Source organism: Streptomyces puniciscabiei, from assembly GCF_006715785.1.
In the GTDB taxonomy this organism is placed as follows: Bacteria; Actinomycetota; Actinomycetes; order Streptomycetales; family Streptomycetaceae; genus Streptomyces; species Streptomyces puniciscabiei.
In genome coordinates, this window is record NZ_VFNX01000001.1 from 4,977,396 (window position 1) to 5,031,979 (window position 54,584).

The 54,584-nt window shown below is 72.8% G+C and carries 56 protein-coding genes, 1 other RNA gene and 3 pseudogenes (2 of these 60 cut by a window edge); 33 read left to right on the forward strand and 27 right to left on the reverse strand.

Translation table 11 applies throughout. The annotated features are described in order from the left end of the window. On the reverse strand, positions 1–107 hold the 5' portion of the coding sequence (locus FB563_RS23030; RefSeq protein ID WP_055709411.1) for a hypothetical protein. Its footprint begins 187 nt before the window's first position; only the first 107 of its 294 coding nucleotides appear in the window; its start codon is at positions 105–107; the stop codon falls past the left edge of the window. 128 nt (positions 108–235) lie between these two features. On the opposite strand from FB563_RS23030, the gene FB563_RS23035 reads away from it, so the two are divergent. Continuing rightward, positions 236–805, forward strand: a complete 570-nt coding sequence (locus tag FB563_RS23035) for a hypothetical protein (RefSeq protein ID WP_055709412.1) — start codon at positions 236–238, stop codon at positions 803–805. Here FB563_RS23035 and FB563_RS23040 read toward each other — a convergent pair. The 5 genes from FB563_RS23040 to FB563_RS23060 all read right to left on the reverse strand — a co-directional run bounded on the left by FB563_RS23040 (position 802) and on the right by FB563_RS23060 (position 6,364). Continuing rightward, a complete protein-coding gene (locus tag FB563_RS23040; RefSeq protein ID WP_055709413.1) occupies positions 802–1,812 on the reverse strand; it encodes an LLM class F420-dependent oxidoreductase in 1,011 nt (336 codons plus the stop codon). The genes FB563_RS23035 and FB563_RS23040 overlap by 4 nt on opposite strands. A gap of 106 nt (positions 1,813–1,918) precedes the next feature. Next, entirely contained in the window at positions 1,919–2,734 is an 816-nt protein-coding gene (locus FB563_RS23045) for a DUF5336 domain-containing protein (protein ID WP_208766305.1), read from the reverse strand. A gap of 83 nt (positions 2,735–2,817) precedes the next feature. Further along, positions 2,818–3,783, reverse strand: coding sequence for an N-acetylmuramoyl-L-alanine amidase (locus FB563_RS23050; RefSeq protein WP_199832821.1), 966 nt, complete (start codon positions 3,781–3,783; stop codon positions 2,818–2,820). A 22-nt stretch (positions 3,784–3,805) separates the two neighbouring features. Continuing rightward, positions 3,806–4,459, reverse strand: coding sequence for a class I SAM-dependent methyltransferase (locus tag FB563_RS23055; protein WP_055706314.1), 654 nt, complete (start codon positions 4,457–4,459; stop codon positions 3,806–3,808). A 159-nt stretch (positions 4,460–4,618) separates the two neighbouring features. Further along, the gene (locus FB563_RS23060; protein ID WP_055706313.1) at positions 4,619–6,364 is read right to left on the reverse strand and encodes an MFS transporter; all 1,746 of its coding nucleotides are present in this window, start codon (positions 6,362–6,364) and stop codon (positions 4,619–4,621) included. A 223-nt stretch (positions 6,365–6,587) separates the two neighbouring features. On the opposite strand from FB563_RS23060, the gene FB563_RS23065 reads away from it, so the two are divergent. The 3 genes from FB563_RS23065 to FB563_RS23075 are packed head-to-tail and all read left to right on the forward strand — an operon-like array spanning position 6,588 to position 9,391. After that, complete coding sequence (locus tag FB563_RS23065; protein ID WP_055706312.1) at positions 6,588–8,009, forward strand: MFS transporter; 1,422 nt, start codon at positions 6,588–6,590, stop codon at positions 8,007–8,009. A 51-nt stretch (positions 8,010–8,060) separates the two neighbouring features. Further along, a complete protein-coding gene (locus FB563_RS23070; protein WP_055706311.1) occupies positions 8,061–8,600 on the forward strand; it encodes a SigE family RNA polymerase sigma factor in 540 nt (179 codons plus the stop codon). Positions 8,601–8,635: 35 nt separating this feature from the next. Next, complete coding sequence (locus FB563_RS23075) at positions 8,636–9,391, forward strand: hypothetical protein (protein ID WP_234357759.1); 756 nt, start codon at positions 8,636–8,638, stop codon at positions 9,389–9,391. Positions 9,392–9,404: 13 nt separating this feature from the next. Here FB563_RS23075 and FB563_RS23080 read toward each other — a convergent pair whose 3' ends face one another. Continuing rightward, positions 9,405–10,046: a response regulator transcription factor gene (locus tag FB563_RS23080; RefSeq protein ID WP_199832819.1), complete on the reverse strand. Its 642-nt coding sequence runs from the start codon at positions 10,044–10,046 to the stop codon at positions 9,405–9,407. A gap of 62 nt (positions 10,047–10,108) precedes the next feature. Here FB563_RS23080 and FB563_RS23085 point away from each other — a divergent pair, with 62 nt between their 5' ends. Together FB563_RS23085 and FB563_RS23090 are read left to right on the forward strand one after the other, a co-directional pair. Then, positions 10,109–10,891, forward strand: coding sequence for a class I SAM-dependent methyltransferase (locus FB563_RS23085; protein WP_055706309.1), 783 nt, complete (start codon positions 10,109–10,111; stop codon positions 10,889–10,891). A gap of 169 nt (positions 10,892–11,060) precedes the next feature. Next, positions 11,061–12,623, forward strand: a complete 1,563-nt coding sequence (locus FB563_RS23090; protein ID WP_234357758.1) for an alpha-L-arabinofuranosidase B — start codon at positions 11,061–11,063, stop codon at positions 12,621–12,623. Here FB563_RS23090 and FB563_RS23095 read toward each other — a convergent pair. Genes FB563_RS23095 through FB563_RS23105 form a run of 3 tightly spaced genes read right to left on the reverse strand, consistent with a single transcriptional unit; the run spans position 12,601 to position 15,538 of the window. Further along, entirely contained in the window at positions 12,601–13,884 is a 1,284-nt protein-coding gene (locus FB563_RS23095) for a sensor histidine kinase (protein ID WP_107100623.1), read from the reverse strand. The genes FB563_RS23090 and FB563_RS23095 overlap by 23 nt on opposite strands. A gap of 17 nt (positions 13,885–13,901) precedes the next feature. Further along, positions 13,902–14,618: an ABC transporter permease gene (locus tag FB563_RS23100; RefSeq protein WP_055706308.1), complete on the reverse strand. Its 717-nt coding sequence runs from the start codon at positions 14,616–14,618 to the stop codon at positions 13,902–13,904. Continuing rightward, complete coding sequence (locus FB563_RS23105; protein ID WP_055706307.1) at positions 14,618–15,538, reverse strand: ABC transporter ATP-binding protein; 921 nt, start codon at positions 15,536–15,538, stop codon at positions 14,618–14,620. Before FB563_RS23105 ends, FB563_RS23100 begins: the two co-directional genes overlap by 1 nt. A gap of 254 nt (positions 15,539–15,792) precedes the next feature. Between FB563_RS23105 and FB563_RS23110 the strand changes: the two genes are divergently transcribed. The 3 genes from FB563_RS23110 to FB563_RS23120 are packed head-to-tail and all read left to right on the forward strand — an operon-like array spanning position 15,793 to position 18,735. Beyond that, positions 15,793–16,668 carry a MaoC/PaaZ C-terminal domain-containing protein gene (locus tag FB563_RS23110; RefSeq protein ID WP_055709176.1) on the forward strand — a complete coding sequence of 292 codons (876 nt, stop codon included), beginning with the start codon at positions 15,793–15,795 and terminating at the stop codon, positions 16,666–16,668. A gap of 37 nt (positions 16,669–16,705) precedes the next feature. Beyond that, on the forward strand, positions 16,706–17,782 hold the full coding sequence (locus FB563_RS23115; protein WP_055709175.1) for a Zn-dependent alcohol dehydrogenase: 1,077 nt from the start codon (positions 16,706–16,708) through the stop codon (positions 17,780–17,782). A gap of 11 nt (positions 17,783–17,793) precedes the next feature. After that, positions 17,794–18,735: a 3-oxoacyl-ACP reductase gene (locus tag FB563_RS23120; protein WP_055709174.1), complete on the forward strand. Its 942-nt coding sequence runs from the start codon at positions 17,794–17,796 to the stop codon at positions 18,733–18,735. A gap of 76 nt (positions 18,736–18,811) precedes the next feature. Here FB563_RS23120 and FB563_RS43050 read toward each other — a convergent pair whose 3' ends face one another. Both FB563_RS43050 and FB563_RS23125 read right to left on the reverse strand, forming a co-directional pair. After that, on the reverse strand, positions 18,812–18,970 hold the full coding sequence (locus FB563_RS43050; protein ID WP_167528502.1) for a hypothetical protein: 159 nt from the start codon (positions 18,968–18,970) through the stop codon (positions 18,812–18,814). 96 nt (positions 18,971–19,066) lie between these two features. Beyond that, the gene (locus FB563_RS23125; RefSeq protein WP_142218869.1) at positions 19,067–20,335 is read right to left on the reverse strand and encodes a hypothetical protein; all 1,269 of its coding nucleotides are present in this window, start codon (positions 20,333–20,335) and stop codon (positions 19,067–19,069) included. A gap of 188 nt (positions 20,336–20,523) precedes the next feature. On the opposite strand from FB563_RS23125, the gene FB563_RS23130 reads away from it, so the two are divergent. From FB563_RS23130 to FB563_RS23140, 3 genes are read left to right on the forward strand one after another with little or no spacing between them, the layout of a single operon-like run. Continuing rightward, on the forward strand, positions 20,524–21,363 hold the full coding sequence (locus tag FB563_RS23130) for a Nif3-like dinuclear metal center hexameric protein (protein WP_055708478.1): 840 nt from the start codon (positions 20,524–20,526) through the stop codon (positions 21,361–21,363). A 17-nt stretch (positions 21,364–21,380) separates the two neighbouring features. After that, positions 21,381–22,124 (forward strand): zinc ribbon domain-containing protein, encoded by a 744-nt coding sequence (locus FB563_RS23135; RefSeq protein ID WP_079048960.1) that lies wholly within the window; start codon positions 21,381–21,383, stop codon positions 22,122–22,124. 22 nt (positions 22,125–22,146) lie between these two features. Beyond that, positions 22,147–23,322: a bifunctional RNase H/acid phosphatase gene (locus tag FB563_RS23140; protein WP_055708480.1), complete on the forward strand. Its 1,176-nt coding sequence runs from the start codon at positions 22,147–22,149 to the stop codon at positions 23,320–23,322. On the opposite strand, the gene eda is transcribed toward FB563_RS23140, so the two are convergent. After that, positions 23,294–23,956: a bifunctional 4-hydroxy-2-oxoglutarate aldolase/2-dehydro-3-deoxy-phosphogluconate aldolase gene (eda, locus tag FB563_RS23145; RefSeq protein WP_055708481.1), complete on the reverse strand. Its 663-nt coding sequence runs from the start codon at positions 23,954–23,956 to the stop codon at positions 23,294–23,296. The genes FB563_RS23140 and eda overlap by 29 nt on opposite strands. A gap of 83 nt (positions 23,957–24,039) precedes the next feature. Next, entirely contained in the window at positions 24,040–24,822 is a 783-nt protein-coding gene (gene yaaA, locus FB563_RS23150) for a peroxide stress protein YaaA (protein WP_055708482.1), read from the reverse strand. Positions 24,823–25,009: 187 nt separating this feature from the next. Between yaaA and FB563_RS23155 the strand changes: the two genes are divergently transcribed. Continuing rightward, complete coding sequence (locus FB563_RS23155; RefSeq protein ID WP_055708483.1) at positions 25,010–26,443, forward strand: RNB domain-containing ribonuclease; 1,434 nt, start codon at positions 25,010–25,012, stop codon at positions 26,441–26,443. 151 nt (positions 26,444–26,594) lie between these two features. Here the strand turns inward: FB563_RS23155 and FB563_RS23160 are convergent, their stop codons facing one another. Next, positions 26,595–28,175, reverse strand: coding sequence for an FAD-dependent monooxygenase (locus tag FB563_RS23160; protein ID WP_055708484.1), 1,581 nt, complete (start codon positions 28,173–28,175; stop codon positions 26,595–26,597). Positions 28,176–28,221: 46 nt separating this feature from the next. Between FB563_RS23160 and FB563_RS23165 the strand changes: the two genes are divergently transcribed. The 4 genes and pseudogenes from FB563_RS23165 (at position 28,222) to rnpB (ending at position 31,082) form a co-directional block, all read left to right on the forward strand. After that, positions 28,222–28,842: a TetR/AcrR family transcriptional regulator gene (locus tag FB563_RS23165; protein ID WP_055708485.1), complete on the forward strand. Its 621-nt coding sequence runs from the start codon at positions 28,222–28,224 to the stop codon at positions 28,840–28,842. 86 nt (positions 28,843–28,928) lie between these two features. Beyond that, a complete protein-coding gene (locus FB563_RS23170; RefSeq protein ID WP_107100733.1) occupies positions 28,929–29,759 on the forward strand; it encodes an AraC family transcriptional regulator in 831 nt (276 codons plus the stop codon). Positions 29,760–29,814: 55 nt separating this feature from the next. Beyond that, positions 29,815–30,561 (forward strand): annotated as a pseudogene (locus FB563_RS45485) (DMT family transporter); the annotation flags it as partial. Positions 30,562–30,679: 118 nt separating this feature from the next. Continuing rightward, positions 30,680–31,082, forward strand: an RNA gene (gene rnpB / locus FB563_RS23185) — RNase P RNA component class A. Positions 31,083–31,095: 13 nt separating this feature from the next. Here rnpB and FB563_RS23190 read toward each other — a convergent pair. Together FB563_RS23190 and FB563_RS23195 are read right to left on the reverse strand one after the other, a co-directional pair. Next, a complete protein-coding gene (locus FB563_RS23190; RefSeq protein ID WP_167528503.1) occupies positions 31,096–31,485 on the reverse strand; it encodes a MazG-like family protein in 390 nt (129 codons plus the stop codon). A 265-nt stretch (positions 31,486–31,750) separates the two neighbouring features. Beyond that, complete coding sequence (locus FB563_RS23195) at positions 31,751–32,296, reverse strand: DoxX family membrane protein (RefSeq protein ID WP_142218871.1); 546 nt, start codon at positions 32,294–32,296, stop codon at positions 31,751–31,753. A 180-nt stretch (positions 32,297–32,476) separates the two neighbouring features. Between FB563_RS23195 and FB563_RS23200 the strand changes: the two genes are divergently transcribed. After that, positions 32,477–32,803 (forward strand): nuclear transport factor 2 family protein, encoded by a 327-nt coding sequence (locus FB563_RS23200; RefSeq protein ID WP_055703757.1) that lies wholly within the window; start codon positions 32,477–32,479, stop codon positions 32,801–32,803. 55 nt (positions 32,804–32,858) lie between these two features. Then, positions 32,859–33,842, forward strand: a complete 984-nt coding sequence (locus tag FB563_RS23205; RefSeq protein WP_055703758.1) for an aldo/keto reductase — start codon at positions 32,859–32,861, stop codon at positions 33,840–33,842. Between the two features lie 156 nt (positions 33,843–33,998). On the opposite strand, the pseudogene FB563_RS44155 reads toward FB563_RS23205, so the two are convergent. Then, positions 33,999–34,166, reverse strand: a pseudogene (locus tag FB563_RS44155) (ABC transporter permease); the annotation flags it as partial. A 200-nt stretch (positions 34,167–34,366) separates the two neighbouring features. Between FB563_RS44155 and FB563_RS23215 the strand changes: the two are divergent. Beyond that, on the forward strand, positions 34,367–35,614 hold the full coding sequence (locus FB563_RS23215) for a D-alanyl-D-alanine carboxypeptidase family protein (protein ID WP_199832693.1): 1,248 nt from the start codon (positions 34,367–34,369) through the stop codon (positions 35,612–35,614). A 299-nt stretch (positions 35,615–35,913) separates the two neighbouring features. On the opposite strand, the gene FB563_RS23220 is transcribed toward FB563_RS23215, so the two are convergent. Beyond that, positions 35,914–36,672, reverse strand: a complete 759-nt coding sequence (locus FB563_RS23220; protein WP_055703759.1) for an SDR family oxidoreductase — start codon at positions 36,670–36,672, stop codon at positions 35,914–35,916. A gap of 56 nt (positions 36,673–36,728) precedes the next feature. Then, complete coding sequence (locus tag FB563_RS23225) at positions 36,729–37,745, reverse strand: Gfo/Idh/MocA family protein (protein ID WP_199832694.1); 1,017 nt, start codon at positions 37,743–37,745, stop codon at positions 36,729–36,731. A 117-nt stretch (positions 37,746–37,862) separates the two neighbouring features. On the opposite strand from FB563_RS23225, the gene FB563_RS23230 reads away from it, so the two are divergent. The 5 genes from FB563_RS23230 (at position 37,863) to FB563_RS23250 (ending at position 42,823) form a co-directional block, all read left to right on the forward strand. Continuing rightward, a complete protein-coding gene (locus tag FB563_RS23230; RefSeq protein WP_055703760.1) occupies positions 37,863–39,164 on the forward strand; it encodes a multidrug effflux MFS transporter in 1,302 nt (433 codons plus the stop codon). Beyond that, positions 39,104–40,288, forward strand: a complete 1,185-nt coding sequence (locus tag FB563_RS23235) for a serine hydrolase domain-containing protein (protein WP_199832695.1) — start codon at positions 39,104–39,106, stop codon at positions 40,286–40,288. Before FB563_RS23230 ends, FB563_RS23235 begins: the two co-directional genes overlap by 61 nt. A 79-nt stretch (positions 40,289–40,367) precedes the next feature. Continuing rightward, entirely contained in the window at positions 40,368–41,375 is a 1,008-nt protein-coding gene (locus FB563_RS23240) for a small ribosomal subunit Rsm22 family protein (RefSeq protein ID WP_055703761.1), read from the forward strand. A 26-nt stretch (positions 41,376–41,401) separates the two neighbouring features. Next, positions 41,402–42,031, forward strand: coding sequence for a TetR/AcrR family transcriptional regulator (locus FB563_RS23245; RefSeq protein ID WP_055703762.1), 630 nt, complete (start codon positions 41,402–41,404; stop codon positions 42,029–42,031). A 63-nt stretch (positions 42,032–42,094) separates the two neighbouring features. Continuing rightward, on the forward strand, positions 42,095–42,823 hold the full coding sequence (locus FB563_RS23250) for a bifunctional DNA primase/polymerase (RefSeq protein WP_055703763.1): 729 nt from the start codon (positions 42,095–42,097) through the stop codon (positions 42,821–42,823). A 32-nt stretch (positions 42,824–42,855) separates the two neighbouring features. Here the strand turns inward: FB563_RS23250 and FB563_RS23255 are convergent, their stop codons facing one another. Together FB563_RS23255 and FB563_RS23260 are read right to left on the reverse strand one after the other, a co-directional pair. Continuing rightward, positions 42,856–43,848 (reverse strand): SCO2278 family lipoprotein, encoded by a 993-nt coding sequence (locus FB563_RS23255; RefSeq protein WP_055703764.1) that lies wholly within the window; start codon positions 43,846–43,848, stop codon positions 42,856–42,858. After that, positions 43,808–44,442, reverse strand: a pseudogene (locus FB563_RS23260) (FTR1 family iron permease); the annotation flags it as partial. The pseudogene FB563_RS23260 and the gene FB563_RS23255, both read right to left, overlap by 41 nt. Before the next feature lie 89 nt (positions 44,443–44,531). Here FB563_RS23260 and FB563_RS23265 point away from each other — a divergent pair. Together FB563_RS23265 and FB563_RS23270 are read left to right on the forward strand one after the other, a co-directional pair. Continuing rightward, positions 44,532–44,693 (forward strand): hypothetical protein, encoded by a 162-nt coding sequence (locus FB563_RS23265; RefSeq protein WP_234357555.1) that lies wholly within the window; start codon positions 44,532–44,534, stop codon positions 44,691–44,693. A gap of 124 nt (positions 44,694–44,817) precedes the next feature. Then, complete coding sequence (locus FB563_RS23270) at positions 44,818–45,462, forward strand: PhzF family phenazine biosynthesis protein (RefSeq protein ID WP_055703765.1); 645 nt, start codon at positions 44,818–44,820, stop codon at positions 45,460–45,462. Here FB563_RS23270 and FB563_RS23275 read toward each other — a convergent pair. Beyond that, positions 45,459–46,106 carry a biliverdin-producing heme oxygenase gene (locus tag FB563_RS23275; protein ID WP_055703766.1) on the reverse strand — a complete coding sequence of 216 codons (648 nt, stop codon included), beginning with the start codon at positions 46,104–46,106 and terminating at the stop codon, positions 45,459–45,461. The two genes, FB563_RS23270 and FB563_RS23275, sit on opposite strands and share 4 nt — an antisense overlap. A gap of 187 nt (positions 46,107–46,293) precedes the next feature. Further along, positions 46,294–47,151, reverse strand: a complete 858-nt coding sequence (gene map, locus FB563_RS23280) for a type I methionyl aminopeptidase (RefSeq protein ID WP_055703767.1) — start codon at positions 47,149–47,151, stop codon at positions 46,294–46,296. 58 nt (positions 47,152–47,209) lie between these two features. Here map and FB563_RS23285 point away from each other — a divergent pair, with 58 nt between their 5' ends. Further along, positions 47,210–47,443: a hypothetical protein gene (locus FB563_RS23285; RefSeq protein ID WP_055703768.1), complete on the forward strand. Its 234-nt coding sequence runs from the start codon at positions 47,210–47,212 to the stop codon at positions 47,441–47,443. Here FB563_RS23285 and FB563_RS23290 read toward each other — a convergent pair whose 3' ends face one another. Both FB563_RS23290 and FB563_RS23295 read right to left on the reverse strand, forming a co-directional pair. Continuing rightward, positions 47,444–48,715 carry an MFS transporter gene (locus tag FB563_RS23290; protein WP_055703769.1) on the reverse strand — a complete coding sequence of 424 codons (1,272 nt, stop codon included), beginning with the start codon at positions 48,713–48,715 and terminating at the stop codon, positions 47,444–47,446. Positions 48,716–48,843: 128 nt separating this feature from the next. Then, positions 48,844–49,446, reverse strand: a complete 603-nt coding sequence (locus tag FB563_RS23295) for a hypothetical protein (protein WP_055703770.1) — start codon at positions 49,444–49,446, stop codon at positions 48,844–48,846. A 114-nt stretch (positions 49,447–49,560) separates the two neighbouring features. Here FB563_RS23295 and FB563_RS23300 point away from each other — a divergent pair, with 114 nt between their 5' ends. Genes FB563_RS23300 through FB563_RS43055 form a run of 3 tightly spaced genes read left to right on the forward strand, consistent with a single transcriptional unit; the run spans position 49,561 to position 51,642 of the window. After that, the gene (locus tag FB563_RS23300; RefSeq protein WP_055703771.1) at positions 49,561–50,676 is read left to right on the forward strand and encodes a sialidase family protein; all 1,116 of its coding nucleotides are present in this window, start codon (positions 49,561–49,563) and stop codon (positions 50,674–50,676) included. Then, positions 50,673–51,395: an NADPH-dependent F420 reductase gene (gene npdG, locus FB563_RS23305; RefSeq protein WP_055703772.1), complete on the forward strand. Its 723-nt coding sequence runs from the start codon at positions 50,673–50,675 to the stop codon at positions 51,393–51,395. Before FB563_RS23300 ends, npdG begins: the two co-directional genes overlap by 4 nt. A gap of 4 nt (positions 51,396–51,399) precedes the next feature. Further along, complete coding sequence (locus FB563_RS43055) at positions 51,400–51,642, forward strand: hypothetical protein (protein ID WP_234357556.1); 243 nt, start codon at positions 51,400–51,402, stop codon at positions 51,640–51,642. Positions 51,643–51,648: 6 nt separating this feature from the next. Here the strand turns inward: FB563_RS43055 and FB563_RS23310 are convergent, their stop codons facing one another. Then, the gene (locus FB563_RS23310; RefSeq protein ID WP_055703773.1) at positions 51,649–52,419 is read right to left on the reverse strand and encodes a site-2 protease family protein; all 771 of its coding nucleotides are present in this window, start codon (positions 52,417–52,419) and stop codon (positions 51,649–51,651) included. Between the two features lie 107 nt (positions 52,420–52,526). On the opposite strand from FB563_RS23310, the gene FB563_RS23315 reads away from it, so the two are divergent. Beyond that, on the forward strand, positions 52,527–53,021 hold the full coding sequence (locus FB563_RS23315) for a DUF6578 domain-containing protein (protein ID WP_055703774.1): 495 nt from the start codon (positions 52,527–52,529) through the stop codon (positions 53,019–53,021). Positions 53,022–53,035: 14 nt separating this feature from the next. Continuing rightward, on the forward strand, positions 53,036–54,584 hold the start of the coding sequence (locus tag FB563_RS23320) for an ATP-binding protein (protein WP_055703775.1). The gene runs 1,721 nt beyond the window's last position; only the first 1,549 of its 3,270 coding nucleotides appear in the window; it begins with the start codon at positions 53,036–53,038; the stop codon falls past the right edge of the window.

A 54,584-nucleotide genomic window follows, 5' to 3' on the forward strand; every position in this document is an offset into this window, starting at 1 on the left:
AGCAGGTACATCAGGATCCACAGGCCGAGGATCAACGCCATGATGTCGGCGACGACCGCGATGACCGTCCCGGCCTGATTCGCGCTGTTGCGATATCGAGGGGACATACCTTCCGGATTGCCGGGCGGCGCGCGGTGAAACCCGAACGGCGGCGGCCGAGTGGCGTACCCGGCCGTCCCGGGTGAGGCTGCTGGAGGAAGCAGACCGCTCGGGGAGGACACGTCCGGAGGACCCCGTGCCCGTACCGATACGGCGCCTCGTGGTGGCGCTCACCGTGTGCTGCGCCCTGCTGGCCGGTTCCACCGCCTGCGGCAGCAGCGAGAAGACCAGTACCAAGGACACCGCGGCGGTCCAGGCCGCCCCCGCCGCCACCCCCAGCCCGACGACCTCCGCCGAACGGCAGAAGTTCGCCAAGGCCCGCTTCGTGGCGAACGCGGGCCTCGCGGCGGGCGCGACCTACCAGTGGATCGTGAAGCCGTGGAAGGCCGGCAAGTTCAAGAAGGGCGCCCACGGCCGCAAGCTGACCCTGGTGAAGGCCGGTCTGGCCGGTGCGTTCACCTACAACCGGCTCAAGGCGGCCGTCCGTAACGCCCAGGGCGACCCCTTGCTGTCCAAGGCGCTCGCCCCGCTCAACACCGCCATCGAGGGCCTGAAGAACCTGCCCGCCAAGCTGCGCAGCGGCGACGGGAACGCGGCCGGTTCCTTCAACGACGTCATCAACAAGGTCAAGGACGCGGGCGCGGGCGCCGGCGCCCCGGTCAAGGAGCAGGTGCCGTCGTCGTCCCAGCTCTCCCAGGGCGGCTAGGAGTTCAGCTCCGCCAGCACCCTGAGGGTGTGGGGGTCCGGTGACAGGGCCAGCAGGTCGGTCACCGGGCCCGCGCGCCACAAGTCCAAGCGCTCGGCGATGCGTTCGCGCGGGCCGACCAGCGAGATCTCGTCGGCGAAGGCGTCCGGTACGGCCAGCACGGCCTCCTCCCGCCGTCCCGCCAGGAACAGCTCCTGGATCCGCCGCGCCTCCTTCTCGTAGCCCATGCGCGCCATGAGGTCGGCGTGGAAGTTGCGGGCGGCGTGGCCCATCCCGCCGATGTAGAAGCCGAGCATGGCCTTCACGGGCAGCAGCCCCTCGGCCACGTCGTCGCACACCTTCACCCGGGCCATCGGTGCCACCACGAACCCCTCCGGCAGCCCCCGCACCACGTCCCCGTACACCTCCGGCCGGCTCGGCGCCCAGTACAGCGGCAGCCAGCCGTCGGCGATACGGACCGTCTGCGCCACGTTCTTCGGCCCCTCGGCGCCGAGGAGGACGGGCAGATCGGCCCGCAGGGGATGGGTGATCGGCTTGAGCGGCTTGCCGAGCCCGGTGCCGTCCGGTCCCCGGTACGGCAGGGGATGGAACCGCCCGTCGACCTCCACCGGCGCCTCGCGCCGCAGCACCTGCCGTACGACCTCCACGTACTCCCGGGTCGCGGTCAGCGGTGACACCGGGAACGGGCGGCCGTACCAGCCCTCCACCACCTGCGGCCCGGACAGCCCGAGCCCGAGCATCATCCGCCCCCCGGACAAGTGGTCCAGGGTGAGCGCGTGCATCGCGGTGGTGGCCGGAGAGCGGGCGGCCATCTGGGCAACGGCCGTCCCCAGCCCGATCGTCGAGGTGTGTGCGGCGATCCAGGTCAGCGGGGTGAAGGCGTCCGAGCCCCAGGACTCCGCCGTCCACACCGAGTGATATCCGAGCCGCTCCGCCTCCCGGGCGAGCGGCACATGACCGGCGTCCGGGCCGCGTCCCCAGTACCCGAGTGCCAGACCGAGCCGCATACGCCTGCCTCCTGACGGATCGTCAGTTCACTGCCGGGAGGCGACTGTACGACAACGGCCCCCCGCCCGGAAGGGCGAGGGGCCGGCTGCGGCGGGGTCGCGGGGCTCAGCCGCGCTGGATGCCGGAGGTGTCCTGGAGGACGCCGCGGCGGCCGTCCTGGGTCTGCGCCACCAGCGCGGCACCGCGCTGCTCGACGGCCAGGTACCAGGTGCCCGGCGCCAGTTCGGCGATCGGGGTCGGCGAGCCGTCCTCCGCGAACAGCGGGCGGGTCACCGGCACGGCGAACCAGAACGGCGAGAAGTCCGCGGGCGGCTGCGCCCCTGCCGGAGCCCCCTGTGCGGCAGGCGGCTGGGCCCCGAACGGCTGACCCGGCTGCGGCTGGGCCCCGTACGGCTGGCCCGGCTGCGGCTGGGCACCCGGGTAGCCGTAACCACCGGGCGGCTGGGCGCCGTAGGGCATCGGGGCGACCGGCTTGGGGGCCGGGAGCAGGGCGGCCTGGAGGGCGGGGACGAGGGGGGTGGCGATGGCCGCGGCGGCCAGGAGGAGAGCGGCGATGAGGCCGAGGATGAGGCCGGACCCGGCACCGACCTTCGAGCTGCCCAACTCGTCGCTGAACGCGCCCAGCGGGTCGATGATCGTCCAGAACGAGGTCCACGCGGCGAGGATCGTGAAGGCGACGCCCACCTGCCCGAGGTCGAGGCCGACGACCTTGCGGGGCTGCGGAAGCGCTCGGGCGACGATGATGAGGACCGCCCCGATGATGCCGCCGACATACATGCTCATCACCAGGCCGAGATTGTCCCAGGCGTTGGGGATGTCACTGCCGTCGGTGTCGAATGTGTCGAGGAACGAGGCGATGAACAGCACCACCGCTGCTCCGATCACCACGCCGTCGCCTCTAGTGAGGGAGCGGATATTCACTTCAGGTCCTTCGTGAGTCGTCTCGTCGTCGGTAGACACTACCGTCCGCAAGATCCGGCTGTCCGGTCGGTTCCGCCCGCCGGTCACGACGCGTGCAGGAAACTCACGATTCCCTCAGAGATCCCTTGCGCCGCCCGTTGCCGCCAGGCGCCGCTGGTCAGCAGTGCCGCGTCCTTGCTATCGCGCATGTTGCCGCACTCGATGAACACCTTCGGAACCGTTGACAGATTGAGACCGCCCAGGTCCGTACGTGTGACGAGACCGGTTCCGTCGCCGACGTAATTGGACGGCGGTTCACCGGTGTCACGCAGGAAGTTGCCGGCGATGCGCGCGCCGAGGTCGTGCGAGGGTCCGACGATCGGCCGGGTGTCGGCGGCACCGGCGTGCACGGCCCCCGGCAGGATGACGTGGAAGCCGCGGTTGCCCTCCGCCGAGCCGTCGGCGTGGATGGAGATCGCCGCGTCCGCGTGCGCCTCGTTGCCGATCCGGGCCCGTTCGTCGACGCACGGCCCCCAGGCCGGGCTGTCGCCGTCGTGGGTCAGCTTCACCGTGGCGCCCTGCTGCTCCAGCAGGGTGCGCAGCCGGTGTGCGACGTCCAGGGTGAACCGGGCCTCGGTGTAACCGTCGTTGGTGGACGTCCCGGTGGTGTCGCACTCCTTCCAGTTGGTGCCGATGTCCACCTTGCGGTTGATCTCGGCCGTGTGCTGGAAGTTGCCCGGGTTGTGCCCGGCGTCGATGACGACGACCCTGCCCTTGAGCGGGCCGGACGCGGAACCCCCCGAGGGCCGCTTGCCGTCGTCCGTCGCGGAAGGCGGGGCGGACGGGGAGACGGAGGCGGAACGAGCGGACGGGGAGGGCGCGCCGGACGTACCGGACGCCTGAGCGGCCGAGGCCGTACGGCCTCCGCCGTCGCCACCGCCGCCCACCGCCTCGTACACCACCCAGCCGAGCAGCGCACCGGGCACCAGCGCGGCGAGCGCCACGGTCAGCGGGCCGCGGCGGGACCGGCGCGGCTGCGGGGAATCGAACTCCGGGCCTAGGTACGACACGTCTGCGACTCTAACCGGGGCCTCAGATCCCCGCTCGCGTTCGCCGCAGGACGCGCAGGGAGCCGGTCACCGAGACTTCTGTGAACGCCCCGGACTCCAGCGCCCGCAGATACACGCGGTACGGCGCCTGTCCGGTGAACTCGTCCTCGGGCTCCGGGAAGACGTCGTGGATGACGAGGAGGCCTCCCTCGGCCACATGGGGGGCCCAGCCCTCGTAGTCGGCGCCCGCGTGCTCGTCGGTGTGGCCGCCGTCGACGAAGACGAGACCGAGCGGCGAGTTCCAGATGGCCGCGATCTGCGGCGAGCGGCCCACGAGGGCGACGACGTGCTCCTCCAGCCCCGCCTTGAACAGCGTCCGCCGGAAGGCCGGCAGGGTGTCCATCAGGCCGACCTCCGGGTCGACCGTCTCCGGGTCGTGGTAGTCCCACCCCGGCTGCTGCTCCTCGCTGCCCCGGTGGTGGTCCACGGTGAGCGTCGTGACCCCGGCCGCCCGGGCCGCGTCGGCGAGCAGCACGGTGGACCGCCCGCAGTACGTCCCGACCTCCAGCAAGGGCAGCCCCAGCCGCCCCGCCTCCACCGCGGCCTCGTACAAGGCCAGCCCCTCGTCCACGGGCATGAAGCCCTTCGCCGCTTCGAAGGCGGCCAGGATCTCGGGCTTGGGTGTGGTGGCGGACATGGGGGCCTTCCGGTCGTACGACTGTTCAGGGGCCCATGCTGCCGCACCCCCGGCCACATATTCGACAGGGGGTGCGGTAGGCGCCCCAAGGGGCGCGGGGAACTGCGCGAATGGCCACGACGGCGGGAAAGCCGCGAACCGCCCAGAACCCCCCGAGCTCTAGGCGCTGACAACTTCCCCAGGCAACGAAAGATCCAGCTCGACAGCCCGCTCCTCCCCGGAATGCGTCGCGGAGGAAGCAAGCGGCCCATGGCCGGAGGCCTTCGCGGCCAGCACGTACGCCCCCTGCGCCGGCACGGCGAGCACATAGCTGCCGTCCTCGTCGGAGACCGCCGCCCCCGCCTGCCGCCCCCGCCGGTCGATCAGCGTGACCTTGGCCCGGGCGACCGGAACACCGTCGGCACCCAGCACCCGCCCCCGGAAGCCCCGCAGCACCTCTTCGGCCCGCTCCAGAGAGGCGTCCTCCTCGCTGCTGGCCCGCAGCTGCGTGTGCTGCTGAGCCGGCCGGGAGCCCTTCGGCAGGAACAGCGCCATCAGCAGCCCCGCCGCCACCGCGGCGGTGGCGATCAGGAACGACACCCGGAACCCGTGCATGGTCGGGATCGCGATGCCGCCCACGTTGTTCGCCGTGTTGGCGAGCACCATGCCGATGACGGCGCTGGACACCGACGTACCGATGGACCGCATCAGCGTGTTGAGGCCGTTGGCCGCGCCGGTCTCCGAGGCCGGGACCGCACCGACGATCAGCGCGGGCAGCGAGGAGTAGGCGAGACCGATGCCCGCGCCGAGGACCACGGACGTGACGATCGTCTGCCAGGCCGCGTCCATCAGGCCGAGGCCGCCGCCGTAGCCGAGCGCGATGATCAGCAGGCCGATGATGAGGGTGACCTTGGGGCCGTACTTGGCGGACAGACGGGCGTACACCGGGGCCGTGAACATCATCGTCAGGCCCAGCGGGGCCACGCACAGACCTGCGACGACCATGGACTGGCCGAGGCCGTAGCCGGTGGCCCTGGGCAGCTGGAGCAGCTGGGGCAGGACCAGGGAGACGACGTAGAACGCGACGCCCACCATGATCGACGCGAGGTTGGTGAAGAGGACGGCCGGGCGGGCGGTCGTGCGCAGGTCGACCAGGGGCGCCTTCACGCGCAGCTCGAACAGGCCCCACAGGAGGAGGACCACGACCGACGCGGCGAACAGACCGAGCGTCGTGCCGGACGACCAGCCCCAGTCGCTGCCCTTGGTGATGGGCAGCAGGAGCAGTACCAGGCCGGTGGACAGGCCCAGTGCGCCGAGCAGGTCGAAGGAGCCCTCCGCCCGCATCGGGGACTCGGGTACGGCCAGGAGGGTGAGGACGATGGACAGCGCGCCGAGGCCGGCGGCGCCGTAGAACAGGGCGTGCCAGTTCGTGTGCTGCGCGACCAGGGCCGCGGCGGGCAGCGCGAGGCCGCCGCCGACGCCGATCGAGGAGCTCATCAGGGCCATGGCCGAGCCGAGCCGCTCGCGCGGCAGCATGTCCCGCATCAGGCCGATGCCGAGCGGGATCGCGCCCATGGCGAAGCCCTGGAGGGTACGGCCGACGATCATGGTGAGCAGCTGGCTGGTGACCGCGCTGACCAGGGCGCCGACCACCATCACGGCAAGGCTGAGGATCAGCATCCGCCGCTTGCCGTAGAGGTCGCCGAGCCGGCCCATGATCGGGGTGGCCACGGCACCGGCCAGGAGGGTCGAGGTGAGGACCCAGGTGGCGTTGGAGGGCGCGGTGTGCAGCAGTTGTGGCAGGTCCTTGATGACCGGCACGAGCAGGGTCTGCATCACCGCGACGACGATGCCCGCGAAGGCGAGCACCGGGACCACGGCGCCGCCCGCTCTCCGGGCCGGCTGGTCGGTCGTCGTGTGGGTCATGGACTCGAGGCCTCCTGGTAGTGATAAGTGACAGGTAAACCTCGTATGCACAGGCAACTATTCCGTTGCTTCGGGCCTCTAATGAATCCTTGACCGGTTCATGGGTTTCTGACTCGACGTCAGTGCGGTGGCGGTACGGCGAGCGGCGTAGGCCCTGCGTCCCGCGCCCGGTGGTCCGAAATGCCGATGCAAGGACCGTAACCGGGTTGAGAGCATGACAACCATGCTGGAAGCCGCCGACACCACACCCCTCATGTCCCGCCGCAGGACCGTGCCGACCTGGCTGGTGGTGGCGCTCGCCTGTGCCGGGCAGTTCCTGGTCGTCCTCGACGTGTCGGTGGTGAACGTCGCCCTGCCGTCCATGCGCAGCGGCCTCGGCCTGACCGCGTCCGGCCTGCAGTGGGTGGTGAACGCGTACACCATCGCCTTCGCCGGGTTCATGCTGCTCGGCGGCCGGGCCGGCGACCTGTACGGGCGCAAGCGGATGTTCCTCGTCGGGCTCGGCCTGTTCACGCTGGCCTCGCTGGGCGGCGGCCTCGCCCAGGAGGGCTGGCAGCTGCTGCCGGCGCGGGCCGTGCAGGGGCTGGGCGCGGCGGTGCTGGCCCCCTCGACGCTGACCCTGCTGACCTCCGCGGTGCCGGACGGGCCGGCGCGGGCGCGCGCGATCGCCACCTGGACCGCGGTCGGCGCCGGGGGCGGGGCCGCCGGCGGACTGGTCGGCGGGGTCCTCGTGGACGTGTTCTCCTGGCGCTGGGTGCTGCTGATCAACGTGCCGGTGGGCGCGCTGGTGCTGGCCGGCTCGGTGCTGTGGCTCACCGAGAGCCGGGCCGGCGACGGGCGGCGCCTGGACCTGCCGGGCGCGCTGCTGGTCACGGCGGGCCTCGCGACCCTGGCGTACGGCATCTCGCAGACGGAGGCGGAGGGCTGGACGGCCGCCGCCACGGTGCTGCCGCTGCTCGCCGGGCTGCTGCTGATCGGCCTGTTCCTGCTGGTCGAGTCCCGTACGGCGGCCCCGCTGATGCCGCTCGGCCTGCTCCGGCTGCGCTCGGTCGCCTCGGCCAACGCGGCGATGTTCCTCTCCGGCTCGGCCATGTTCTGCATGTGGTACTTCATGACCCTCTACGCCCAGAACGTGCTCGGCTACACGCCGCTGGAGGCCGGGTTCGCGCTGGTGCCCAGCTCGCTGGCCGTGGTCGTCGGTTCCAAGCTGGCGCCGCGCCTGATGCGGTCGGCCGGTCCGCGGACCGTGGCGGTGCTGGGCACGCTGGTGGCCGCGGCCGGCTTCGGCGGGCAGTCGACGATGAGCGCGCACGAGGCGTATCTCACCGCGATCATGATCCCGGGGATCCTGATGATGCTCGGTGCGGGCCTCGCGGCGACCCCGCTCGCCTCCCTGGCCACGTCCGGGGCGGCAGCGGGCGAGGCCGGTGTGGTGTCGGGGCTGGTCAACACCTCGCGCACGATGGGCGGTTCGCTCGGGCTCGCCGTGATGTCGACCGTCGCCGCGGCCGGCACGGGCAGCGGCCACGGCCCCGAGGCGCTGACCGACGGCTACGCGCTGGCCTTCCGGACCAGTACGGCGGTGCTCCTGGGCGGTGCGGTGCTGATGCTGGTGTGGCTGCCGCGGAAAACTTCTTCGACGTGAGGCAACGGTCCGGGCCGCCCATGGACTCCTTCTGATGTCTAGGAGGTGCCCATGGGGGACGGGAAGCACGCTCGGAACGAGGAGTTCCAGAGCTTCATGATCGGCCGCTGGCCACGGCTGATGCGCACGGCATTTCTCCTCGCGGGGGAGCAGCACGCCGCCGAGGACCTGGTCCAGTCGACCCTCGAGCGGGTCTATGTGTCCTGGCGCAAGGTCGGCACCGCCGACGATCCGGAGGCATACGTACGGCGCGTGATGATCAACCTGCACGCACGCAAACACCGAAGAAGGCTCAAGGAGTTCCTGGCTCCGAAGGACGACTCGGGCCTGGTGCACGAGATCGCCGACACGGGGGACCGGATCGCGCAGGCCGACGACCGCAGCGCGCTGCTCAAGGCGCTCGCCCAGCTGCCGGTGAGGCAGCGGGAGGCGGTGGTCCTGCGCTACTGGGAGGACCTGACGGAGACCCAGGCGGCGGAGGCGATGGGCTGCTCGGTCGGCACGGTGAAGAGCAACGCGGCCAAAGGGATCGCGAAACTCCGGGCCATACCGGCCCTGGCCGAGACGGTGACGCATGGAGGTCGGAAGTGATGAGCGCGGACCGGGAGAACCATGAGATGACCGACATGACGCACACAGACATCGCTCTCCTCCTCGCGGACGCCGCGGACGAGGCCGAGATCGGTATAGCCCCCGTCCAGGCGGTCATCCGCGCCGGCCGGCGACGCAGAGCCCGCCGCTGGGCGGTGGCGGCGGCCACGACACTGGTGCTGGCGGGGTCGACGGGGGCGACGCTGGCGGTGACAGGCCTGCCCGGCCGGACCGACCGGAAGTCGACCGTGGCGGCCGAGCCGTCCAGGCCCGAGGACCGGAATGTGGACATCCCACAGGAAACGGAGCTGGCGCGCGGGACGGACCACGGCAAGAGCTGGCGTGTGGTCGTCTCCGTGTGGGGAGCGCCGCGGGACGAGTCGGAGGCGGCCCTGCAGCTGGCCGCGATGCGCAAGTACGGCATCGAGCCGGCCCTCCTTCCCGACCGCCGGCACCGGCACCTGGTCGGCATGACCTCGTACTACTCGGGCCTGTACTACGGCGACAGCCCGCTCAGACCGATCATTTTCGACACGCTCAAGGGGTGGGAGCCCCTGACGGGCACGAGCCTGATGTCGGGGGCCCTCGCCCTGGGCAAGGCGAATTCCGATGGTCCCGTCCGGCTCGTGGTGGGCCAGGTCGCCATCACCGCCCGGCAGGTCAAGTGCGACTGGAAGGACGGCACCAGCACCGTGGTCGAGCCCCAGGCGGTGGCCGGTTCGCCGGTGGAGTGGTTCGCCTGCACGGCCCCGGAGGGGACGGCCTACCGGAACGCGGAGGTGATTCAGTAGCAGCGCTCGTGGCTCACAGCCACCCCTGCTGCCGGGCCTCCCGTACCGCCTCCGCGCGGTTGCGGGTGCCCGTCTTGCCGATCGCCGAGGACAGGTAGTTGCGGACGGTGGACTCGGACAGATGCAGCTTGCCGGCGATGTCGGCGACGGTCGCGCCGTCCACCGACGCCTTCAGCACCTCGCACTCGCGGGCCGTCAGCGGACTGGGCCCGGCGCTGAGCGCCGCGGCGGCCAGCGCCGGGTCGACCACGGTCTCCCCGGTGAGCACACGCCGGATCGCCGCGGCCAGTTCCTCCACGGGCCCGTCCTTGACGAGGAACCCGGCCGCCCCGGCCTCCATGGCCCGGCGCAGATAGCCGGGCCGGCCGAAAGTGGTGAGGATCAGCACCCGGCAGTCGGGCGCCTGTTCCCGCAGCTCGGCCGCCGCGTCCAGCCCGCTGACGCCCGGCAGTTCGATGTCCAGCAGGGCCACGTCCGGCCGGTGGGTGAGCACGGCGTCCACGATGCCGTCGCCCGAGCCCAGTTGGGACACCACCTCGATGTCCTCCTCCATGCCGAGCAGCAGAGCGAGCGCCCCCCGCATCATGCCCTGGTCCTCGGCGAGCAGCACCCGAATGGACTTGGCGGGCCGATGGTCCCGGGGCATCTCGTTCATGGCTTCAGGTTACGGCCGGGAACCCCGTCCCACCGCGGCGCTCGGCACGCTAGCCTCGCCGTATGCCCGAGTCCTCGACCGCGCGCTTCTACGACGAGCTGGCCGACGACTACCACCTGATCTACCCGGACTGGGCGGCGAGCGTCCGCCGTCAGGGCGCCGCGCTGGACGCCCTGGTCGGCCCGGAGCGTGCGGCGGTGCTGGACTGCTCCTGCGGCATCGGCACGCAGGCGATCGGGCTGGCGCTGCGCGGCCACCGGGTCGTCGGGACCGATCTGAGCGTGCGGGCCGCCGCCCGGGCCGGCCGGGAGGCCGCCCGGCTCGGAGTGGCTCTGCCCACCGCCGGTGCCGACATGCGGCAACTGCCTTTTGCCGGTGGCCGGTTCGACGCCGTCGTCTGTGCCGACAACGCGCTGCCCCATCTCCTCACCGAGCCGGACGTGCGGGCCGCGCTGGGGGAGATGCGCAGGGTGCTGCGGCCCGGCGGGCGGCTGCTCGTCAGTACCCGCCCCTATGACGAACTGCTGCGCGAGCGGCCGGTCTCGACGCCCCCGCAGGTGCACGAGCCCGCCGACGGCACCGGGCGGACCGTCACCTTCCAGCTGTGGCGGTGGCACGCGGACGGCGAGCGCTACGAGCTGGAGCACTTCCAGCTGGTCCCGGCCCGGGAAGGCCAGGGGCCGTGGGAGGTCCGGGTGCGCCGGGCCGCCTACTGGGCGCTGGGGCGGGAACGGCTCGCCGGGTTCGCCGCCGGTGCGGGATTCACGGACATCGCCTGGCTGATGCCCGAAGAGACGGGTTTCTTCCAGCCGTTGCTCACGGCCCGGGCAGCCGCCGCCGATTAAAGACTTGGCATTGTCCGGTGCGGCGGGGGTTGACGCTCTGAGGCAGTGCTCAAACAATCGCCCCTGCATTTCCAGAAATCCGTTCCCTTTTCGTCGTCGAATAGGTTCGGTATTTCGGTCGAACGACGTCCGATATACCGAACGAGAGAATCCGAGGTGCACCGTGCCCGTGAGCTCCCCCCACATACGCCCCCGGCGGCTGAGAAGCGCCGCCCTGTCCGTGCTCGCCGTCTGCGCGACCCTCGCCGCGCTGCTCCTCGGCGTCGGAGCACCCCAGGCCGCCGCCGCGAGTTCGCTGCCCTGTGACGTCTACGCCGCCGCAGGCACCCCCTGTGTCGCCGCGCACAGCCTGGTCCGGGCGCTGTACTCCTCGTACAACGGCCCGCTCTACCAGGTACAGCGGGCCTCGGACGGCGCCACGAAGGACATCGGGCCGCTGGCCGCCGGCGGATACGCGAACGCCGCCGCCCAGGACTCCTTCTGCTCCGGCACGACCTGCATCATCACCAAGATCTACGACCAGTCCCCGCGCCACAACGACCTCACGATCGAGGGCGCGGGCGGGGCCGGCGCGGCCGATGTCGGGGCGCCCGCCGACGCGCTGCCGGTGACCGTCGGCGGCCACCAGGTCTACGGCCTGGAGATCTCCGCCGGCATGGGCTACCGGGACAACTCCACCTCCGGTGTCGCCACCGACGGCGCCGCCGAGGGGATGTACATGGTGACCTCCGGCACCCACGTCAACGGCCGCTGCTGCTTCGACTACGGCAACGCCGAGACCAACAACAAGGACACCGGCAACGGCCACATGGACGCCATCAACTTCGGCACCGAGTGCTGGTTCTCCCCCTGCTACGGGCAGGGCCCCTGGGTGCAGGCCGACCTGGAGAACGGGCTGTTCCAGTCCGACGCCGGATACAGCAAGAACTCCGCGAACACCGGCACCGGACCGCTGCCGTTCGTGACCGCACTGCTCAAGAACAACGGCCAGAACCATTTCGCGCTCAAATGGGGGAATGCGCAATCCGGCGGGCTGACGACCACCTATTCCGGAGGTGAACCGACCAGGAGCGGATACTCGCCGATGCACCAGGAGGGCGCGATCGTCCTCGGCACCGGCGGCGACAACAGCAACGGCTCCATCGGCTCCTTCTTCGAGGGCGTCATGACCTCCGGCATCCCGACCGACGCCGCCGACGACGCCGTGCAGGCCAACATCGTCTCCGTCGGCTACGGCGGCGCGACCGGCAGCACCGGCACGCTCAACCCCGGCTCGGAGATCTCGCTGCGCGCCACCACCTCCTGCTGCACCAGCGACTACGTCCGCCACCAGAACGGCGTCGGCGTCATCTCCTCCCTCACCTCCGGCAACTCCGCCCTGGACAAGAGCGACGCCACCTGGATCGTCCGCCGCGGCCTCGCCAGCAGCTCCTGCGTCTCCTTCGAGTCGCGCAACTACCCCGGCGACTACCTGCGCCACTACAACTACAAGCTCTACCGGCAGCCCATGGACGGCACCGCCCAGTTCCGGGCCGACGCCACGTTCTGCCCGCAGACCGGCAAGAGCGGCACCGGCACCTCGTTCGCCTCGTACAACTACCCGACGAGATACCTGCGCCACTACGACTACAACCTGTACATCGCGAGCGACGGCGGGTCCAACGACTTCGACAGCAGCACGTCCTGGACCGACGACGTGACCTGGGCGGTCAGCTCGCCCTGGGCGCCGTAGCGGCCACCGCATCGGCGAACTGAGCCGATTCCACCGGGAGTTCGGCGGTCACCGCGAAACCGCCGCGCGGCGACGGGCCGGCCGTGAGTGAGCCGCCCGCCGCCGCGAGGCGCTCGGTGAGCCCCTTCAGCCCGGTGCCGCCGATGCCCTGCCGGTGCCGGCTGACGGGCCGGCCGCTGCCGCTGCCGTTGTCGGTGACGGTGAGCCGGACCTGTTCGGCGCCGCTGTCGACGGTGATCTCACAGCGGCCGGCGTCGCTGTGCCGGACCACGTTCGTCACGGCCTCGCGCACCACCCAGCTCAGCAGCGCCTCCGTCTGCGGTTCGAGCGGCGTCCCCGACTGCCGTACCACCGGCTCGACACTCGCCGCCGACAGCGCCGAGCGGGCCCTTGTCAGCTCGGTGGCCAGGCTGCCCTCCCGGTAGCCGGTCACCGCCTCACGGATCTCGGTGAGCGCCTGCCGGCCCACCGACTCGATGTCGGTGATCTGGCCCAGCGCCGCCTCCATGTCGCGCGGGGCCAGCCGCCGGGCCGCCTCCGACTTCACCACGATCACCGACAGCGTGTGCCCGAGCAGGTCGTGCAGATCCCGGGAGAAGCGCAGTCGCTCCTTCTCCACCGCGCGCCGCGCCAGCTCCTCGCGGGCGGCGCGCAGTTCCCGTACCGCCTCGGACAGGCCGAGGATCGCGGCGGTCACCATGCTGGAGAGGAAGGTCGCGTAGCCGATGTTCGTCGCGTCCCCCCAGCCGCCGCGGACGGCGGAGACGCAGGCCGCGTACACCGTCACCAGCAGACCGGTGCGGCCCAGCCACGGCCCGCGCAGGGCGGCGCCCACGGCGAGGCCGAGCAGCGGGAAGAACATCAGCCAGTTGCCGCCGTAGCCGAGCGCCAGGCCCGTGGTCACCAGGCCCATGAGGAGCACCGCCACCCGGGTGGAGGGGGCCTCCCGCTTCGCGCGGTCGAAGGAGCGGAAGGTGACGTAGATGTACAGGGAGTTGAAGGCCAGCAGACCCAGGCCGCCGATCCATGGGTTCGGGGTCTTGCCCTGGAGCAGGTTGGAGAAGGACCCCATCCCCATCAGCAGCCAGGGCAGCAGGGCGAATCCGGTGGGCGGCGGGCCGGGATGGTCGACGTCCGGCTCCGTGCCCTGCTTGCGGGCGGCCCGTTGCGCGGCCTTGAAGCGCTCGTGCGCGGCCCGCCACTGGTGCCGCTCGGCCTGCAGGGCCTGTATGTGGCACCGAATTCCCTGAACCCACGTCATGTCTGCATTTCCCCCGGTCAGATGGTCCCCGCCCGACTGCGGTACGACAGCACAGCGTACGAACCGAACAGAACGAGCCAAGCGGTCAGCACGATGATGACACCGGCTCCCGGTGCGCGCCCCTCCGATACGGCGGTGCCCAGCTGCGCGAACCGATGGGTGGGGGTGTACACCGACACAGCCCGCAGCCAGCCGGGGAAGAGGCCGACCGGGAACCACAGGCCACCGAGCACCGCGAGCCCCAGGTTGCACACCATGTTGACCACGCCGGTGCTCGGCCCGCTCAGCCGGTAGCCGTTGCCGAGGCCGAGCAGGGTGAACGGGACCGAGCCGAGCCACAGCAGCAGCGCGATCGCCGGCCACTGCCAGACGGCCAGCCGTACGCCGTTGGCCAGTCCGCCCGCCGCCAGTACGGCGACGATCGAGGGCAGTACGGTGACCACGCCGGTCAGGGTCCGGCCGGTCACCACCTCGCGTGGGGTCATGGGGGTGACGCGGAGCTGGCGCAGCCAGCCGGTCGCGCGGTCCTCGGCGACGGCACCTCCGGTGTTCAGCGCGGAGCCCACGGCGCCGTAGGCGGCCATGCCGACCATGGCCGCGGTCTTCCAGCTCCCGTCGGTGTCACCGAGGTTGGTGAACAGGAGGTACATCATCACCGGCATGGCGATGCCGCCGATGACGAAGCCGGGGTCGCGGAGGGTGCGGACGGTTTCCAGACGGATGTAGGCGAGCATCACACAGCCTCCAGGGAGGGGGAGGTCAGGGCCAGGAACGCGTCGTCCAGGGACGCCGGTGTCACCTCGAGTCCCCTGATCGCCCCCAGCTCGGCCAGGGCGATCACCGTCGCGTCGGAGTCGTCCGTGCGCAGTCGGACCCGGTCGCCCCGCACCTCCACCGAGCGGACCCCGGGCAGCAGGGCGAAGTCGTCCGCGTCCCGGCCGGCCAGGTCCACGCGCACCAGGTTGCCGCCCGCCGCGCGCCGCAGCTGCTCGGCCGTGCCGTCGGCGACGACCCGGCCCCGGTCGACGACCACGATCCGGTCGGCGTACGCGTCCGCCTCCTGGAGGTAGTGCGTGGAGAAGAGCACGGTGCGGCCTCGCCGGGCGTAGGTCCGCATCGACTCCCAGAAGGCCTGCCGTGCCTCCACGTCCAGTGCCGCCGTCGGCTCGTCCAGCACCAGCAGCGCCGGGTCCCCGGCCAGCGCGAGCGCGAACCGCACCCGCTGGACCTGCCCGCCGGACAACCGGTCCACCCGCCGCCCGGCCAGGCCGGCGATCCCGGCCAGCTCCAGGGCCCGCGTGACCGGCATCGGCGCGGGACAGCGGGAGGCCACGAACCCCACCAGCTCGCCCACGGTGACCCGGGGCACCGGCCGGGCGTCCTGGAGCATCGCGCCCACCCGGCCCGCGCGCACCGACTGCCCGGGCGCCGCGCCGAACAGCTCCACGGTGCCGGCGTCGGGCTCGATCAGCCCGAGCAGCAGGCCGATCGCCGTCGACTTGCCGGCGCCGTTGCGGCCCAGCAGGGCCACGGTCTCCCCGCTCCCGATCTCCAGATCGACGCCGTCCACGGCGCGCACCGCGCCGTACGCCTTGGCCGCCCCCGTGAAGGAGACGGCGCTTCCCGGTTGTCCCCGTTGTCCCCGTTGTGTCATGCCTAGGACCATACGAATCCGGCCTCCGCTTCCGGCAGAGGCGCATGTACGGACTCCGGCAGTACAAATGTCACTGCCTCCGTCCCGCCACACCGAGCTGACACGGCGTCAGGAGCCTTCACAACTGTGGAGGGCTGGGCTATACAGAGGGCGCCGGACTGGAACGCGTTCTAGATCGGCCCGTAGCGACCTCGGTGCGGCCGACGGTGCGGACGTCCGCACCGGGGTCTTGAACCGCCAGTGTCAGGAGCCGTATGCCCATCGATGCAGCGAAAGCCCTCGCGGCCCGTCCCCGGACCGGCGAGATCTCCTGGACCACCAAGGACGTGCAGCTGTACCACCTCGGCATCGGCGCGGGAGCCAACCCCGACAAGGATGCCCCCGCCACCGACCCCGACGAGCTGCGCTACACCCTGGAGTCCCGGCTGCACGTCCTGCCGAGCTTCGCCACCGTCGCGGGCTCCGGCGCGCCCGGCGTGATCAGCGGGCTGTCCATGCCCGGTGTGGAGGTCGAGCTGGCCAAGGTCCTGCACGGCGGACAGTCGCTGGAGATCCACCGCCCCATCCCGGCCGAGGGCACGGCGACCGCGACCCACCGGCTCGCCGCCGTCTACGACAAGGGCAAGGCCGCCGTCCTGGTCCTGCGCACCGAGGTCGCCGACGCCGACGGCCCGCTGTGGACCAACGACGCCCAGATCTTCGTACGGGGGGAAGGCGGGTGGGGTGGTGATCGCGGGCCCTCCGCCCGGCTGGAGCCACCGACCGGCGAACCCGACAGGACCGTCGAACGCCGCGTCCGCGAGGACCAGGCCCTCCTCTACCGCCTCTCCGGAGACTGGAACCCGCTGCACGCCGATCCCGAGTTCGCCAAGCTCGCCGGCTTCGACAGGCCCATCCTGCACGGGCTGTGCACCTACGGCATCACGCTCAAGGCGGTCGTGGACACGCTGCTCGGCGGCGATGTGAGCCGGGTGCGGTCGTACACCACCCGGTTCGCGGGCGTCGTGTACCCGGGGGAGACCCTGCGCATCCGCATGTGGCGGCAGGAGGGGAGCGTCCGGGTCGCGGTGAGCGCCGTCGAGCGGGACGACGCGGCGGTCCTCGCGGACACCGTCGTACAGCACTCCTGACAGCACGCCCGAGACAGCCTTCGAGGGGAGCCGCACCATGCGCGCAGCCGTACTGCACGAGATCGGCCAGGAAAAGCTGGAGGTCCTCGACGACGTCGAGGCGGTGGGCTTCGGCCCCGGCAAGGTCAGGGTCCGGGTGCGGGCGACCGGGCTGTGCCACTCGGACCTGTCCGCGATGAGCGGGGTGCTGCCGCAGCCCGCGCCGTTCGTGCCGGGGCACGAGGGTGCCGGGGAGATCCTCGAAGTGGGGGACGGCGTACGGCACCTGAAGGCCGGGGACCGGGTCGTCATCTGCTGGCTGCCCGCCTGCGGCGCCTGTCCGGCCTGCAGGCGCGGGCAGACCGAGTTGTGCCTGGCCGGGTTCATGAACGCGGGCACCCCCAACTTCCGGCGCTCCGGCGGTGACGTCTTCGGCTTCGCCGGCACCGGCACCTTCGCCGAGGAGGTCGTGGTCGACGCCGGCTGCGCGGTGCCGATCCCGGACGACGTGCCCTACGACATCGCCGCGCTGATCGGCTGCGGGGTCACCACCGGCCTCGGCGCGGCCCTCAACACCGCCGATGTGGAGGCCGGTTCGTCGGTCGCCGTCATCGGGTGCGGAGGGGTCGGCATCTCGGCGGTGCAGGGGGCGCGGCTGAAGGGCGCCGCCGAGATCGTCGCCGTCGACCCGGTCGCCTCCCGGCGCGAGTCCGCCCTCGGGTTCGGCGCCACCAGGGCCGTTTCGCCGGAGGAGCTGGCCGACGCCAAGCAGCAGGTCACCGGCGGTGAGGGCTTCGACTACGTCTTCGAGGTCGTCGGGAAGTCGGCCACCGCCCGCACCGCCTACGACAACACCCGGCGCGGCGGCACCCTCGTCGTGGTCGGCGCCGGCGCCATGGACGACTTCCTGCAGCTCAACATGTTCGAGCTGTTCTTCGACGAGAAACGCATCCTGCCGTCGATGTACGGCGGCGGTGACGTGGTGCGCTCCTACGAGCGCACCATCGCCCTGTGGCGGGCCGGCCGCGTCGACCTGGCGGGTCTGATCACCCACCGGGTCCAACTGGCCGGGATCAACGAGGCACTGGACCAGATGCGTTCCGGGACGGCCCTGCGTACGTGCATCGAGATCTGAGGACTCAAGCCATGCCACTGCCACTCGAAGGACGGTCCGCCGTCGTCACCGGCGCCGGACGCGGGCTCGGCCGGGCCGAGGCCCTGGAACTGGCCCGGCTCGGCGCGGCCGTCGTCGTCAACGACTACGGGCGGCCCGGCCGGGACGGTTCGGGGGAGGCCTCGGCGGGACCGGCCGAACAGGTCGCCGCCGAGATACGCGCGGACGGCGGCCGGGCGGTCGCCCACACCGGGGACGTCAGCGACTTCCAGCAGGCCCGCGAACTCATCCAGTTGGCCATCGCCGAGTTCGGCCGGCTCGATGTCCTCGTCAACAACGCGGGGATCCTGCGCGACCGCATGGTCTTCTCCATGACCGAGGACGAGTGGGACTCGGTGATCCGCGTCCACCTCAAGGGACACTTCAACACCACCCACTTCGCCGCCGCGCACTGGCGTGAGCGGTCCAAGGCGGCCGGGGAAGAGAAGGTCTACGGGCGGATCGTCAACACCTCCTCGGAGGCGTTCCTCGCCGGCTCCGCCGGCCAGCCCAACTACGCGGCCGCGAAGGGCGGCATCGTCGGCCTGACCACCTCCACCGCCCTCGCCCTCGCCAAGTACGGGGTCACGGCCAACGCGATCTGCCCGCGCGCCCGGACCCGGATGACCGAGGACGTCTTCGCCGGCTTCGAGGAGCCCGCCGAGGGCCTGGACCCGCTGGCCCCCGAGCATGTCGCCCCGCTCGTCGGCTACCTGGCCTCACCGGCCGCCGCCGGGATCAACGGCCAGCTGCTCGTCGTACACGGCGGCATGGTCGCCATCGTGGAACGGCCGCGCGTGCAGGCCAAGTTCGACAGCAAGCAGGAGACGTTCAGCTACGACGAGCTCGACGCACTGCTCAGCCCGCACTTCGCGGACCGGCCGCCCGGGGAGACCTTCGCGGCGGCGGAGGTGCTGGGGCTGAAACGCGGGTGACAACGGGGTGAGGAGGGGGGAGAGACGCGAGGAGGGGGGCGCCCCGTCGGACGCCCCCCTCCTCGCGTTGCCACCGTCAGGCAGCCGACTCCGCGGTCTCCTGGGCCGGCTTGCGGTGCCGGCCGTGCGGAGCCGTCTCGCTCTCCTGGGCCGCGATCGGACCCCGGTGCCGGCCGTGACCGGCAGCCTCGGAAGAGTCGGCAGACAGCTGCTCCATCGTGCTGGTGTCGCTCATCGGACGTATTCACCCCGTCAACATGATCTTTCGTACAGCCGGGCGAGTGTAACCGGCGCACCACGGGCCGAATCCAGGCGCACACGCCAACCGGCACTAGTTCGTTACAAGACGTCCCAGAGGTGCCTGCTGCAACGGCACCGGACGCGCCATCACCGGCTCCGCGGCGCCCCGTTGCGCGGGCTCCGCGGTGACCGGTGCCACAGGTTCCGGAGGGTCCGGTGCCGTCGGCTCCGGCGGCGCCCCGAGCGCCCCCGCAGCCGTGCCGTCCCGGACCGGACCCTCCGGACCCGCATCCCCCCGCACCGCGGCGGTACCGTCTGCCGCGGCCGTCTCCCCCCTGGGCACCGTCAGCTCCGCCACGCCGCACGGAGTCTCCTCCGTGGCGTACGGCAGCCGCAGCACCCCGTCCCGGGTCCACAGCCCCGCCCCGGTCAGCCACCCCCCGGGCGCCGGGAGGTGGCTCGCCCGCCGCCCGGCCGGCCGCCAGACGGCCACCCAGCTGTTGCCGTACGGCCCGTCGACGCGCAGCGCCACCGCGCAGTGCTCCGGCGTCAGCACCTGCTCGGGCTGGATCGCGAACGGCGTCACCGCGCACTCCGGCATCCTCAGGCACTCCGGGAAACGCACCGGCAGGGCGCTGCCGAGCACGCCCCAGCCCAATCGTTCCTGCCCCGGCGAGGGCGCGTCGGAGGAGATGAGCAGCAGCCCGCTGTCGGGGTCGGCGAGCAGCAGCCGGTCGTCGCTGCCGGCCGCGATCTGCAGCAGCGGCGAGACCTCCGCGCGCTCCAGGTCCACCACGACCGTCTTCACCGGCCCGCCGGCCGGTTCCCGGTCCAGCGCCAGCATCCGCCCGGCGCGGTCCAGCCAGACCCCGCCCGAACAGCGCCCCGCCACCTCGGCGAGCCGCTCGGGCCCGAACGCCCCGCCCGCCACCAGCCACACCACGCTCGACCGCGGCCCGACGGCGAGGGCGTACGCCCGTACGCCTCCCGGTGCCGGCGGCAGCAGCGTGAGCCGGGTGCCGGGCTCCGGGCACTCCACCGCGCCCAGCGGCAGCTCACCGGTGCCGGGGCCGGTCGGGTACAGCAGCGAGAAGGTGTGCCGGTCCCCGGCCAGGCGGTGGATCAGTACCCGGCCGTCGGAGAGGGGCTGCACCTCGGTGCCGGGCTCCTCCGGCTGGTTGCCGGGCAACGGCACCGCGTACGGCTCCGGGCCGTCCAGCGTCCAGCGCTCCGGGAACCAGCAGTCGCCGGCCGGGGCGAGCCGGGCCGCGTACGCGCCGTCCGCCGTCACGGCGAACGCCGTCCCCGCCGCACCGCCGGCCCCGCCCGTCGACGGGGATTCGATCGCACAGGCCGTCATCGTTCGGTCACCTCCTGCGACGAAGCTAGTTTTCGCACGCACAGGCGTGGGAGGGCCCGACCCGGGCTTCACACATACGGGTGGCGCAGAAGCGATTCACCTGAGGAAACCGGGGCCTTTGTGCTGAGCGGGCCCAGACCGGACGGATGCGGTACGGCCGTCCGGACCAGCCAGGTAGCCTTGCCTTCGTGCCCCGTCTGTCAGAAGTCATCGCCGCGCTGGAGAACCTGTGGCCCGCCGAGCGGGCCGAGTCCTGGGACGCGGTCGGCACCGTCGTGGGCGACCCCGGCCAGGAGGTCACCCGGGTCCTGTTCGCCGTCGACCCCGTGCAGGAGACCGTCGACGAGGCGGTGAAGCTCGGCGCCGGCCTGCTGGTCACCCACCACCCGCTCTTTCTGCGCGGGACGACCACGGTCGCGGCGACCCACTTCAAGGGCCGTGCCGTGCACACGCTGATCAAGAACGACATCGCGCTGCACGTGGTCCACACCAACGCCGACACGGCGGACCCGGGCGTCTCGGACGCGCTCGCGGGCGCGCTGGACCTCCGTGTCGTACGGCCCCTGGTGCCGGACCCGACCGACCCGGCGGGACGGCGGGGCCTGGGCAGGGTGTGCGAGCTGGACCACCCGGTGACCGTCCGCGAACTGGCCGCGCGCGCCGCCGAGCGGCTGCCCGCCACCGCGCAGGGCATCCGGGTGGCCGGCGACCCCGAGGCCGTCGTCCGCACGATCGCCGTCAGCGGCGGCTCCGGCGACAGCCTCTTCGACCAGGTCCGCGCGGCCGGTGTCGACGCCTTCCTCACCGCCGACCTGCGCCACCACCCGGCCAGTGAGGCCGTCGCGCACAGCCCCCTCGCGCTGCTCGACGCGGCGCACTGGGCCACCGAGTGGCCCTGGTGCGAGCTGGCCGCGAGCCAGCTCGACGAGATCTCCGACCGCCACGGCTGGGACCTGCGCGTCCACGTCTCCAAGACGGTCACCGACCCCTGGACCGCCCACGCGGCGTCCATCACCACCTCTAGCTGATTTCCGGGAGCCCCCAACTGAACGCCGCGCCCGCCGACCAGATCCGACTCCTCGACGTCCAGGCCCTCGACGTCCGCCTGCAGCAGCTCGCGCACCGGCGGAGGTCCCTGCCCGAGCACGCCGAGATCGACTCCCTGAACAAGGACCTCACCCAGCTGCGGGACCTGCTCGTCGCCGCGCAGACCGAGGAGAGCGACACCGCCCGCGAGCAGACCAAGGCCGAGCAGGACGTGGACCAGGTGCGCCAGCGCGCCGCCCGCGACCAGCAGCGCCTGGACTCCGGCGCGGTCACCTCGCCCAAGGACCTGGCCAACCTCCAGCACGAGATCGCCTCCCTCGCCAAGCGGCAGGGCGACCTGGAGGACGTGGTGCTGGAGGTCATGGAGCGCCGGGAGGCCGCGCAGGAGCGGGTGACCGAGCTGACCGGGCGCGTCGCCTCCGTCCAGTCGAAGATCGACGACGCGAGCGCCCGCCGGGACGCCGCGTTCGAGGAGATCGACGGCGAGGTGGCGACGGTGACCAAGGAGCGCGAGGTCATCGTGGGCGCCATCCCCGCCGACCTGCTGAAGCTCTACGACAAGCTGCGCGAGCAGCAGGGCGGCATCGGCGCGGCCAAGCTGTACGCCCGCACCTGCCAGGGCTGCCGCCAGGAGCTGGCGATCACCGAGCTGAGCGAGATCCGCGCGGCGGCGCCGGACACCGTGGTGCGCTGCGAGAACTGCCGCCGCATCCTGGTGCGCACGGCCGAGTCGGGTCTGTAAGAGTCGGTAAGGGGCTTCAGGCGTGCGGGAGTTCATCGTCGAGGCGGACGGCGGGTCACGGGGCAACCCCGGGCCCGCCGGTTACGGCACGGTGGTCCGTGAGGCGGCCACGGGTGAGCCGCTGACCGAGGTGGCCGAGTACATCGGCGTCGCCACCAACAACGTGGCCGAGTACCGGGGGCTGGTCGCCGGCCTCCGCGCCGCCCACGCCCTGGACCCGGCCGCGACGGTGCACGTCCGCATGGACTCCAAGCTCGTCATCGAGCAGATGTCGGGCCGCTGGAAGATCAAGCACCCCGACATGAAGCCGTTGGCGACGGAGGCGAGGTCGGTCTTCCCCCCGGAGCAGGTCACGTACGAGTGGATCCCCCGCGAGCAGAACAGACACGCGGACCGCTTGGCGAACGAGGCGATGGACGCGGGGTCGAGGGGCGAACAGTGGTCGCCCTCGGAGTCGACAGCGGCTCTGCGGACCGCGCCGGTCGCCGCGGCACCTCCCGGCGAGCAGCGCCCGACCACTCCCGACGAGCAGCGTGTCTCGACACCGGGCTGGGGCGGCGCCCCCGACCTCGGCGCACCGGCGACCTTCGTGCTGCTCCGGCATGGCGAGACCCCCCTCACCCCCCAGAAGCGCTTCTCGGGCAGCGGCGGCACCAACCCCTCTCTCTCCGCCGCCGGCCGCGAACAGGCCCACCGTACGGCCGAGGCACTCGCCCGGCGCGGCACCATCGAGGCCGTCATCGCCTCCCCCCTCACCCGCACCCGCGAGACCGCGGCCGTCGTCGCCACCCGCCTCGGCCTGGAGGTGACGATCGAAGACGGCCTGCGCGAAACGGACTTCGGCGCCTGGGAAGGCCTCACCTTCGGTGAGGTCCGCGACCGCTACCCCGACGACCTGAACGCCTGGCTGGCCGATCCGGAGGCCCACCCCACCGGCGGCGGCGAGAGCTTCGCCGAGACGGCCACCCGGATCGCCGCCACCCGCGACAAGCTGGTCGCCGCCCACGCCGGCCGCACGGTCCTGCTGGTCAGCCATGTGACCCCGATCAAGACCTTCGTCCGCCTCGCCCTCGGCGCCCCGCCCGAGTCCCTGTTCCGGATGGAACTGTCGGCGGCCTCCCTGTCGGCGGTGGCGTACTACGCGGACGGCAACGCGAGCGTACGGCTCTTCAACGACACGTCCCACCTGCGTCCCTGAGCCGCGCCGCACCCCGCGCCAGCTCCTCGATCCGCGCCCAGTCCCCGGCGGCAACCGCGTCCGCCGGGACCATCCAACTGCCGCCCACACAGCCGACGTTGGGCAGCGAGAGATACTCCGGCGCGTTCGCCGGGCCGATTCCGCCGGTCGGGCAGAAGCGAGCCTGCGGCAAGGGCCCGGCCAGCGACCGCAGGTACGCCGTACCGCCCGCCGCCTGCGCCGGGAAGAACTTCATCTCCCGCACCCCGCGCTCCAGCAGCGCCACGACCTCCGAGGTGGTCGACACCCCCGGCAGGAACGGCAGCCCGGACCCGCGCATCGCCGCCAGCAGCGCCTCCGTCCACCCCGGGCTGACCAGGAACCGCGCCCCCGCCGCCCCGCACGCGCCGACCTGCTCCGGCGTGATCACCGTGCCCGCACCGACCGTGGCCCCGGGCACCTCGCGGGCGATCGCCCGGATAGCGTCCAGCGCCCCCGGTGTCCTGAGCGTCACCTCGATCGCCGGCAGCCCGCCCGCCACCAGCGCCCGCGCCAGGGGTACGGAGTCGGCGGCGTCGGATACCACCACCACGGGCACGACGGGGGCGAGATCCAGCATGGAGGCGGCCGAAGAGGAGGGCAGCGGTGAGCTCATGCGCTCATCGTGCCCAGCGGCTGCAGCACACGCAATGAGCGTTGCACATGCTGCAATGCCAAATGTTCCCGGTCAAAGGCCTCTCAGTGGATCTCCTCCACCAGCACGTCCAGCGACCAGGCCTTGCCCGCCTTCCCCGGCGCCTCCGCCTCCACCGCGTAGCCGAGCTCCCGCAGCGCCTCGACCAGCTCGGCGGGGTCCTTGGGCGCGGCACCGGCCGTCAGCAGGCTTCGGACCATCCGGCCCTTGGTCGCCTTGTTGAAGTGGCTGACCACCTTCCGGGTCGGCGCGTGCAGCACCCGTACGGTCGCCGTGCGCCCCGCGAGCTCGCCCTTCGGCCTCCAGGCCGCCGCGTAGGCGGAGGAGCGCAGGTCCAGCACCAGGCCGTCGCCGGCCGCCTCGGGCAGCACCTCGGCCATCGGGGCCCGCCAGTGCCCGGCCAGCGCCCCGAGCCCCGGCAGCTTCACGCCCATCGAGCAGCGGTAGGACGGGATCCGGTCCGTCACCCGCACCGCGCCCCACAGCCCCGAGAAGACCAGCAGCGACCGGGCCGCTCGCCTCTTCGCCGCCGCGTCCAGGGTGGCCAGGCCGAGGGCGTCGTAGAGGACACCGGTGTAGATCTCCCCGGCGGGGCGGGCGCCGGCCGTGCGCAGCCCGGCGTTCTTCGCGACCTCGCCGCGCAGCCCCTCGCTCAGCCCGAGCACCTCGCGCGCCTTCTCCTCGTCGCCGGTGCACAGCTCGACCAGCTCGGTGAGCACGGCCTCCCGCGCGGCGGTCAGCCCCGGCAGGGACAGCGACCCGGCATCGAGCGGGGCACCCTCGCCCGAGTTCGCCTTGCCTTCCGAGGGCGGCAGCAGGACCAGCAACACGTACTCCTCACGTAGACCTCCGCGACAGCGTACGGCGTGCCACCCGCACGCCCCCGACCACAGGGCCGCCCGGCGGATCCCGCCGGAGACGCGGGGTCCGGTCGGCCCGTCCCGCTCACCTCTTCGGATCAGCTTCCGTCGGCTTCCTCCGGCCCGATCCGCCGGACAGGCCTACGCTCGCTGTATGCCCCGCCGCAAGATCCGCGTGACCGGTGCCCCCGAGGCACCCCTGCGGGCAGCCCTGGCCGCCCTGCGCGCCGAACTCGGCCTCCTCGACGCCTTCCCGCCGGGGGTCCAGGCCGAGGCCGAGCGCGCGGCGAAAGCGCCCGTCCTGCCGTCGTACGACGCCACGGACATCCCGTTCTTCACCCTGGACCCACCGGCCTCCACCGACCTGGATCAGGCCGTCCACCTCTCCCGGCAGGGCACCGGCTACCGGGTCCGGTACGCCATCGCCGACGTCGCCGCCTTCGTCGTCCCCGGCGGAGCGCTGGACGCGGAGGCGCACCGCCGGGTGAACACCCTCTACTTCCCCGACGGGAGGATCCCGCTGCACCCCACCGTGCTCAGCGAGGGCGCGGCCAGCCTGCTGCCGGACCGGGTCCGCCCGGCCGTGCTGTGGACGATCGACCTGGACGCGGAGGGCCGGACCGTGGGCGTCGACGTGCGCCGTGCCCTGGTCCGCAGCCGCGCCAGGCTCGACTACGCGGGCGTGCAGAGAGAGATCGACGCCAGGACCGCCGAGGAGCCCGTCGCGCTCCTCAAGGAGATCGGCGAGGCACGGGAGCGGCAGGAGGCCGAGCGCGGCGGCATCTCCCTGAACGTGCCGGAGCAGCGGATCACCGAGCAGGACCACACCTATGTCCTCGGCTACCGGGCCCCGCTGCCCGCCGAGGCCTGGAACGCCCAGCTCTCGCTCCTCACCGGGATCGCCGCCGCCGACCTGATGCTCGTGTACGGAACCGGCGTCCTGCGCACCCTCCCCGCCGCACCGGACGGCGCTGTCGCCCGCCTGCGCCGCACCGCGACCGCGCTGCACATCGACTGGCCGCACCACGTGTCGTACGCGGCCCTGATCCGCACCCTGGACCCGCACGACACCCGCCACGCCGCCTTCCTCCAGGAGTGCACCACCCTGCTGCGCGGCGCCGGTTACACCGTCTTCCGTGACGGCGTCCTCCCGGCGATCACGACCCACTCCGCCGTCGCCGCCCCCTACACCCACTGCACCGCCCCGTTGCGCCGCCTCGCCGACCGCTATGCCTCGGAGCTCTGCCTGGCCGCCATGGCCGGTCAGTCCCCGCCCGACTGGGTGCTCGCCGCGCTCGACGCGCTGCCCCGGCGGATGGCCGACGGCGCCCGGATCGCGGGCACGGTCGAACGCGCGTGCGTGGACATCGTGGAGGCGGCCCTGCTCAAGGACCGGGTCGGGGACGTCTTCGTCGGCTGCGTGGTGGACGTGGACGAACACCGGCCCACGGTGGGGACCGTGCAGGTGGACTCGCCCGCCGTGATCGGCCGCATCGAGGGCGACCGGCTGCCGCTCGGCGAACGCCTGCGGGTACGGCTCAGCCGGGCCGACCTCGGTACGACGAAGATCCTCTTCACCGTGGCATGAGGGCTCACCGTGGCATGAGGACTCACCGTGGCATGGGGGCCCGCACGAGGCCGCCGGCACGTGCGGGCGGACCACACCCGTTGCGGCCGTCGGCGGCGCTCCCACCTGTGCGTCGCAGCCGACCGAGGCGGGCTCGGGCGTCGCGGCAGGGTCAAGCGGTGACCCGGGGCATGCCGAGCCACCGCTCCAGTGCCTCCGGCAGTCCCTTGCCGTCGTCGCTCTCCGCGTCGGCGGCCCAGGCCACGAACCCGTCCGGCCGTACCAGGAGCCCCTTCAGGCCGGGCCGGTCCGGGCAGGCGAGAGTGCGGACGTCGAGTCGGTCGCCGTACCCCTCGGCGTGGGTGCGCAGCCCGGCGTCGTCGGTGAGGTCGAGGAGCAGGGCGCGGCCGGTGTGCAGGTGCTCGCCGAGCCGGGTGCCGTCGGACAGCTCCAGGTCGGGCGCGCTCGCGCCGGTCAGCGGATGATCGCCGGGCAGGTCGTAGCGCTGCCAGATGCCGGAGATCTTGTTGACGAGGTACGTCGTGCCGGTCGTGGTCAGCGCCAGGTCGGTGACCACCCGGCGCAGGGCGCGGGCGTGCCGGTCCGGGCGCATCACCGCGATCTGGGCCCGGGTCCAGTCGAGCACCCAGGCGCCGATCGGGTGCCGCTCGGCGGTGTAGGTGTCCAGCAGGGACTCCGGTGCCGTGCCGCGCACGACGGCGGCCAGCTTCCAGCCCAGGTTCATCGCGTCCCCGATGCCGAGGTTGAGTCCCTGCCCGCCGAACGGCGAGTGGACATGCGCCGCGTCGCCCGCGAGCAGCACCCGGCCCTTGCGGTACTCGGTGGCCTGGCGGGCGTTGTCGGTGAACCGGGTCGCGGTGACCACCTTGTGGATGGTGACCTCGGGCACGCCCGACACCCGGCGCAGGCTCGCCTGCAGCTCCCCGGCGGTGACGGGCGCGGACCGGTCGGCCGGGGGTCCGTCGAATTCCACGCTCAGGACCCGGCCGGGGAACGGCCCGTTGACGTACGTCCCCCCGTCCGTGGTGTTCCAGCCCACCCCCAGCCGCTCGTCGCCGGACATCTCCACGACCGCCTGATAGCCGGTGATCTCCGGGTCGGTGCCCGGGAAGTCGAACGCGGCGAGCTTGCGGACGGTGCTGCGGCCGCCGTCGCAGCCGACCAGCCAGCCGGCCCGGACCGTCCCGTCACCGGTGTGCACGGCGACCCCGTCCGCGTCGGCGTCGAAACCGGTCAGCTCCACGCCCCGGCGCACCTCCACCCCGAGCCGTGCGGCCCGCCGGGCCAGGATCCGCTCCAGCTCGGCCTGGGGTACGCCGAGCCCGCTGTCGGCGGCGGGGCCGACGTCCGCCCAGGCGGGGTCGGAGCCGTCGAAGAGGCCGGGATCCATCATGATCCCGGCGAAGTGCCCGGCGAACTTGGGCGGGGGCCTCATGGCGCCCTTGGCCTTGCCGCCGTCGCCGCCGTCCCCGCCGTTCCTGAAGGCGCGCATCCGTTCCCGCGCCGCCTCCCACACCGCCGTCAGCTCGGGCAGCAGCCCCCGCCGGTAGAAGGCGAGGGCGCTCGGGATGTTGACCGAGCCCGCCTTGATCGTCTCGTCCACCTCGGTCAGCCGCTCCACGACCAGTACCCGCGCCCCGCCGAGCCCGAGTTCGCAGCCGAGGAAGAGACCCACCGGGCCGGCACCGGCCACCACAACGTCGTAGTCCGACACGTCGTCATCGGTCGTCATCCCTTCACTGTAGTCACTAAAAGTTTTGAGTGGCTATAGTTTTCGCGTGAGCGAGGAACTGGACGAGGAGCTTCCGCTGAGGGAGCGCAAGAAACGGGCCACGCGGCAGCGGATCTCGGACATCGCGACGGGGCTCTTCGTGGCGCGCGGCTTCGACGCGGTGCCGGTCACCGAAGTGGCCCGGGCGGCCGGCGTCTCGGCGATGACCGTCTTCAACTACTTCCCGCGCAAAGAGGACCTGTTCCTCGACCGCATCCCGGAGGCCGTCGAGCTGGTCGCCACGGCCGTACGGGGGCGCGCGGCGGACGAGACCCCGCTGGCCGCCCTGCATCGCCTCGCGCTCCGACTCCTCGACGAACGGCACCCGTTGAGCGGGGTGGGGGAGACCTTCCTGCCCTTCTGGCGGACCGTGATCGCATCGCCCGCCCTGCGCGCCCGCGCCCGCGAGGGTGCCGAGGAGGTGGAGGAGGCCCTGGCCGACGCCCTCGCCGGGACCGGCGTACCGGACCCGCACCTCCTGGCGGCCCTGACCGTGGCGGCGTACCGCACGGTCTTCGTCACCTCCGCGCGCCGGCTGCTCGCCGGGGACCCGGTGGAGGCGGTGGCACGGGATCACCGGCGGCGCCTGGAGTCGGCGTTCGCAGCGCTGGAGCGCATGGCTCCCTGAAGCCCTCTTGGAAGCCGCCCCGGCATGGAAGCGGACGCCGAAGGCGTTGCACCCTTTGGCGGGAAGGGGCGATGGGGATGACAGAAATGCCGGAAACGACGGAACGGGCGCTGTGGACGCGCGCCCGGCTGGGCCAGGGCGGGCCGCCGCTGGACCTCCTGACCGCGAACTTCCACCGGCACACCTACGCCCCGCACACCCACGACGAGTACACGATAGGTGTCTGCGTCGGCGGCAGCGAGATCATCGACTACCGGGGCGGCCACATCCGCACCGGCCCCGGCACGATCGTCGTCCTCGACCCCGGCGAGATGCACACCGGCGGCCCCGGCAACGCCACCGACGGTTACGCCTACCGCGCCCTGTACGCCGATCCGTCCCTGCTGGCCGACGGCACCCTCGGCGGCCTCCCGCACTTCCGCGAACCCCTCCTCGACGACCCCGAACTCGCCGCCGCGCTCCGCCGCGCCCACACCCGGCTGAGCACCTGCCCGGACCCCCTGGAGGCCGAGTCCGTCCTGCCCTGGCTGCTGACGGCGCTGGCCCGCCGCCACTCCACCGCCCGATCCGCGTCCGACGAGATCCCCGGCGCACTCGCGATCGCGATGCGGGTCCGCGACCGCCTCGCCGACGAACTCACGGCCCCACCGCCGCTGGCCGGCCTGGCCGCCGAGCTGGGCCTGTCCCGCTACCAGCTCCTCAGGGCCTTCCGTACGACGATGGGCATACCGCCGTACGCCTGGCTGGCCCAGCACCGGGTGAGCAGGGCGCGGGGCCTGCTGGAGGCGGGCCTGCGCCCGGCGGAGGTGGCGGGCCTGGTGGGCTTCGCCGACCAGGCGCACCTGACCCGCTGGTTCCGCCGGGTGCTGGGGGTGACGCCGGCGGCGTACCGCAACAGCGTTCAAGACACCCGCTGACGGGGTGGCCGAAACTCACCGCATGACTGCACGCGGCTGGTTCCTGTTCTCCCTCATGGGAGTGATCTGGGGCGTTCCCTATCTGCTGATCAAGGTGGCGGTGACCGAGGTGTCCCCGCCGGTCCTGGTGTTCACGCGCTGCGCGCTCGGCGCGGCCCTCCTGCTCCCCTTCGCCCTGCGCCAGGGCGGCCTGCCCCGGACCGTGCGCACCCACTGGCGCCCCCTGCTGGCCTTCGCGTGCCTGGAGATCATGGTCCCCTGGTTCACCCTCACCGACGCCGAACGGCACCTGTCCAGCTCGACGTCGGGCCTGCTGATCGCCGGGGTGCCGATCGTGGGCGTGATGGTCGGCCGTCTCCTGGGTGACTCCGAACACCTCGGAGCCCGCCGCCTGACCGGGCTCGCCCTGGGCCTGGCGGGCGTGACGGTCCTGACCCTGCCCCACCTGACCGGCGGCGACGCCCGCTCCCTGGCGGAGGTGCTGGTCACGGTCGTCGGCTACGCGACCGCGCCGCTGATAGCCGCGCGCCGCATGAAGGACGTCCCGTCCCTCCACCTGACCTCGGCCTGCCTCACCCTCGCGGCGGTGGTCTACGCACCGGCGGCCATCGCGACGCGCCCGACCTCCATCCCCTCCGCCTCCGCCCTGGCGGCACTGGCCGGGCTGGGCGTGCTGTGCACGGCGGTGGCCTTCGTGGCGTTCCTGGAGCTGATCAAGGAGGCGGGTCCGACCCGGGCGACGGTGATCACGTACGTCAACCCGGCGGTGGCGGTGGCGGCGGGCGCGCTCTTCCTGAACGAGCGCCTGACCGCGACGGTCCTGGTGGCCTTCACCCTGATCCTGACGGGCTCGGTCCTGGCGACGGCCGCGGCCGGTCCCCGTCGCTCCCGGCGCCCGGTACCATGGTCGACACGGCAGACGAGCCGGGCGGACGGCCGCGTGGAGTCCCCCTAGGGGGCTTCCCGAGGAACGTCCGGGCTCCACAGGGCAGGGTGGTGGCTAACGGCCACCCGGGGTGACCCGCGGGACAGTGCCACAGAAAGCAGACCGCCCGGGGCTCAGGCCCCTGGTAAGGGTGAAACGGTGGTGTAAGAGACCACCAGTGCCCAGGGTGACCTGGGCAGCTAGGTAAACCCCACCCGGAGCAAGGTCAAAAGGGAACACCCCGGTGTTCCTGCGCGGACGATCGAGGGCTGCCCGCCCGAGTCCGCGGGTAGACCGCACGAGGCCGGTGGCAACACCGGCCCTAGATGGATGGCCGTCGCCCCGGCGCCCGCGAGGACACCGGGGAACAGAACCCGGCGTACAGCCCGACTCGTCTGCCGCTGCGCCGGTCTACGCCGACGGTTCCAGGGGCCGGTCGCGCACCCTCCGCAGGTGCCCCTCGAACACCTCCCGCGCCTCCGGCGTCAGCGTCCGCAGCGCCACCAGCGCGGTGATCACCACGTCGCAGAGTTCCGCCTGGACGTCCTCCCACGTGTGGGTGACGCCCTTGCGGGGGTTCTGGCCGGTCGTGCCGATGATCGCCTCGGCCACCTCGCCGACCTCCTCCGAGAGTTTCAGGACGCGGAGGAGGACGCCTTCCTGGCCCGCGTGCCTGCGGGTGGCCTCCAGCCGGGACCAGAGTTCGTCGATGGTCGGCCAGAGGGCGGGGGTGGTGTCGGCCGTGGTGGCGGGGGTGGGGCCGGTCGAGGCGGCGGGGCCGGTGGTGTCCTGATCGGTCATGCCGGGCAGCTTCCCATGCCCCGGCACCGCGCCGTACCGCCCGTCCAACCCCGGCACTGCGCCGCACTGGCTGGTCCGCCCCCGGCACCGCGCCGTACCGCTCGTCCGACCCCGGCACCGCGCCGTACCGGCTGGTCCGCCCCCAGCAACCGCGCCGTACCGCTCGTCCGACCCCGACCCCGACCCCGACCCCGACCCCGACCTTGACCCTGGCCCTGCGCCGCGTACCGCCTGCCCCGCCGCGCCTCGAACTGCACCGCCCCGACTACTCCTCGAACAGCACCTCCTGCTCCCCCTCCGCCTTCGCCCGCACCCGCTGGTTCCGCGCCCCGATCACCAGCGCCGTGGCCGCCGCCGTGACGCCGAGGGCCACCGGTACCATCCAGCCCCGGTCGAAGATGTGGCCGAGGGCGTGGTCGAGGGAGAGGCGGCCGGGGCCCGTCACCGCGAGGCCGGCTGCCGCGAGGCCGAGGCTGGCCGCGTACTCGTAGCCGCCCTCCTGGGCGAAGAAGCCATTGGGCATGTGGACCGTCGCCGCCCCGGCCATCGCTCCGGCCGCCGCCGCGCCCGCCGCCGGGGTCGCGAGGCCCAGGGCGAGGAGGGTGCCGCCGCCGGCCTCCGCGAGGCCCGCCGCCGTCGCGCTCGCCTTGCCGGGCGCATAGCCGACGGACTCCATGAACTGGCCGGTGCCCTCCAGGCCATGCCCGCCGAACCAGCCGAACAGCTTCTGCGTGCCGTGCGCGGCCAGCACCCCGCCGGTCCCCAGCCGGAGCAGCAGCAGGCCCAGGTCACGTCGGTCGAAACAGCTCACGGTGACTCCCAAGCGGAGAAGCGGAGAAGCGGAGAAGCGGAGAAGCGGAGAAGCGGAGAAGCGGAGAAGCGGACAGCGAGGAGAGGCTCGTGCTCCCACCGTCGCAGGTATGACACCGGTCGGCTCGCTGTGGATGGCGTTCGGGTGGCGGGGTCGGGGCGGCGGTGTGAGCCTGGCGCCATGACGATTCAGCCAGCCAAGCTCAGCGATCCGGCCGTCCGGGCCTTCGTCAACGCCGTCAACTCCCATGACCGGGAGGGCTTCATGGCGCTGCTCGCCCCCGGCGCCACCATGGCCGACGACGGCTCCGACCGGGACCTCGCCGAGTGGATCGACCGGGAGATCTTCTCCTCCCACGGTCACCTGGAGGTCGACAACGAGTCCTCCGGCGGCCGGACCCTTCTCGCCCGCTACCGCAACGACACCTGGGGCGAGATGCGCACCAAGTGGACCTTCACCGTGGAGGACGACGGGCGGATCTCGCGGTTCGAGACCGGGCAGGCGTAAAGGGCCGTCACGGGGCTTGTGTTCGCGTGCACTCCAGCTCCTAGCGTCCTCAGGCATGGAGACCACAAGGACCCTGGGACGCAGCGGCATCGATGTCAGCCCGCTCGGCTTCGGCTGCTGGGCCATCGGCGGGGAGTGGCAGTCCGCCGACGGGCAGCCGCTCGGGTGGGGCAAGGTGGACGACGAGGAGTCCGTGCGGGCGATCCACCGTGCGCTCGACCTCGGTGTCACCTTCTTCGACACCGCCGACGTCTACGGCACCGGGCACAGCGAGGAAGTCCTCGGGCGTGCCCTCGGCAAGCGGCGCGACGGCGTGGTGCTCGCCACCAAGTGGGGCAACGTCTTCGACCCGGACACCCGCACCCTCACCGGCAGCGACGACACCCCGGAGTACGCCCGGCGCGCCCTCACCGCCTCCCTGCGCCGCCTCGGCACCGACCGCATCGATCTGTACCAGTTCCATCTCTCCGACGCCGATCCGGTGCGGGCCGCCGAACTCCGGGACCTGTGCGAGGAGTTGGTGAAGGAAGGGCTGATCCGCGCCTACGCCTGGAGCACCGACGACCCCGACCGCGCCGCCGTCTTCGCCGAGGGCGCGCACTGCACGGCCGTACAGCACGCCCTGAACGTGCTTCAGGACGCGCCGCACCTCCTCGGCCTGTGCGAGCGCTTGGACCTTGCGAGCATCAACCGCAGCCCGCTGGCCATGGGGTTGCTGGCCGGGCGGCGGAGCGGAGGTCTGGAGGCCGGGGACATCCGGAGCCGCCCGCCGGCCTGGATGCAGGGGTACGACGGTGACGGCTCCGGGGCCGACGAGGACTGGCTGACCCGGATCGACGCCCTGCGGGACGTCCTCACCAGCGACGGCCGCACCCTCGCCCAGGGCTCACTCGCCTGGCTGTGGGCCCGCAGTCCGTGCACCGTGCCGATCCCGGGCTTCCGGTCGGTCGCGCAGGCCGAGCAGAACGCGGGCGCGATGGAGAAGGGGCCGCTCACCCCGGGACAGCTGGCCGAGATCGACCGGATCCTCGGGAGGTGAGCGGCCCACCTCGGCCGGTCTCAGTGGCCGTGGCCGCTGTACTGCTGCTGCTCGGTCAGCCTGAGCTGCCCGGCCTTGGTGGTGGCCAGGCGCGGGGCGAGGCGGGCGACGTGCCTCAAGGGCCTGGGGGCACCCCAGCCGCCGGCCGTCACCACCGCCGAGGACGTAGAGCGATTTCCGGACCTTGTCCTGCGCCTGCGTCATGCCGGCCGACACCGAGTTGACGGTGATGACCAGCGCGATACCGAGCGCCGGACCCATCGCGACGACCAGAGCGGCCTTCTTGCGGCGGCCCAGCTCGCGCTTGAGACAGATGCCGAACATCCCGTTCCTCGAAGGTACTTGGCGCCCGCTGTGGGCGCGGCCACAAGCCAGGGAGGAACCTTTGAGCCGCCCTGGGTGAAAGATGTGTAAGGGCTGAGAAAACGGGTTAACTCATCGGATTTTCATAACGTGGCAAATTCCACGGCGGCGACGGCCCCGTGGTGCGGAATCCGCTGCTGGGCGCGGTGTACCTTCCCCGGGTGCGCGAATGTTCCCGGCTCAGCCGGCGTGCCGTCCTCGGACTGACGGCCGCCGCCCTTCCCCTGTCCGCGACCACTGAGGCGTCCGCCGCGACGGTGATCGGTGGCGAGCAACTGGCCCGCACCGGCGTCCAGGTGCGCGGTGCCTCCGGGCTGCCCGAGAAGCTCACCGCCCGGTCCTGGCTCATCGCCGACTGCGAGAGCGGCGAGGTGCTCGCCGCGTTCAACGCGCACCGGCGGCTCGCGCCCGCGTCCACGCTGAAGATGCTGTTCGCGGACACCGTGCTGAAGAAGTTCGACCGCACCGCGCGGTACACCGTCAAGGACTCGGACGTCTCCGACGTCCCGGCCGGCTCCAGCCTGGTCGGCATCAAGCCCGGCATCACCTACACCGTCGAGCAGTTGTGGCAGGGCGTGTTCCTGCGCTCCGGCAACGACGCCGTGCACGTGCTCGCCCACATGAACGGCGGCATCGCCAGGACGGTCGCCGAGATGCAGGCCAAGGCGGAGGACCTGCAGGCCCTGGACACCCATGTGGTCAGCCCCGACGGCTTCGACCACCCGGGCCAGATCTCCTCGGCGTACGACCTCACGCTGTTCGCCCGCCACGGTCTGAAGGACCCCGACTTCCGCGGCTACTGCGGCACCCGGACCGCCGACTTCCCGGCAGGGGGCAAGAAGACCTTCCAGATCCAGAACACCGACCGCCTGCTGACCGGGGCGTGGGGACTGAGGACGTACGACGGCCTGATCGGCGTCAAGAACGGCTACACCAGCCACGCCGGCAACACCTTCACCGGCGCGGCCACCCGGGGCGGACGCACCCTGCTGGTGACGGTGATGCACCCCGCCGAGGGCAGCAACGCCGTCTACGAGCAGACCGCAGCGCTGCTCGACTGGGGCTTCGGGCGCGGGCGTTCGGCGCGGGCCGTCGGCACCCTGGTCGAGCCGCTCAGCGAGGGCGGGGCGAGGGTGAGCCCGGCGCCCGGGGGAAAGGCGGCGCAGGCGGCGGCCGGCGCGCCGGGCTCGGGCTCCGGCGGCCCGTCCACCGGCCGGCTGGTGGAGGGCGCGGGAGGTACGGCGCTGCTGCTGGCGGCGGCGGGGGCGCTGGTGGTCAAGCGGCGGCGCAGGGCGGTCGCCGCGGCGGCGACGGACGAGGCGTCCCGGGGAGCCGGGAGGGCGGAGCGGCCGGAGGGCGCCGAGGGGTCTGCGGGAACCACGGAGTCCGGCGGCCGGCACCGGCGCTGAACAGAGCGGCGTCGCTCACCGGCCCCCCCCCCGCGCTGAGCAGGGCGGCGTCGCTCACCGGCGCACCCGCGCTGAACAGTGCGGCGGCCGCTCCACCGGGACCGGCGTGTACCCCGCGTCCCGTCGCGAGGTCCACCCCCAACTCCGGTCCGGTGGAACGGCCGTCGCCTCCCCCCTCGGTGATGGCTTACGGAATCCCCGTGCTTCAACTGTGAAGCTCTCGTGAAGGAAAGTTGAGCATATAGGCTGGACATGTCGCAATACCGCGGATGTTCGAATTCCGCCAGGGGGGACGGGGTTCAGCCCCGCCCGATGTACGGCATCGCCGTCGCCAGCACCGTCGCGAACTGCACATTCGCCTCCAGCGGCAGCTCCGCCATGTGCCGCACGGTCCGCGCCACGTCGGCCACGTCCATCACCGGCTCCGGCACCACCTCGCCGTTCGCCTGCAGCGCACCGGTCCGCATCCGGGCCGTCATGTCGGTCGCCGCGTTGCCGATGTCGATCTGCCCGACCGCGATCCGGTACGGTCGCCCGTCCAGCGACAGCGACTTGGTGAGGCCGGTGAGGGCGTGCTTGGTCGCGGTGTAGGCGACCGACAGCGGGCGGGGCGTGTGCGCCGAGATGGAACCGTTGTTGATGATCCGGCCGCCCTGCGGGTCCTGCTCCTTCATGTGCCGGTACGCCGCCTGGGCGCACAGGAACGCCCCGTTGAGGTTGGTGTCCACCACATGCCGCCAGGCGTCGTACGACAGCTCCTCGACCGGCACTCCGCCGGGCCCGAAGGTCCCCGCGTTGTTGAACAGCAGGTCCACCCGCCCGAACCGCTCCACGGTCGCCGCGAACAGGGCGTCCACGTCCTCGGGCCGCGACACGTCGGTGCGCACGGCGAGGGAGGCGCCCCCCGGCATCAGCGCCGCGGTCTCCGTCAGCGTCCCGGTGCGCCGGCCCGCCAGCGCCACCGACCAGCCGGCCCGCAGCAGTTCCACGGCGACGGCCCGCCCGATGCCGGAGCCGGCGCCGGTCACCACCGCGATCTTCGATTGCCTGTCAGTCATGGCACCGCAGCGTAGGCGGCAAGTCCGCCATGCGGAATGCCGTGTCCGCCATACGGTTATCCGACGGTGACGGTCGCCGTCTCTCCCGGATACCGCACACCGATCCGCTCCCGCACCGCGTCCAGCGTGCGCATCACCGCCAGGGAGCCCTCCAGCGGCACCAGCGGCGACTCCTTCTCGCCCGCCCGCAGGGCCCGCATGACCTCGACCGCCTCGTGCCGCAGAGTGGTGCGCGGCCCGTCGGCCGGGTCGGCGGCGAACGCCTCGGGGTCGCGGCCGTCACGGTGCAGCACGAACCGCTCGGGATGGAAGAAGCCGGACGGCACGTCGATCCGGCCGCGCGAACCGGTCACCGACGCCGTGCCGCCCGTCCCGCCGACGATCGAGCAGTGCAGCGCGGCCATCGCCCCGCTCTCCCAGGACAGCACCGCGCCCGTCTGCAGGTCGACGCCCTCCGGCGACAGCACCGCGCTGCCCGCGACCGCGTCCGGCTCACCCAGCAGCAGCTGCGCGAACGACACCGGGTACACGCCGAGGTCCAGCAGCGCCCCGCCACCGAGGGCCGGGTCCCGCAGACGGTGCGCCGGCGGGAAGGGACCCGCGAGCCCGAAGTCGGCCTGCACGGTGCGTACTTCGCCGATCGCCCCGTCGTCCACCAGCGCCTTCAGCCGCCGCACGAGCGGGTTGCAGTACATCCACATCGCCTCCATCAGGAAGCGGTCGTGCTCGCGCGCCAGCGCGACGAGCTCCTCCGTCTCGCGCACGTTCAGCGTGAACGGCTTCTCGCACAGCACGTTCCGTCCCGCCGCCAGACACAGCCCGGCCGCCGCGCGGTGCGCCGAGTGCGGAGCGGCGACGTACACGACATCGATGTCCGGATCCGCCGCCAGCGACTCCCAGTCGCCGTACGCCCGGCCCGCCCCGAACCGCTCGGCGAACGCCTCCGCCGACTCCGGCCGCCGCGACGCCACCGCCGCGATCTCCGCGTCCGGCAGGTCGACCAGGTCCGCCGCGAACGCCGCCGCGATCCCGCCCGTCGCCAGAATCCCCCAGCGCACCCTCTGCTCCGCCATCGCTCGCCCCACCCCTCGGTCATGTGTGCCCCGGCAGTGTGTACGAGCTGAGAGCATAGGGGCCGGTCGATTTCATCAGGCGGTCGTGTCACCAAGGGCACCAAGGGGAGGGGACGGATGCGCGAGCACGCGGCGGCACCGACACCGGACACCCATCACTCGTCCACCCCGGCCCGGACCTCCGCCGCCCGCCGGACCGGCCTGCTCGTCACGCTCGTCCTCGGCGGCCTCACCGCGACACCCCCGCTCGCGATGGACATGTACCTCCCGTCCCTGCCGGAGGTCACCGGGTCCCTGCACGCGCCCGCCGCCACCGTCCAGCTCACCCTCACCGCCTGCCTGCTGGGCATGGCCCTCGGGCAGCTGGTCGTCGGCCCGATGAGCGACCGCTGGGGCCGGCGCCGCCCGCTGCTCGCGGGCCTCGCCGTCTACCTCCTCGCCACCGCCCTGTGCGCCCTCGCCCCGAACGTCGGCACGCTCGTCGCCTTCCGGCTGGCCCAGGGCCTCGCGGGTGCCGCCGGGATCGTCATCGCCCGGGCCGTCGTACGCGACCTGTACGACGGCGTCGCCATGGCCCGCTTCTTCTCCACCCTGATGCTGATCTCCGGGGTCGCGCCGATCGTGGCGCCGCTGATCGGCGGGCAGATCCTGCGGGTGACGGACTGGCGGGGCGTGTTCGTGGTGCTCACGGCGGTCGGCGCAGTGCTCGGCGCCCTGGTCTGGCTGCGGCTCCCCGAGACCCTGCCGCCCGCCGACCGGCACAGCGGGGGAGTCGGCGAGGCCCTGCGCTCGATGCGCGGTCTGCTCGCCGACCTGCCCTTCACCGGCTACATGCTGGCCGGCGGCTTCGCCTTCGCGGCGCTGTTCGCGTACATATCCGCCTCCCCCTTCGTCATCCAGGAGATCTACGGCGCCTCCCCGCAGACCTTCAGCCTGCTGTTCGGCCTCAATTCGGTCGGGCTCGTGGTCGCCGGGCAGGTCAACGGCAAGCTGCTGGTCGGCCGGGTCGCCCTGGAGAAGGTGCTCGCCTGCGGCCTCGCGGTGATCGTGCTCGCCGCGGCCGCCCTGCTGCTGATGTCCACCGGCGCGTTCGGCGAGGCCGGTCTGCCGCCGGTCGCCGCCGCGCTCTTCGTCCTCATGTCCGCCATGGGCGTCACCCTCCCCAACGCCCAGTCCCTCGCCCTGCTGCGCACCCGGCACGCCGCCGGCTCCGCCTCCGCCCTGCTCGGCACCTCCTCCTTCCTCGTCGGAGCGGTCGCCTCACCGGTCGTCGGTGTCGCCGGAGAGCACACCGCCGTACCCATGGCGATGGTCCAACTGGTGGCAGCACTGGTCGCGGCGGCCTCCTTCATGGGAATGTGCCGTCCCTGGAGCACACGTGGGAACACACGTGCGGGGTCGGAGGGAGACGAGAACTGAGCGCACCGAGACTGCGCGCCGACACACCGGAACGGGCCGGGCTCGACCCCGTGGAACTCGGGCACCTGGTCGGCGAGGTGCACGCCCTCACCGCCGGAGACCGCCCCTGGGCGGCCGGCGCCGTCGTGCTGGCCGGACGCGGACCCGTGATCGCCGTCGCCGAGGCCGCGGGCTGGGCCGTCCGCTACTCCGGCTACGACCCCGAGACCGGGGGCGGTGTCGAACTGCCGCCCGCCGCCCGGGTCCCGGCCACCGTCGACACGCCCTTCGACCTGGCCTCCCTCACCAAGCTGTTCACCTCCGTCGCCGCCGTGCAGCAGATCGAGCGCGGCACCCTCGGCATGGACGCCCGGATCGGCGACTACCTGCCCGACTTCCACGCCGCGGCCGCCCACGGCATCACCGTGCGGCACCTGCTCACCCACACCTCCGGGCTCCGCCCCGAACTCCCGCTGTACGACTGCCCCGACGACGCCTCGCGGCTGGCCCTGCTGCGCGCCGAGGCGCCGACGGCCGAGCCGGGCCGCCCTCTGTACTCCGACCTGAACATGCTCCTGCTCCAGTCCGTGCTGGAGCGGATCACCGGCCGCGGCCTCGACGTCCTCGTCCAGGACGGCATCACCCGGCCGCTCGGCATGACGGCGACCTGCTTCGGGCCGTGCCCCGGCGCGGCCGCCACCGAGGACCAGCGGCGGCCCTGGGCCAAGGCGGACCGCGGCATGCTGCGGGGTGTGGTCCACGACGAGAACGCCTGGGCGCTGGGGGGCGTGGCCGGGCACGCCGGGCTCTTCTCCACCGCCCGCGACCTGGCCGTCTTCTGCCGCGCCCTGCTCGCCGGCGGCGCCTACGGCCCCGCCCGCATCCTCGGCCCCGACTTCGTGGAACTGCTCCTGACCCCGCCGGGCCTCGGCTTCGCCGTCGACCAGCCGTGGTTCATGGGCGAACTCGCGGGCCACGGGGCGGCGGGGCACACGGGCTTCACCGGCACGTCCCTGGTCATCGACCCGAGGACGGACACGTTCCTGGTCCTGCTGGCCAACCGGGTGCATCCGCGGCGCCGGACACCGGACAGCGGGCCGAGGGCGGCGCTGGCGACGCGATTGGCGCGGGCGGTGATCTCGTGACGGTGCCTTCCCTGCCGGGGGTCCGGGGGCGGACCCCCGGCAGGGCCCGCACCAGCGCAGGGCGCCATAGAATCGCCGGGTGAACGCCCCCGTACCACCGGCTGAAGCCCTCCGCAGGAGCCTCGCGGAGCTGCTCGCCGGGCTCCCGCGCACCCAGGCCGCCGGAGCCGTCGACAGGCTCATCGCCAACTACCGGGGCGACACCCCCACCCACGCCCCCATCCTCCGCGACCGCGCCGACGTGGCCGCCTACGCCGCCTACCGCATGCCGGCCACCTTCGCGGCGGTCCACTCCGCGCTGGAGGCGTTCGCACAGGCCGCCCCCGACTGGACCCCCGGCAGCCATGTCGACATCGGCGGCGGCACCGGCGCCGCGACCTGGGCCGTCACCGCGACCTGGCCCGGCGAGCGCCGGGTCACCGTGCTGGACTGGGCCGAGCCCGCCCTCGCCCTCGGCCGGGAGATCGCCGCCGCCAACCCGGACCTGCGGGGCGCCCGCTGGCAGCGCGCCCGGATCGGTGCCGACCTCACCCTGGACGACACCGACCTCGTCACGGTGTCGTACGTCCTCAACGAACTCTCCGAGCCCGACCGCGCCGCCCTCGTCGACGCCGCCGCGGCCGCCGCGCGGGCCGTGGTGATCGTGGAGGCCGGCACCCCGGCCGGTTACGCCCGTGTGATCGAGGCCCGCGACCGCCTGATCCGCGCCGGACTGCACGTCGTCGCCCCCTGCCCGCACAGCGCCGCCTGTCCCATCGAGGCCGGCCGCGACTGGTGCCACTTCTCCGCCCGGGTGAGCCGCTCCTCGCTGCACCGCCAGGTCAAGGGCGGCACCCTGCCGTACGAGGACGAGAAGTTCTCGTACGTCGCCGCCACCCGCCTGCCCGCGGTGCCGGCCCCCTCCCGGGTGATCCGGCGCCCGCAGATCCGCAAGGGCCAGGTGCTCCTGGACCTGTGCGAGGCCGGCGAACGGCTGGCCCGCACCACCGTCACCAAACGCCACGGCGGGCTGTACAAGGCGGCCCGGGACGCCGAGTGGGGAGACCCGTGGCCGCCGGAGGACCCCCCGCAGGAGCCGTCCGTCTAGCCGCCGTGGCTTGTTAGCGTCGCCCCATGGTCAACAAGCCGGCTCCCGACGCCACCCGCCGCAGCGAGAAGTCCCGCAGAGCGATCTACGCCGCCGCCCTCGCCCTGGTCGGCGAGGTCGGCTACCCGAGGACCACGGTCGAGGGGATCGCCGCGCGGGCCGGGGTGGGCAAGCAGACGATCTACCGCTGGTGGTCCTCCAAGGCGGACGTCCTGCTGGAGGCCTTCCTCGACCTCGGCGAGCAGGCGGCCCGGGCGGCGGGACAGGAGCCGTACGCCATCCCGGACACCGGGGATCTCGCCGCCGACCTGAAGGCGGTGCTGCGGGCCACGGTGGACGAGCTCCTCGACCCGCGCTTCGAGGTGCCGGCCCGGGCGCTCGCGGCCGAGGGCGTGGTCAACGAGAAACTCGGCCGCGAGTTCGTCTCGAAGCTGCTCGAACCCCAGCTTCAGCTGTACGTCGCCCGCTTGCGCTCGGCGCAGGACAGCGGGGGAGTACGGGGTGACGTCGATCCCCGCATCGCGCTGGAGCTGTTCGTCTCACCCCTCGCGCAGCGGTGGCTGCAACGGACCGGGCCGATTTCGTACGACTACACGGACACCGTCGTCGACTACGCACTGCACGGAATCGCCCCCCAGCCGCCCCGAAGCAGATGAAGATGGGACGATAGGGCACACTGTCCGCACACCAGCGAGGCGACCACCAGACCGAGGGGACAGATGAGCGCGACGTTCGGCGGCCGGTCGGGCCGGCAGGGCAAACTCTCCCAGTGGCTGCTCGGACGCCGCCCGAAGGAGGCCGCCGACGACAGCGGCCGTGAGGCCCTGCTGCTGGCCGCCGCCGGGGCGGGCCTGCCGCTCGCCCCCGCCGCGCACCCCGCCCCCGGCTACCGCTGTTCCTGCGACCGCGTCGGCTGTCCCACCCCGGCCCGGCACCCGGTGTCGTTCGCCTGGCAGACGCAGTCCACCACCGACCGCGGGCAGATCGAGCGCTGGGCCAGGCACCAGCCGCAGGCCAACTTCATCACCGCGACCGGCATGGTGCACGACGTCCTGGACGTGCCCCGGGAGGCCGGCCGCGAGGCGCTGGAGCGGCTGCTCGGCTCCGGGGTCGAGGTGGGGCCCGTCGCCGAGAGCGACGACGGGCGCATGCTGTTCTTCACCCTCACCCGCGGCACCCCCGAGGACGAGGACGAGTGGTGGCCGTGCGAGCTGGACTGCCACCCCGAGACCATGGACGAGCACCCGTTGCTGCGCTGGCACTGCCGGGGCTCCTATGTACTGGTGCCCCCGGCTCGGCTCCCCGGCGACGATCAGTCGGTGCGGTGGGTGCGAGGGCCGGAGCACGCGCTGCCGGATCCGTTGAGCCTGCTGGAAGCGCTCACGGACGCGTGTGGGCGGTACGCGGGTGCTGACCCCCAGGGTGCTTCCTGGCCGCTGCGGCATTAGGCGCCTCAGGGGGTGCCGGGACAGTGCGTTGATCACTCGCCCTGGGCCGAAGTCAGCCCCGGAACACGCCCCAGCACCGACACCTTGCCGCTGCTCGCCGGGTCCAAGGCCACCTCGCCCGACATGAACTCCAGCGTCAGGGACTGGTTGACCTCGCCCTTGGTCAGGGCCTGTACGTCCTTGTTGGGGATCGGGACGGTGGTTCCGGTGGCGGCGGTCTGCTTCTCGTAGTGGTGTGTGGTGAAGAACACCAGCGCGCCGCCGTCGGCCGTGCGCAGCGCCAGCGGGGCGTAGCCGCCGCTGGTGAGCGGTCCGTCGATGAACTGGGTGACCAGGCCCGGCCTGTGCGCCCGCTTGGCCCGGTCGGCGCGTTCGACGCTGGTGTACCTGCCGTCGGCGAAGGTCTGACCGCCCTTCTTCAGGTAGGTCGCGTACGCCTGGCTCAGCCTGCCGGGGGCGACGGCGAGCTGCTGGGAGCCGGCCGGTACCGCCTCGGCCCAGCCGTCCTGGTCGGTCCTGAACGCCGGGACGGCGCCCGGCGCGACGAGGGTGACGTAGGCGACCCGCCAGCGCTGGCCCAGGTCGCCCTTGGTGAACACCATCAGCCAGCGCAGGGTACCGGTCTTGTTGCCCTTCGCGTCGGCGACGAACCAGCGCGGCCAGCCGGACTTCTTCGGGATCGTGATCTTCACGTCCGACAGCTTCAGCGGTACGTGGTCCGGGTTGCCGGACGGGCTGTTGGCGTGCCCGGCCTTCAGCCGCGCGGCGGTGATGTCGCCGAACGGGCCGGTGAGGTAGGGCGCGTCCAGGGAGTTGTCGTAGGCCTTGTCGGCCTTGTTGTACGCGGTCGTGAACGCGGTGAGCGCCTTGGCGGCCTCGGCGCGGGTGGCGGCGGGAAGCACTTCGCGCTCCCCGTGCACCACCACACATCCGCTCGCCGTCAGCGACAAAGCGGTCAGCGCGGCCGCCATGAGGGCGATCCGGTCACGCCTGCGGAGCCTGCGCGGGCTGCGATCCCTGCTCATCGGGTCCCTTCACCTTCCCCTTTCCGGAGGCGAACCCTACCGGGGCGAGGAAGATCGCGAGCGTCGGGATCAGGTACAGCAGCCACACCGTGACCTGGAGGACGGTCGGGTCGGGCTGGAAGTCGAACACGCCCTTCAGCAGGGTCCCGTACCAGCTGTCCGGCTCGACGGTGTCGCTGATGTCGAAGGCCAGGTGTGTCGGGCCGGGCAGCCAGTCGCGCCCATCGCCGCCGACGCCAAGGACACCGACAGCTGTAGTTGGCCGGCGACCAGGACGGCCGTGGCGAGGCCCAGCGCCACGCCGATCAGGGGGCGCGGAGTGCCGTCGGAGGCCGCGTGCACCGACGCCCACACGAACAGCGCGGTCTCCAGGCCCTCCCGGCCGACGGCGAGGAACGCGGTGGCGACCAGCCCGCCGGTGCCCATGGCGAGGGCCGCGTCCAGCTTGCCGTGCAGCTCGGACCTCAGGTGCCGGGCGCTGCGCCGCATCCAGAACACCATCCACGTCACCAGGCCGGCGGCGATGACCGACAGGGAGCAGCCGAGCGCCTCCTGTGCCTCGAACGTCAGCTCCTGGGAGCCGAATTCGAGGGCGGGCTACGCCTCCTCGGAGAACAGCGTGCGGCCCCACCGGTCGCCGGAGTCCCGGACGCCGAAAGGACGACCCGCGCGGGGTGCGGCTGGTGTTCACCGCCGTCGACCGCCCCGGCGGCAACCCGCGGCCCGACGGCGCGTTCGGCAGCGCAGACCTGTTGCGCATTCACGTCGGCGCACAGCGCGTGATGTACGAGGTCGGCGACCGACACATCCGCGTGACCGTCATCCACCTCGGGCGCGTGCGCTGACCGAGTCGGCGCGTCCCGGCCGGTGTGGAGCCGAGTGGCCTGGCCGGTGTCCGCGTCCGGCCCCTGCCCGGCGGCGCCCCCGCCTGGGACGCGCTCGCGGGTGCCGCGATGTTTCAATTCCCCCGTGACTGACTACGACGTACTCCGCGTCTTCTGCGGACCGAACGGCGGCTACGGCAACGAGCTCGGCGTCGTCCGCGACGGCTCGGTGCTGCCCGAGCGGAGCGACCGGCAGGCGCTCGCGGCCAAACTCGGCTTCAGCGAGACCGTGTTCGTGGACGACCCCGAACGCGGCGTGATCGACATCTACACGCCCACCCTCCGCCTGCCCTTCGCCGGTCACCCCTGCGTCGGCACCGCCTGGCTGCTCGACGTCCCCGAACTGGTCACCCCCGCCGGGGTCGTCGGCGCCCGGCTGGACGGCGAGTTCAGCTGGATCGAGGCACGCCCGGAGTGGGCCCCGCCGCGCACCCTGCGCCAGTACGGCACGGCGGCCGAGGTCGACGCCCTCGACGTGCCCCCGCCCGGCGAGTGGATCTACGCCTGGGCCTGGGAGGACGAGGCGGCCGGCCGGATCCGCGCCCGCGCCTTCCCCGGCCGCAACGACGGCATCGACGAGGACGAGGCCACCGGCGCCGCCGCCCTCCTCCTCACCGACCGGCTGGGCCGCGCCCTGAACATCACGCAGGGCAGGGGCTCCCAGATCCTCACGGCACCGCAGCCGGAGGGGTGGGTGGAGGTAGGGGGCCGGGTGTTCCTGGAGCGTTAGGCGCTCAACGGGAACTCGTCCCCGAGCGCCCCGAACACCGCGGTGTTGAGGGCGAAGGCCCGCTCGCACTCCCCGACGACCCGCTGCTTCTCCAGGTCGTCCACCCGTATCCCGTCGAGCAGCCGCCGGTAACTCCGCTTGAACGCGGCCGGGTTGGGGACGCCCTCGAAGACGTAGAAGCGGACGCCGTCGCCCTTCTTCGCGAAGCCCCAGGTCCTCTCCGCCCGGTCACGGATGATCTGGCCGCCGGACAGGTCGCCCAGATAGCGGGTGTAGTGGTGGGCGACATAGCCGCCGGGCCAGCGCTCGGCGCACTCGCGGACCCGGTCCGCGTACTCCCGCGTGGCGGGCAGGGCGCTCAGGCCCGCCCGCCAGCCGGGACCCCGCAGATGCGCCAGGTCCCGCTCCAGCGCGGCCAGCCGGAACAGCTCGGGCCGGACGAACGGCCCCGCCACCGGGTCCGCCGCCAGCCGTGCGGCGCCGCTCTCCAGTGCCTCGTACACGAACCACAGCTGCTCGGTGTAGCGCGCGTAGGCGGCCACGCCCAGCCGGCCGCCGAGCAGGTCGCTCATGAACGACGAGGTCTCCGCCGCCCTGTGCGCCTCGTGGGACGCGGTGCGGATGACGGTCGAGAACGCCTCCATGGACACTCCTCGGTTTGCCGACGCACTGTCGGCAAGTTTACCGACGGCATGTCGGAAAGGCATCAGGAGGCGGGACCGCAGCACAAAGGCCCGCCCTCCGAAGAGAGCGGGCCAAGGACAGAAGGCGCGGGCCAAGGACAGAAGGCGCGGGCCAAGGACAGAAGGCGTGTTACGGCAACGAGGAGTGTTACGGCAACGTCAGGATCTCCGCCCCGGTCTCCGTCACCACCAGCGTGTGCTCGAACTGGGCCGTCCGCCTGCGGTCCTTCGTCACGACCGTCCAGCCGTCGTCCCACATGTCGTACTCGTGGGTGCCCAGCGTCAGCATCGGCTCGATCGTGAACGTCATGCCGGGCTGCATGACCGTCGTCGCGTGCGGGCTGTCGTAGTGCGGGATGATCAGGCCTGAGTGGAAGGCGGAGCTGATGCCGTGGCCGGTGAAGTCGCGGACGACTCCGTAGCCGAAGCGCTTGGCGTACGACTCGATGACCCGGCCGATGACATTGATCTGCCGGCCCGGCCTGACCGCCTTGATCGCGCGGTTCAGGGCCTCCCGGGTTCGCTCCACCAGCAGCCGGGACTCCTCGTCCACGTCCCCGACCAGGTAGGTGGCGTTGTTGTCACCGTGCACCCCGCCGATGTACGCCGTCACGTCCAGGTTGACGATGTCCCCGTCCCTGAGGACCGTCGAGTCCGGGATGCCGTGGCAGATGACCTCGTTGACCGACGTGCACAGCGACTTCGGGAAGCCCCGGTAACCGAGCGTGGAGGGGTAGGCGCCGTGGTCACACATGTACTCGTGGGCGACCTTGTCCAGCTGGTCCGTGGTGACCCCCGGCGCGATGATCCTCGCGGCCTCCTCCATCGCCCGCGCGGCGATACGGCCGGCGATCCGCATCGCCTCGATGGTCTCCGGACTCTGCACCTCCGGACCGGTGTACGGCGCCGGCGCGGGCTTGCCGACATACTCGGGGCGGCGGATGTTCCCGGGGACCGAACGGATGGGGGACAGTTCCCCCGGTACGAGCAGCGACTGGCCAGACATGCCAGCGAGTCTATCCAGCCGACATGGGGGAACATGTCGTTGGCGAGAGGAGCTGTTCATGCCCCTGTTCAAGAAGCGCACCGCCGGCAAGCCGGGCGAGTGGTACTACTGCCTGGAGCACAAGAAGGTCGAGGAGGGCCCGGAGTGCCCGGGCAAGGACCGCTTCGGGCCGTACGCCTCCCCGGAGGAGGCCCAGCGCGCGATGGAGACCGCCGCCGAGCGCAACCTCCAGTGGGAGAACGACCCGCGCTGGCACGACGCGCCGGCCGGCGGGAGCACCGAGGAGGAGTGATCAGGCCTTCGTGGGCACGGCCGCGGTGCGGCGCTCGCGCATCCGTACCGCGTGCTCGTTGGTGCGGGCGTCGTACGTCATGAGCCCCGGCAGGCACAGCGCGAGCAGTCCCATGGCGCCCGCGCACGCCAGCCCGCCGGAGGCGACGGAGGTCCGCACGCCCGCCCAGGCGGCCATGCCGCCCGCCCTGACCTGGCCGAGCTGCGGGCCGACCGAGTAGGACAGCAGCTCGATCCCGGCGAGCCGGCCGCGCAGCTCGTCCGGGATCGTCTGGTTCCACATGGCCGACCGGAAGATCCCGCTGACCATGTCGAAGCCGCCGCCCACGGTCAGGAAGAGCAGGACGAGCCACAGGTTCCCGCACACGCCGGCCGCCGCGACCGCCAGGCCCCAGCCGGCCGCCGACAGCACCACCATCAGCCCGTGCCGGTGGATCCTCGACGCCCAGCCGCTGGTCAGGCTCACCAGCATGGCCCCGGCCGGGACGGTGGCGTACATCAGGCCGAGCGCCCAGTCGGCGCGCAGCTCGTCGGCGAGGAACGGCAGCACCGCGAGCGGCATGGCCAGGAACATCGCCGCGAGGTCGACGACGTAGGTGCCGAGCAGTTCCTTGCGGCTCCAGGCGTACCGGGCGCCCTCCAGGACGGCGCTCAGCGAGGGCTTCGAGGCCTCGTGGGAGGCGGGGGAGGGGGCGATCCGGACCGCCAGCGAGACGGCGAAGGTCAGCAGGTCGGCGGCGTACGCCCAGCCGAGGCCCGCGTAGGCGACGACCACGCCCGCGAGGGCCGGTCCCGCGACTCCGCCGACGGTCCAGCGCAGGGAGTTCAGGGAGGCCGCGGCCGGCATGTCGTCGTGGGCGACGATCCGGGGCCACAGGGAGTCGAGCGCCGGGCGCTGGACGGAGACCAGGGCGGAGGAGAGGGCGGCGACGGCGTACAGCGGCCAGACGGCGGGGTGCGGGAGCAGAGCGTTCAGCAGCAGCACGGCACTCAGCACACCCTGGCCGGCCTCCGTCCACACGATGAGCTTCCGCTTGTCCAGCGCGTCGGCGAGGGCGCCGCCGTACAGACCGCACACGATGAGCGGCAGCAGCTCCACGGCGCCGATCGCGCCCACCGCCGCCGCGGATCCGGTGAGGTCCTTCAGCTGGACGGGGAGCGCGACGAAGGTGAGGAAGCTGCCGAAGTTGCTGATCAGCCCTGATGTCCAAAGCCGGCGGAAGTCCGCGGAGGCCTTCCAGGGGGAGAGGTCGGGGAGGAGGGCGCGGGTCACTTCAGGATGTTCGGCCGGGCGGGACCAGCGGGCAACTGCTTTTCCACGCGCTCGCCGTGCGGCGGCTGCGCCACGGCGGGGCCTCTCGGTGCCCTTCCAGCCGCCCGAGACGGGCGGGCGGGCAAAGGTCACCAAGGGGCAGGTGGCGGGGCCGTCAGGATCTCCGCCAGCTTCGACAGACGGTCCCGGAAGCTCCGCCGAACCCTCGGAGAGGCCCCGCCCCCGTTCTCCCCGGCCGCCGCGCTGACCAGGTGCTGGACCGTGTCCAGGTCCAGCTCGGCCCCCTCCGGCACGGCCAGCGTGTCATGGGCCATCGCGGCGAGTTCGCCCTCGCCCGCGCCGAGGGCCAGCACGGTCACCCCGGCCCGGCGGGCGTCGTGCACCCGTTCCAGCAGCGGCGCGGGCTCCAAGGGCGCCACGACCAGCAGCGTCTCACCGCGCCGCGCCGCCTCGAGCCGGCCCGGTCCCACGGCCAGGTGCGGCGGGTCGCAGGGGCGCGCGTGCTGCCGTACCAGGGTCGGCGCCAGCTCGGGCGTCCCGGACCACGCGGCCTCGTCCACCAGGTGCGCCGCGAGGTGCCACGGCTCGTACTCCGGCGTGCCCACCAGCAGCAGCCCGCCGCCGTGCGCCACCACCGAACCCCGCAGCACCCCCGCGAATCTCCGGGTGGCCCCCAGCCACTCGGTCCCGGCGAGCACTTCCCGCAGCAGCGCGACCCGTACGGCGTCCATGCGCCCGCATCCTGCCGCAACCGGTCACTCGTGACGCGGAGTTCACCCGGAATTCGCCCGCCCTGGGGACATATCCCGCTTCACGGGTACCACCACCCGCCCAGGAGCCGCCCGATGACCGAGGTCACCGTCCCCTTCCGCGCCGGACACGAGGGCTACGCCGGCTTCCGGATCCCGGCGGTGGTGGCCACCGGCGCCGGCACCCTCCTCGCCTTCTGCGAGGGCCGCGTCGACTCCGCCGCCGACCACGGGCACATCGACATCGTGCTCAAGCGGTCCACGGACGGCGGCCGCACCTGGGGACCGCTCCAGGTCGCCGCGAGCAACGGCGACGGCCTCGCCGGGAACCCCGCCCCGGTCGTCCTCGACACCGGCCGCATCCTGCTCGTGCACATCCGGTCCGCCGCCACCGCCACCGAGGCCGCCATCCTGCGCGGCCTGGTGCCGGAAGCCGACGGGCGGCGGGTGTGGGTGCGGCACAGCGACGACGACGGGGTCACCTGGTCCGCGCCCAGGGAGATCACCGCGCAGGTGAAGAGGCCCGGCTGGCGCTGGTACGCCACCGCCCCCGGCCACGCCCTCCAGCTGAGCACCGGCCGGGTCCTCGTCCCCGCCAACCACACCCTGCCGCCCACCGGCACCGACACCGGCGCCGAACCGCGGTACAACAGCGGCCACTGCCTGCTCAGCGACGACCGGGGGGAGTCCTGGTACCTCGGATACCTCGATGAGAGCACCGACGGGTACATCAATGTCAACGAGACCACCGCCGCCGAACTCCCGGACGGACGCGTCTACTTGAACACCCGCAGCGACTCCGCCGCGCCCGGCAACCGCGCCGACGCGCACTCGGAGGACGGCGGGAGGACACTCGTCGAACCCTTCCGGCCGCAGGCCGGGCTGACCGCCCCCGTCTGCCAGGCCTCCGTCCTCCAGCTCCGCGACCCGGACCTGCTGCTCTACTCCGGCCCGGCCGACCCCGCCCGGCGCGCCCGGATGACGATCCGCGCCTCCGCCGACGGCGGCACCACCTGGCGCACCGCCTGCACCGTCGACGGACTGCCCGCCGCCTACTCCGACCTGGTCCGCGTCGATGCGGACACCGTCGGACTCCTCTACGAGACCGGCGACTTCAGCGCCTACGAGACCATCGCCCTCCGCCGGATACCGGTCGCGCGGCTCGTCCGGGCCGGTGCCGTGCCCGACACGGACGTAGAGTCGCACCCATGACCTCTACGACCTCTTCCGACAGCGCACAGACCCCGGCCAAGGCTCCCGCCAAGGACCCCTGGGACCTGCCCGACGTCTCCGGTTACGTCGTCGGCGTGCTCGGCGGCACCGGACCGCAGGGCAAGGGCCTCGCCTACCGGCTCGCCCGGGCCGGACAGAAGGTGATCATCGGCTCGCGGTCCGCCGAGCGCGCCCAGGCCGCCGCCGAGGAGCTCGGCCACGGTGTCGAGGGCGCCGACAACGCCGAGGCCGCGCGCCGCAGCGACATCGTGATCGTCGCCGTACCGTGGGACGGGCACGGCGACACGCTGAAGGCGCTGCGCGACGAACTGGCCGGCAAGCTCGTCGTGGACTGCGTCAACCCGCTCGGCTTCGACAAGAAGGGCGCCTACGCCCTGCGGCCCGAGGAGGGCAGCGCCGCCGAGCAGGCCGCCGCCCTGCTGCCGGACTCCCGGGTCGCCGCCGCCTTCCACCACCTGTCCGCCGTCCTGCTCCAGGACCCCGAGATCGAGCAGATCGACACCGACGTGATGGTGCTCGGCGAGGAACGCGCCGATGTCGAGATCGTGCAGGCCCTCGCCGGGCGCATCCCCGGCATGCGGGGCGTCTTCGCCGGCCGGCTGCGCAACACCCACCAGGTCGAGTCGCTGGTCGCGAACCTGATCTCCGTCAACCGCCGCTACAAGGCACACGCCGGGCTCCGCGTCACGGACGTATGACCGCATGGGGGACACTGGTCGGCGAAGCAGTTCCGAGCAGTGTCCCCGACGGGAACCAGGATCCGACAGGAGTCCCCCAGCCATGCCCCGCATCGCCCTCTACACCCTCGTGGTCTGCGTGCTCTCCGTGGCCGCCGCCGTCGTCTCCTTCGTCCAGGGCAGCTGGCTGGGGATCGTCTGGGTGCTGCTGGCGGGCCTGACGTCCAACATGACCTGGTACTACGTCAAGCGCGATCGGACGGCCTAGGCCTGTCTAGGCCCAGAAGCGGTACAGGCTCCAGCCGTACGAGACGTCCGTGTCGCTGACCCCCAGCCCGCGCAGCACCGCGTCGATCATGTCGAAGAACGGGCCGTTGACCGCCGGCACCCACAGCAGCGCGAACGCGAACATCAGGCCGAACGGCGCGAACGGCTCCACCTGCCGTTTGACCTTGTACGACAGCCAGGGCTCGAGGACGCCGTAGCCGTCCAGGCCCGGTATCGGCAGGAAGTTCAGGATCGCCGCCGTCACCTGCAGCAGGGCCAGGAAGGCGAGCGCGAACCGGAAGTCGTCCGGTACGCCGTCCAGCGCGTGCAGCCAGAAGGGCGCCGTGCACACGGCCGCGAACAGCACGTTCGTCAGCGGGCCCGCCGCCGAGATCAGGCTGTGCCGCCAGCGGCCCCGGATCCGGCCGCGCTCGATGAACACCGCGCCGCCGGGCAGCCCGATCCCGCCCATGATCACGAAGAGGACCGGGAGCACGATGCTCAACAGCGCGTGCGTGTACTTCAGCGGGTTCAGGGTGAGGTAGCCCTTCGCGCCGACCGTGATGTCGCCGCTGTGCAGGGCCGTGCGCGCGTGCGCGTACTCGTGCAGGCACAGGGAGACGATCCAGGCCGCCGTCACGAACAGGAACACCGCGACGCCCGGCTTGGCCGCATACCCCGTCCAGGTCGCCCAGCCCGTCACCGCCGTCACGGCCAGGATCCCGACGAACACGGGAGAGACCCGGCGGTCGCCGCGGCGGGTGGTGGCGGTCGTCATCGGCGGGCTCCTGTGCGGTGGGGACGGTCGGAAGTGCGACCGTACCGGCCGCGCCCTCGCGGGGGAAACGTCTCGCGCTCCCCGTCCGGTTCCTGGACCCTGGGGGAATGCCACGGAAGAGGGTGTTCTACGAGGACTGGCAGATGGAGTGCTGCGGCACGCCCTTCGCGGTGGGCGACGAGGTGGCCTGGCGGCTGGTCGCCCACGACGCCGAAGGCGTCCGGGAGGGCCACGGGTACGGCGCCGAGGCCTGGGTGGAGAACCACGGCGGCCCGGACCAGGAGACCGCCGGCCGGGTGCGGGCCATCGACCTGGTGCACCAGGAGTACCTGGCGTACACCGACCAGCGGGCCCTGGAGCGCCTCGACCGTGCCCGCGAGCCGTCGAAGACCCGGGGCCCGGTCATCCTCCCGTCCCCGTACAGCATGGAACCGGTGCCCGGCGCGCACACCCTGGAGGCCGTCGACACCTGCCCGAAGTGGTTCGAGCATCAGGAACCCGGCAGAGACCCGGGTCCCCACCGGATCCGCCGCGCCCAGGGCGTCCTCGTCACCCTGGAGCTTCCCGACGGCACGCCGCCCGAACCCGGTGACCCCCGGTGACCGCTCCGGCGACAATGGACCCCGTGCGCTTCTCGCTGCTCGGCACCACCCAGGTACTCCGCCCCGACGGCACGGCCGTCCCGGTCGGCGGGGCGCGGCTGCGTGCCCTGCTGGGCGTGCTCGCGCTCCGGGCCGGGCGGACCGTGCCCGTGGGCGTGCTGGTCGACGAGGTCTGGGGCGCCGACCCGCCCGCCGACGCCGCAGGTGCCCTCCAGGCGCTGGTCGGCCGGCTGCGCCGTACCCTCGGCGCGGACGCCGTCGCCTCCGCCGAGGGCGGCTACCGGCTCACCGCCGCACCCGACGACGTGGACCTCACCCGCTTCGAGCGCCTGACCGGCGACGGCCTGCGGGCCCTGGCCGACGGCGACCCGGCCAAGGCCGCCGTGGTCCTGGACGACGCGCTCGCCCTGTGGCGCGGCCCCGCCCTCGCCGACCTGCCCGACCACACCGCCGAGGCGGCCCGCTGGGAGACCCGCCGCCTGGACGCGCTGCGCGCCCGGCACGCCGCCGCCCTCGCCCTCGGGCACGCCGAGCAGGCCCTGCCCGAGCTCACCGCCCTGTGCGACGGCCATCCGCTGGACGAGCCGCTGCAGGCGCTGCGGCTGCGCGCCCTGCGCGACGCCGGCCGCCCGGCCCAGGCGCTCGCCGCCTACGAGGACGTACGACGGCTGCTCGCGGACCGGCTCGGCTCCGACCCCGGCCCCGAACTGCGCGCCCTGCACGCCGAGTTGCTGACCGCCGAGGAACACCCGGCGCCGAGGCCGGAGACCGTGGGCAACCTGCCCGCCCGGCTCACCTCCTTCGTCGGCCGGGAAGCCGACATCGAGGCCATCGGCGCCGACCTCGCCGCCGCCCGCCTGGTCACCCTGCTCGGTCCGGGCGGCGCCGGGAAGACCCGGCTGTCCCAGGAGGCCGCCGAGGCGGTGCGGCACACCGCCCGGGACGGGGTGTGGCTGGCCGAACTGGCGCCCGTGGACGACCCCGAGGCCGTACCGCAGGCCGTGCTCACCGCGATCGGCGCCCGCGACACCGTGCTGCACGGCGCCGGCGCCGAGAGCATCCGCGCGGTCACCGACCGGCACGACGACCCCCTCGAACGGATCGTGGAGCACTGCGCCCGGCGCCGGATGCTGATCGTCCTCGACAACTGCGAGCACGTGATCGAGGCCGCCGCCCGTCTCACCGAGCACCTGCTGGCCCGCTGCCCCGAGCTGACCGTCCTCGCCACCAGCCGCGAACCCCTCGGCGTACCGGGGGAGCTGGTGCGCCCGGTGGAGCCGCTGCCGGAGCCGGTCGCGCTGCGGCTGCTCGCCGACCGGGGCGCGGCGGCCCGGCCCGGTTTCCGCGTCGAGGACGACCCCGAGGCGTGCGCGGAGATCTGCCGGCGGCTCGACGGACTCCCGCTCGCCATCGAGCTGGCGGCGGCCCGGCTGCGCATGCTGAGCCCGCGCCAGATAGCCGACCGGCTCGACGACCGCTTCCGGCTGCTCACCTCCGGCAGCCGCACCGTCCTGCCCCGCCAGCAGACCCTGCGGGCCGTCGTGGACTGGTCCTGGGAACTGC

Excerpts from the sequence above, each read along its gene's own strand:
- FB563_RS23065 (WP_055706312.1), top strand. The coding sequence starts at position 6,588 with ATGCTGGAAGCCGCCGACACCACACCCCTCATGTCCCGCCGCAGGACC.
- FB563_RS23230 (WP_055703760.1), top strand. The coding sequence starts at position 37,863 with ATGCGCGAGCACGCGGCGGCACCGACACCGGACACCCATCACTCGTCC.
- FB563_RS23155 (WP_055708483.1), top strand. The coding sequence starts at position 25,010 with ATGCCCCGCCGCAAGATCCGCGTGACCGGTGCCCCCGAGGCACCCCTG.
- FB563_RS23115 (WP_055709175.1), top strand. The coding sequence starts at position 16,706 with ATGCGCGCAGCCGTACTGCACGAGATCGGCCAGGAAAAGCTGGAGGTC.
- FB563_RS23310 (WP_055703773.1), bottom strand. The coding sequence starts at position 52,419 with ATGACGACCGCCACCACCCGCCGCGGCGACCGCCGGGTCTCTCCCGTG.
- FB563_RS23075 (WP_234357759.1), top strand. The coding sequence starts at position 8,636 with ATGACGCACACAGACATCGCTCTCCTCCTCGCGGACGCCGCGGACGAG.
- FB563_RS23085 (WP_055706309.1), top strand. The coding sequence starts at position 10,109 with ATGCCCGAGTCCTCGACCGCGCGCTTCTACGACGAGCTGGCCGACGAC.
- FB563_RS23040 (WP_055709413.1), bottom strand. The coding sequence starts at position 1,812 with ATGCGGCTCGGTCTGGCACTCGGGTACTGGGGACGCGGCCCGGACGCC.
- FB563_RS23170 (WP_107100733.1), top strand. The coding sequence starts at position 28,929 with ATGCCGGAAACGACGGAACGGGCGCTGTGGACGCGCGCCCGGCTGGGC.
- FB563_RS23055 (WP_055706314.1), bottom strand. The coding sequence starts at position 4,459 with ATGTCCGCCACCACACCCAAGCCCGAGATCCTGGCCGCCTTCGAAGCG.
- FB563_RS23105 (WP_055706307.1), bottom strand. The coding sequence starts at position 15,538 with ATGACACAACGGGGACAACGGGGACAACCGGGAAGCGCCGTCTCCTTC.
- FB563_RS23160 (WP_055708484.1), bottom strand. The coding sequence starts at position 28,175 with ATGACGACCGATGACGACGTGTCGGACTACGACGTTGTGGTGGCCGGT.
- FB563_RS23205 (WP_055703758.1), top strand. The coding sequence starts at position 32,859 with ATGGAGACCACAAGGACCCTGGGACGCAGCGGCATCGATGTCAGCCCG.
- map (WP_055703767.1), bottom strand. The coding sequence starts at position 47,151 with ATGTCTGGCCAGTCGCTGCTCGTACCGGGGGAACTGTCCCCCATCCGT.
- FB563_RS23315 (WP_055703774.1), top strand. The coding sequence starts at position 52,527 with ATGCCACGGAAGAGGGTGTTCTACGAGGACTGGCAGATGGAGTGCTGC.
- FB563_RS43050 (WP_167528502.1), bottom strand. The coding sequence starts at position 18,970 with ATGAGCGACACCAGCACGATGGAGCAGCTGTCTGCCGACTCTTCCGAG.
- FB563_RS23070 (WP_055706311.1), top strand. The coding sequence starts at position 8,061 with ATGGGGGACGGGAAGCACGCTCGGAACGAGGAGTTCCAGAGCTTCATG.
- FB563_RS23100 (WP_055706308.1), bottom strand. The coding sequence starts at position 14,618 with ATGCTCGCCTACATCCGTCTGGAAACCGTCCGCACCCTCCGCGACCCC.
- FB563_RS23255 (WP_055703764.1), bottom strand. The coding sequence starts at position 43,848 with ATGAGCAGGGATCGCAGCCCGCGCAGGCTCCGCAGGCGTGACCGGATC.
- FB563_RS23095 (WP_107100623.1), bottom strand. The coding sequence starts at position 13,884 with ATGACGTGGGTTCAGGGAATTCGGTGCCACATACAGGCCCTGCAGGCC.
- FB563_RS23200 (WP_055703757.1), top strand. The coding sequence starts at position 32,477 with ATGACGATTCAGCCAGCCAAGCTCAGCGATCCGGCCGTCCGGGCCTTC.
- FB563_RS23190 (WP_167528503.1), bottom strand. The coding sequence starts at position 31,485 with ATGACCGATCAGGACACCACCGGCCCCGCCGCCTCGACCGGCCCCACC.
- FB563_RS23245 (WP_055703762.1), top strand. The coding sequence starts at position 41,402 with ATGGTCAACAAGCCGGCTCCCGACGCCACCCGCCGCAGCGAGAAGTCC.
- FB563_RS23125 (WP_142218869.1), bottom strand. The coding sequence starts at position 20,335 with ATGACGGCCTGTGCGATCGAATCCCCGTCGACGGGCGGGGCCGGCGGT.
- npdG (WP_055703772.1), top strand. The coding sequence starts at position 50,673 with ATGACCTCTACGACCTCTTCCGACAGCGCACAGACCCCGGCCAAGGCT.
- FB563_RS23300 (WP_055703771.1), top strand. The coding sequence starts at position 49,561 with ATGACCGAGGTCACCGTCCCCTTCCGCGCCGGACACGAGGGCTACGCC.
- FB563_RS23285 (WP_055703768.1), top strand. The coding sequence starts at position 47,210 with ATGCCCCTGTTCAAGAAGCGCACCGCCGGCAAGCCGGGCGAGTGGTAC.
- FB563_RS43055 (WP_234357556.1), top strand. The coding sequence starts at position 51,400 with ATGGGGGACACTGGTCGGCGAAGCAGTTCCGAGCAGTGTCCCCGACGG.
- FB563_RS23295 (WP_055703770.1), bottom strand. The coding sequence starts at position 49,446 with ATGGACGCCGTACGGGTCGCGCTGCTGCGGGAAGTGCTCGCCGGGACC.
- eda (WP_055708481.1), bottom strand. The coding sequence starts at position 23,956 with ATGAGCTCACCGCTGCCCTCCTCTTCGGCCGCCTCCATGCTGGATCTC.
- FB563_RS23225 (WP_199832694.1), bottom strand. The coding sequence starts at position 37,745 with ATGGCGGAGCAGAGGGTGCGCTGGGGGATTCTGGCGACGGGCGGGATC.
- FB563_RS23250 (WP_055703763.1), top strand. The coding sequence starts at position 42,095 with ATGAGCGCGACGTTCGGCGGCCGGTCGGGCCGGCAGGGCAAACTCTCC.
- FB563_RS23080 (WP_199832819.1), bottom strand. The coding sequence starts at position 10,046 with ATGAACGAGATGCCCCGGGACCATCGGCCCGCCAAGTCCATTCGGGTG.
- FB563_RS23120 (WP_055709174.1), top strand. The coding sequence starts at position 17,794 with ATGCCACTGCCACTCGAAGGACGGTCCGCCGTCGTCACCGGCGCCGGA.
- FB563_RS23275 (WP_055703766.1), bottom strand. The coding sequence starts at position 46,106 with ATGGAGGCGTTCTCGACCGTCATCCGCACCGCGTCCCACGAGGCGCAC.
- FB563_RS23110 (WP_055709176.1), top strand. The coding sequence starts at position 15,793 with ATGCCCATCGATGCAGCGAAAGCCCTCGCGGCCCGTCCCCGGACCGGC.
- FB563_RS23060 (WP_055706313.1), bottom strand. The coding sequence starts at position 6,364 with ATGACCCACACGACGACCGACCAGCCGGCCCGGAGAGCGGGCGGCGCC.
- FB563_RS23220 (WP_055703759.1), bottom strand. The coding sequence starts at position 36,672 with ATGACTGACAGGCAATCGAAGATCGCGGTGGTGACCGGCGCCGGCTCC.